This window comes from Vibrio sp. MM46, from assembly GCF_027587135.1.
Lineage (GTDB): Bacteria > Pseudomonadota > Gammaproteobacteria > Enterobacterales > Vibrionaceae > Vibrio > Vibrio harveyi.
This window is the reverse complement of sequence record NZ_JAPPTO010000001.1, coordinates 345,489-403,159: the sequence shown is the minus strand read 5'-3', so window position 1 is coordinate 403,159 and position 57,671 is coordinate 345,489. Positions and strand designations below refer to the sequence as shown.

Annotated in this window: 51 protein-coding genes (2 of these 51 cut by a window edge); 30 read left to right on the top strand and 21 right to left on the bottom strand. The window is 45.5% G+C overall.

Annotated features, from left to right (window positions below; translation table 11 throughout):
- The 5 genes from OH459_RS01815 to OH459_RS01795 form a co-directional block, all read right to left on the bottom strand.
- Window positions 1-10: the beginning of a hypothetical protein gene (locus tag OH459_RS01815; protein WP_017189873.1), read on the bottom strand. Its footprint begins 761 nt before the window's first position; 10 of the gene's 771 nt are visible here — the first part of the coding sequence; it begins with the start codon at window positions 8-10; its stop codon lies off the left edge, out of view.
- Window positions 11-32: 22 nt separating this feature from the next.
- On the bottom strand, window positions 33-974 hold the full coding sequence (locus OH459_RS01810; protein ID WP_017189872.1) for a hypothetical protein: 942 nt from the start codon (window positions 972-974) through the stop codon (window positions 33-35).
- A gap of 541 nt (window positions 975-1,515) precedes the next feature.
- Window positions 1,516-1,950: an EamA family transporter gene (locus tag OH459_RS01805; protein ID WP_005449610.1), complete on the bottom strand. Its 435-nt coding sequence runs from the start codon at window positions 1,948-1,950 to the stop codon at window positions 1,516-1,518.
- 88 nt (window positions 1,951-2,038) lie between these two features.
- Window positions 2,039-4,069 (bottom strand): TonB-dependent receptor domain-containing protein, encoded by a 2,031-nt coding sequence (locus tag OH459_RS01800; protein WP_269984889.1) that lies wholly within the window; start codon window positions 4,067-4,069, stop codon window positions 2,039-2,041.
- Window positions 4,070-4,204: 135 nt separating this feature from the next.
- A complete protein-coding gene (locus OH459_RS01795) occupies window positions 4,205-5,146 on the bottom strand; it encodes a LysR family transcriptional regulator (RefSeq protein WP_005429183.1) in 942 nt (313 codons plus the stop codon).
- 203 nt (window positions 5,147-5,349) lie between these two features.
- Here OH459_RS01795 and OH459_RS01790 point away from each other — a divergent pair, with 203 nt between their 5' ends.
- From OH459_RS01790 to OH459_RS01770, 5 genes are all read left to right on the top strand, one after another.
- Entirely contained in the window at window positions 5,350-6,270 is a 921-nt protein-coding gene (locus tag OH459_RS01790) for a siderophore ABC transporter substrate-binding protein (RefSeq protein WP_269984884.1), read from the top strand.
- Window positions 6,271-6,361: 91 nt separating this feature from the next.
- Window positions 6,362-7,318 carry an ABC transporter permease gene (locus OH459_RS01785; protein WP_050922456.1) on the top strand — a complete coding sequence of 319 codons (957 nt, stop codon included), beginning with the start codon at window positions 6,362-6,364 and terminating at the stop codon, window positions 7,316-7,318.
- Window positions 7,311-8,261 carry an iron chelate uptake ABC transporter family permease subunit gene (locus tag OH459_RS01780; RefSeq protein ID WP_038882146.1) on the top strand — a complete coding sequence of 317 codons (951 nt, stop codon included), beginning with the start codon at window positions 7,311-7,313 and terminating at the stop codon, window positions 8,259-8,261. The genes OH459_RS01785 and OH459_RS01780 overlap by 8 nt, the downstream gene beginning before the upstream one ends.
- An 11-nt stretch (window positions 8,262-8,272) precedes the next feature.
- Entirely contained in the window at window positions 8,273-9,034 is a 762-nt protein-coding gene (locus tag OH459_RS01775) for an iron ABC transporter ATP-binding protein (RefSeq protein ID WP_038898037.1), read from the top strand.
- A 143-nt stretch (window positions 9,035-9,177) separates the two neighbouring features.
- On the top strand, window positions 9,178-9,780 hold the full coding sequence (locus OH459_RS01770) for a TetR/AcrR family transcriptional regulator (protein WP_269984877.1): 603 nt from the start codon (window positions 9,178-9,180) through the stop codon (window positions 9,778-9,780).
- 105 nt (window positions 9,781-9,885) lie between these two features.
- Here the strand turns inward: OH459_RS01770 and OH459_RS01765 are convergent, their stop codons facing one another.
- The 3 genes from OH459_RS01765 to OH459_RS01755 all read right to left on the bottom strand — a co-directional run bounded on the left by OH459_RS01765 (window position 9,886) and on the right by OH459_RS01755 (window position 14,418).
- Window positions 9,886-11,418, bottom strand: a complete 1,533-nt coding sequence (locus OH459_RS01765; RefSeq protein WP_017818251.1) for an MFS transporter permease — start codon at window positions 11,416-11,418, stop codon at window positions 9,886-9,888.
- A gap of 5 nt (window positions 11,419-11,423) precedes the next feature.
- Window positions 11,424-12,437: an HlyD family secretion protein gene (locus OH459_RS01760; RefSeq protein ID WP_009695908.1), complete on the bottom strand. Its 1,014-nt coding sequence runs from the start codon at window positions 12,435-12,437 to the stop codon at window positions 11,424-11,426.
- A 247-nt stretch (window positions 12,438-12,684) separates the two neighbouring features.
- The gene (locus OH459_RS01755) at window positions 12,685-14,418 is read right to left on the bottom strand and encodes a hypothetical protein (protein ID WP_269984873.1); all 1,734 of its coding nucleotides are present in this window, start codon (window positions 14,416-14,418) and stop codon (window positions 12,685-12,687) included.
- A 457-nt stretch (window positions 14,419-14,875) separates the two neighbouring features.
- Between OH459_RS01755 and OH459_RS01750 the strand changes: the two genes are divergently transcribed.
- The 3 genes from OH459_RS01750 to OH459_RS01740 all read left to right on the top strand — a co-directional run bounded on the left by OH459_RS01750 (window position 14,876) and on the right by OH459_RS01740 (window position 16,807).
- Entirely contained in the window at window positions 14,876-15,829 is a 954-nt protein-coding gene (locus OH459_RS01750; RefSeq protein WP_269984871.1) for a M23 family metallopeptidase, read from the top strand.
- Window positions 15,733-16,173, top strand: a complete 441-nt coding sequence (locus tag OH459_RS01745) for a bactofilin family protein (protein ID WP_074051870.1) — start codon at window positions 15,733-15,735, stop codon at window positions 16,171-16,173. The genes OH459_RS01750 and OH459_RS01745 overlap by 97 nt, the downstream gene beginning before the upstream one ends.
- A gap of 247 nt (window positions 16,174-16,420) precedes the next feature.
- A complete protein-coding gene (locus OH459_RS01740) occupies window positions 16,421-16,807 on the top strand; it encodes a DUF2541 family protein (RefSeq protein WP_005449637.1) in 387 nt (128 codons plus the stop codon).
- Window positions 16,808-16,905: 98 nt separating this feature from the next.
- On the opposite strand, the gene OH459_RS01735 is transcribed toward OH459_RS01740, so the two are convergent.
- A complete protein-coding gene (locus OH459_RS01735; protein ID WP_050935374.1) occupies window positions 16,906-17,334 on the bottom strand; it encodes a Spy/CpxP family protein refolding chaperone in 429 nt (142 codons plus the stop codon).
- Window positions 17,335-17,688: 354 nt separating this feature from the next.
- Here OH459_RS01735 and OH459_RS01730 point away from each other — a divergent pair, with 354 nt between their 5' ends.
- Window positions 17,689-18,015, top strand: coding sequence for a 2Fe-2S iron-sulfur cluster-binding protein (locus OH459_RS01730; RefSeq protein WP_005449639.1), 327 nt, complete (start codon window positions 17,689-17,691; stop codon window positions 18,013-18,015).
- A 57-nt stretch (window positions 18,016-18,072) separates the two neighbouring features.
- On the opposite strand, the gene OH459_RS01725 is transcribed toward OH459_RS01730, so the two are convergent.
- Entirely contained in the window at window positions 18,073-20,823 is a 2,751-nt protein-coding gene (locus OH459_RS01725; protein ID WP_050940872.1) for a M16 family metallopeptidase, read from the bottom strand.
- 319 nt (window positions 20,824-21,142) lie between these two features.
- Here OH459_RS01725 and OH459_RS01720 point away from each other — a divergent pair, with 319 nt between their 5' ends.
- The 3 genes from OH459_RS01720 to OH459_RS01710 all read left to right on the top strand — a co-directional run bounded on the left by OH459_RS01720 (window position 21,143) and on the right by OH459_RS01710 (window position 25,511).
- Entirely contained in the window at window positions 21,143-23,029 is a 1,887-nt protein-coding gene (locus OH459_RS01720; protein WP_005449641.1) for a methyl-accepting chemotaxis protein, read from the top strand.
- 225 nt (window positions 23,030-23,254) lie between these two features.
- Window positions 23,255-24,211 (top strand): hypothetical protein, encoded by a 957-nt coding sequence (locus tag OH459_RS01715; RefSeq protein WP_017189860.1) that lies wholly within the window; start codon window positions 23,255-23,257, stop codon window positions 24,209-24,211.
- 202 nt (window positions 24,212-24,413) lie between these two features.
- A complete protein-coding gene (locus tag OH459_RS01710; RefSeq protein ID WP_045485846.1) occupies window positions 24,414-25,511 on the top strand; it encodes a YdcF family protein in 1,098 nt (365 codons plus the stop codon).
- A 78-nt stretch (window positions 25,512-25,589) separates the two neighbouring features.
- Here OH459_RS01710 and OH459_RS01705 read toward each other — a convergent pair whose 3' ends face one another.
- Window positions 25,590-26,012, bottom strand: coding sequence for an organic hydroperoxide resistance protein (locus tag OH459_RS01705; RefSeq protein WP_005449644.1), 423 nt, complete (start codon window positions 26,010-26,012; stop codon window positions 25,590-25,592).
- Between the two features lie 137 nt (window positions 26,013-26,149).
- Here OH459_RS01705 and OH459_RS01700 point away from each other — a divergent pair, with 137 nt between their 5' ends.
- From OH459_RS01700 to OH459_RS01675, 6 genes are all read left to right on the top strand, one after another.
- Window positions 26,150-26,608: a MarR family winged helix-turn-helix transcriptional regulator gene (locus OH459_RS01700; RefSeq protein WP_269984860.1), complete on the top strand. Its 459-nt coding sequence runs from the start codon at window positions 26,150-26,152 to the stop codon at window positions 26,606-26,608.
- A 305-nt stretch (window positions 26,609-26,913) separates the two neighbouring features.
- Window positions 26,914-27,471, top strand: a complete 558-nt coding sequence (gene ahpC, locus OH459_RS01695; RefSeq protein WP_005374632.1) for an alkyl hydroperoxide reductase subunit C — start codon at window positions 26,914-26,916, stop codon at window positions 27,469-27,471.
- A gap of 172 nt (window positions 27,472-27,643) precedes the next feature.
- Entirely contained in the window at window positions 27,644-29,212 is a 1,569-nt protein-coding gene (ahpF, locus tag OH459_RS01690; protein WP_005374617.1) for an alkyl hydroperoxide reductase subunit F, read from the top strand.
- A 535-nt stretch (window positions 29,213-29,747) separates the two neighbouring features.
- Window positions 29,748-30,734 carry a retron St85 family effector protein gene (locus OH459_RS01685; RefSeq protein WP_269984855.1) on the top strand — a complete coding sequence of 329 codons (987 nt, stop codon included), beginning with the start codon at window positions 29,748-29,750 and terminating at the stop codon, window positions 30,732-30,734.
- Window positions 30,734-31,645 (top strand): retron St85 family RNA-directed DNA polymerase, encoded by a 912-nt coding sequence (locus OH459_RS01680; protein ID WP_269984853.1) that lies wholly within the window; start codon window positions 30,734-30,736, stop codon window positions 31,643-31,645. The genes OH459_RS01685 and OH459_RS01680 overlap by 1 nt, the downstream gene beginning before the upstream one ends.
- Window positions 31,646-33,129: 1,484 nt before the next feature.
- Window positions 33,130-33,549 (top strand): VOC family protein, encoded by a 420-nt coding sequence (locus OH459_RS01675; RefSeq protein WP_009695869.1) that lies wholly within the window; start codon window positions 33,130-33,132, stop codon window positions 33,547-33,549.
- An 80-nt stretch (window positions 33,550-33,629) separates the two neighbouring features.
- Here OH459_RS01675 and OH459_RS01670 read toward each other — a convergent pair whose 3' ends face one another.
- The 4 genes from OH459_RS01670 to OH459_RS01655 all read right to left on the bottom strand — a co-directional run bounded on the left by OH459_RS01670 (window position 33,630) and on the right by OH459_RS01655 (window position 36,819).
- Complete coding sequence (locus OH459_RS01670) at window positions 33,630-34,247, bottom strand: hypothetical protein (RefSeq protein ID WP_005450025.1); 618 nt, start codon at window positions 34,245-34,247, stop codon at window positions 33,630-33,632.
- A 194-nt stretch (window positions 34,248-34,441) separates the two neighbouring features.
- Window positions 34,442-34,981, bottom strand: coding sequence for a CAP domain-containing protein (locus OH459_RS01665; RefSeq protein WP_009695868.1), 540 nt, complete (start codon window positions 34,979-34,981; stop codon window positions 34,442-34,444).
- A gap of 144 nt (window positions 34,982-35,125) precedes the next feature.
- Entirely contained in the window at window positions 35,126-35,485 is a 360-nt protein-coding gene (locus OH459_RS01660) for a GNAT family N-acetyltransferase (RefSeq protein WP_269984956.1), read from the bottom strand.
- A 413-nt stretch (window positions 35,486-35,898) separates the two neighbouring features.
- A complete protein-coding gene (locus OH459_RS01655; protein WP_269984849.1) occupies window positions 35,899-36,819 on the bottom strand; it encodes a LysR family transcriptional regulator in 921 nt (306 codons plus the stop codon).
- A 118-nt stretch (window positions 36,820-36,937) separates the two neighbouring features.
- Between OH459_RS01655 and OH459_RS01650 the strand changes: the two genes are divergently transcribed.
- From OH459_RS01650 to OH459_RS01635, 4 genes are all read left to right on the top strand, one after another.
- Entirely contained in the window at window positions 36,938-38,572 is a 1,635-nt protein-coding gene (locus OH459_RS01650) for a glycoside hydrolase family 13 protein (protein ID WP_269984847.1), read from the top strand.
- Between the two features lie 41 nt (window positions 38,573-38,613).
- A complete protein-coding gene (locus OH459_RS01645) occupies window positions 38,614-40,419 on the top strand; it encodes an alpha-amylase family protein (RefSeq protein WP_269984845.1) in 1,806 nt (601 codons plus the stop codon).
- Between the two features lie 255 nt (window positions 40,420-40,674).
- Entirely contained in the window at window positions 40,675-41,853 is a 1,179-nt protein-coding gene (gene malE, locus OH459_RS01640) for a maltose/maltodextrin ABC transporter substrate-binding protein MalE (RefSeq protein ID WP_005450011.1), read from the top strand.
- A 63-nt stretch (window positions 41,854-41,916) separates the two neighbouring features.
- Window positions 41,917-44,691: an amylo-alpha-1,6-glucosidase gene (locus tag OH459_RS01635; RefSeq protein ID WP_269984842.1), complete on the top strand. Its 2,775-nt coding sequence runs from the start codon at window positions 41,917-41,919 to the stop codon at window positions 44,689-44,691.
- 62 nt (window positions 44,692-44,753) lie between these two features.
- Here the strand turns inward: OH459_RS01635 and OH459_RS01630 are convergent, their stop codons facing one another.
- Both OH459_RS01630 and OH459_RS01625 read right to left on the bottom strand, forming a co-directional pair.
- Window positions 44,754-45,665, bottom strand: a complete 912-nt coding sequence (locus tag OH459_RS01630) for a MalM family protein (RefSeq protein ID WP_029788373.1) — start codon at window positions 45,663-45,665, stop codon at window positions 44,754-44,756.
- Between the two features lie 95 nt (window positions 45,666-45,760).
- Entirely contained in the window at window positions 45,761-47,149 is a 1,389-nt protein-coding gene (locus tag OH459_RS01625; protein WP_005450008.1) for a carbohydrate porin, read from the bottom strand.
- 473 nt (window positions 47,150-47,622) lie between these two features.
- On the opposite strand from OH459_RS01625, the gene OH459_RS01620 reads away from it, so the two are divergent.
- Window positions 47,623-48,318 (top strand): VC0807 family protein, encoded by a 696-nt coding sequence (locus OH459_RS01620; RefSeq protein WP_005450007.1) that lies wholly within the window; start codon window positions 47,623-47,625, stop codon window positions 48,316-48,318.
- Between the two features lie 95 nt (window positions 48,319-48,413).
- On the opposite strand, the gene OH459_RS01615 is transcribed toward OH459_RS01620, so the two are convergent.
- The gene (locus OH459_RS01615; protein WP_009695861.1) at window positions 48,414-50,447 is read right to left on the bottom strand and encodes a TonB-dependent receptor; all 2,034 of its coding nucleotides are present in this window, start codon (window positions 50,445-50,447) and stop codon (window positions 48,414-48,416) included.
- Window positions 50,448-50,722: 275 nt separating this feature from the next.
- Between OH459_RS01615 and OH459_RS01610 the strand changes: the two genes are divergently transcribed.
- From OH459_RS01610 to OH459_RS01600, 3 genes are all read left to right on the top strand, one after another.
- Window positions 50,723-51,127, top strand: a complete 405-nt coding sequence (locus tag OH459_RS01610) for a helix-turn-helix transcriptional regulator (RefSeq protein WP_005450005.1) — start codon at window positions 50,723-50,725, stop codon at window positions 51,125-51,127.
- 60 nt (window positions 51,128-51,187) lie between these two features.
- The gene (locus tag OH459_RS01605; protein ID WP_269984834.1) at window positions 51,188-51,577 is read left to right on the top strand and encodes a VOC family protein; all 390 of its coding nucleotides are present in this window, start codon (window positions 51,188-51,190) and stop codon (window positions 51,575-51,577) included.
- Between the two features lie 190 nt (window positions 51,578-51,767).
- Entirely contained in the window at window positions 51,768-52,853 is a 1,086-nt protein-coding gene (locus OH459_RS01600) for a methyl-accepting chemotaxis protein (protein WP_009695860.1), read from the top strand.
- Window positions 52,854-52,959: 106 nt separating this feature from the next.
- Here the strand turns inward: OH459_RS01600 and OH459_RS01595 are convergent, their stop codons facing one another.
- Window positions 52,960-53,961 (bottom strand): zinc-dependent alcohol dehydrogenase family protein, encoded by a 1,002-nt coding sequence (locus tag OH459_RS01595; protein ID WP_269984831.1) that lies wholly within the window; start codon window positions 53,959-53,961, stop codon window positions 52,960-52,962.
- 95 nt (window positions 53,962-54,056) lie between these two features.
- On the bottom strand, window positions 54,057-54,656 hold the full coding sequence (locus OH459_RS01590) for a LysE family translocator (RefSeq protein WP_105067708.1): 600 nt from the start codon (window positions 54,654-54,656) through the stop codon (window positions 54,057-54,059).
- Window positions 54,657-54,777: 121 nt separating this feature from the next.
- On the opposite strand from OH459_RS01590, the gene OH459_RS01585 reads away from it, so the two are divergent.
- Window positions 54,778-55,260: an Lrp/AsnC family transcriptional regulator gene (locus tag OH459_RS01585; RefSeq protein WP_005450000.1), complete on the top strand. Its 483-nt coding sequence runs from the start codon at window positions 54,778-54,780 to the stop codon at window positions 55,258-55,260.
- 41 nt (window positions 55,261-55,301) lie between these two features.
- Here the strand turns inward: OH459_RS01585 and OH459_RS01580 are convergent, their stop codons facing one another.
- A complete protein-coding gene (locus tag OH459_RS01580; protein WP_269984954.1) occupies window positions 55,302-56,117 on the bottom strand; it encodes an AraC family transcriptional regulator in 816 nt (271 codons plus the stop codon).
- An 84-nt stretch (window positions 56,118-56,201) separates the two neighbouring features.
- Between OH459_RS01580 and OH459_RS01575 the strand changes: the two genes are divergently transcribed.
- From OH459_RS01575 to OH459_RS01565, 3 genes are all read left to right on the top strand, one after another.
- Complete coding sequence (locus OH459_RS01575) at window positions 56,202-56,444, top strand: hypothetical protein (protein ID WP_059678360.1); 243 nt, start codon at window positions 56,202-56,204, stop codon at window positions 56,442-56,444.
- A 55-nt stretch (window positions 56,445-56,499) separates the two neighbouring features.
- Window positions 56,500-57,192 (top strand): MOSC domain-containing protein, encoded by a 693-nt coding sequence (locus tag OH459_RS01570; protein WP_009706630.1) that lies wholly within the window; start codon window positions 56,500-56,502, stop codon window positions 57,190-57,192.
- A gap of 200 nt (window positions 57,193-57,392) precedes the next feature.
- A protein-coding gene (locus OH459_RS01565; RefSeq protein ID WP_017818270.1) for a GNAT family N-acetyltransferase crosses the window boundary here: on the top strand, window positions 57,393-57,671 show its 5' portion. 228 nt of this gene lie beyond the right edge of the window; only the first 279 of its 507 coding nucleotides appear in the window; it begins with the start codon at window positions 57,393-57,395; the stop codon falls past the right edge of the window.

Below are 57,671 nucleotides of genomic sequence, written 5' to 3'. Positions count from 1 at the left end.
AATAGCTCATAGCTTCTATCTCTTTGGGTCAATTAGAAGGATGGTTTCTTGCCTTGCTCTCTCAAAAATTGTCTAAATTCTTCAGAAGGGCTGACATGCTTATCTCGAGCACTGCTGTGCTGTTGATATCTCGCTTGTTTTTGGCGATCTTTTTCCATCCACTGCTTCTTCAAATTAATCGAATATCTTAACTTGTTGACGAATTGGGTAACAGGACCAATGAAGTTTGCCTGCGTTTTTTGGTACAACACGAACTCTTTCCAGAATACACGTAAATCCATATCTAAAGCAGAGTGGTGCAGCTCTCTTTCTGCCCAGTTTGGAATTGTGTTTTCATCGAGATCGTAGGAGTTGAGATAACCATTATTTAGACGACTGCTACTTTCAACGTTTCGATAACTATTTGGCGCTGCTGGTTCTTCGGCTTGGTGGTTACTGGTTAGTTTTTCTAAACGCCCAGTCCGTTTACTTTCTTCAAGCCAGTTTTCAAAATTGCGCTCCAACCTTGAAATGTTGACATTGCCCCGACCATTTTGGCGAATAAATTCACGCCAAACATCATCTCTATAGCTTGCCGGAACCTTATAGAAATCACATGTTTTATTTGCCCATTGCGGCAGGCCAGCTCCTTCTAACGTCGTGATCGACGGTTTCTCTGTCATTGGCGCGGCTTGTTGTACCGATGGTTGAGGCGCAGATTGAGAATCGGAGTCTAATGTGAGCTGACATGAATGCCTCTCTACACTGCCTTCGCGTGTGGTTCGCCCCATCGCGAGCAAACCTTTTTGCGATAAAGCAAACAAGATGCTACTTAACTTGAACTCTTCGCACAGACACTCTTGTGTAATATCACGCAAGACAAACGATGCTTGTCCATCTGCGCTTGCGATGTCCGATAGTTTTAGAAGAACCAGCTTCTCTTCAGCACTAACGTTGTGTGCCTGCCAAGCTAAATAGGTGTGTTTATAACTCATGTAATACTCCCAAGTTGCCCGCAGATTTTACTAAGATGCTACAGAGAAGAAAACAGATAACTTTTACTCCATCACTTTCATTGATGGTAAATCACACGCTTTTCAACATTAGCTTGAGCAAATACGCAACAATCCTAATTAATTATATACCCAAGTGACTTCAAGATGCAGGATTCAGAGCGTTGTCATTGATTCGAGTTCAAGGAAAACAACACAGCGTAATAGCCAGCTCTTTCCAAGTTGTTTGACGCAGAAAGCGGGGCAATGACACGCTCCCGAAGGGCGAGCTGTCTTGGCTTGTATACTTTGTTGCCGATTCTTGATTTAGAGTGACTAGATCTTTAAATCGTCGCCGCGTCTACAAACCAAGTCATTCTCGCTGAACCTAGCATCTCGAGGTTACTTGGGTATATACAACGCCGTCCGCGCTGTGTCTCTGTTGGGTAATGAGTTGGACAGTTTTATACTTGGAAAATCAAAATAAAACGCCCACTTAAACAAAGTAGGCGCTGTTATTTTCAAACCATGTTGGAGGTTTCAACTAAGAACTTTGCAGACTTACCAAAATCACGCCAGCGGTGATCAAGCCAATCCCCATCCAGTTAACCATACTGAGCTTCTCTCCCAGCAAAACCACACTGAAGATCGCAACTAACACCACACTCAGCTTGTCGATAGGTGCAACTTGAGAAGCTTGCCCCAATGACATAGCGCGAAAGTAACACAGCCATGATGCGCCGGTTGCTAAGCCCGACAGCACCAAAAACACCATACCTTTGGTCGAGATCTCACCTATGGCACTGAATTGCTTAGTCGCGTAAGCAATCAAACCGACTAAAACAAGGATGACGCAGGTACGAATAAAGGTCGCCAAGTCTGAGTTGATATTGGCGACACCCAGTTTGGTCAATACTGCGGTCATCGCTGCGAACACAGCTGACATAAGCGCCCAAAATAACCAAGAAGTTTGTAGCATTGCCTTTCCCCATTCATCCCTAAAAGCAAAAAAGGCGTTGCAGAGTATACTGCAACGCCATGTGTTCGAATCAGTGTCTCACCAGAGCTTAGAAGTCTGCCGTCATACCAACGTAGTAAGTACGTGGCGCTTCTACATAGCCGATGTTCTCTAGTTCTTTAGATACACGTTCGTCAGTCAGGTTAGTGATACCCGCACGAATACGCAGCGCATCGCTCACATGATAAACCGTGCCTAGATCCATTGTGGTGTAAGCATCTTGAGTTAACTCTGAATCAATCTTACGCTCACCACGGTAGCGCGCGCTAGCAAACAGGTTCAAATCTTGAGTTGGGTACCAGTTTAATCGTGCAAACGCAGAGTGCTTGTAACGCTCGTTCAACTCTTCACCTGTCGACTTATCTTCAGTATCCAGATAAGTGTAGTTACCTGACATCGCCCATTGCTCGGTAAACTGAATGCTACCGGTCAGCTCCACACCTTGAATTACCGCTTTTGATACGTTTTGGTAAGATTTGTACGGGTTAGACAACTCACGATCGATAGGGTCACCATTGTCATCGATACAGCTCATCACCGCACTCGACCATGTACCCACTTCACAGAAGATATCCGTTTGTTCGATCAGGTTTTCGATTTCGTTACGGAATACCGCACCTTCTAGGTTCCAGTTACGACCGCTGTACAATGCCGAGAACTCATAGTTAACGCTGGTTTCTGCTTCCAGATCTTCGTTACCTACGATGTTACAGTTGCCCTTACAGCTGTTCATCGAGAAGTCTGGATGGTTTTGCGTCATGGTTGGTGCTTTAAACGCTTTACCCACACCACCTTTCAATACCAAATCATCCGTTGTTTGATGTACTAGGTACACACGCGGACTGAACTCTTCACCGTAGTGTTCGTGCTTATCCAAACGACCACCAATCGTTGCCGTCAACGTATCGGTCATTTCCCATTGGTCTTGAACGAATACGGCACCTTGGTATGCCTCTGCTTTGTTGCCCTTAATATGCTCAGGGTTCGTAAGTTGGCTAGTTTGGTAATCCACACCAAAGGTTACTGTGTGGTTTTCACCTAGATAAGTCGTTGCTGACGCCTCAAAGATTTGTGTCAGCTCTTCAATTGAATCAGCACCATCGTTTGCCGCTTCAATGTTCTCTACGTTTTCACGTGAGTAACGAACTTGCGTATCACCCCAAGACCAAAACCCAGTGTGCGATAACGCTTGGCTGTTACGTTTAACGCGAGATTCAGAGTAAAGCACAGTCGTTGCGCTTTCAGCCGCCGTATCACGTTCATCATCGCTGTAACCAAGATCTAAATCGATGAATTGGTTATCAGCCAAATGCCAAGAAAGTGTACCGAACATCGCCAAACTGTCACGACCTTCAAGAGCAGTAATTTCTGAACGGTCGTAATCTTGACCTTTCACGCTCTTAATTCCTGTGTACGGCTGCCATGCATTGCGACTAGTTTGAGAAACCGAAAAACGAGCAAATAGTGTGTCGTCAATCAGAGCGCCAGATGTAGTCAAACCTACGGTGTATTCTTGACCGCCATTGCCATCATTCGGCGACGTGTTATCTAGGCTAAGTTGTGAGCTCCAATCGTTGTCTGGCGACTTGGTGATAATGTTAATCGTACCGCCCATGCCGTCTGAACCGTAAAGCGCCGACATAGGACCACGGATGATCTCTACTCGCTCAATTGAATCCATTGGGATCGCAGAAAGATCAAAGTCGTTACCACGTACAATCGCACTTGCTGAACTCATGCGACGACCATTTACCATGATCAATGTGTACTTAGAATCCATACCACGGATAGAAATTTGCTGACGACCCGCACGTGTGCTGTCGAAGTCTGACTCCACGCTGGTTGCATTAGACACGATGTCTGCCAGCGTGATGCCCGGATCGTTTTCGATATCTTCAGCGGTGATCACCGACATAGAAGCTGGTGCGTCTTTCAGCTCCATCTGGGTACGAGTTGCTGTTACAACAAGCTGCTCATCAGCTTCGATTGGCGTTGTATCAGCAAAGACAGAAAAAGAAGTACATAGCGCACCGATCACCACTGCTAATGGTTTTGGCGCAAACGGAGTCGTCTTCGACATGGTAAAAACCTATAAACTTTAATGGAACTTATAATGATAATGGTTCGCATTAAATAGCCTTTAATTAACGAAGACAAGCAACCGAGCATTTGCCGAAGTTATTACGATTATGTCAAATGTGAATAATGAATTCCTTTACCATTCACTCTCAGTTGAGCCATATATTTCTTTAAATAATGACTTAACCCAATTACACATCGGGTCGTTATGATAGCGCTTATGCCAGTACAAATAGACCGATTCACTGTCCATTCGAATCGCTTTCGGTACGGTTTTAGTAATCAATTTTCTGCCCTGACAAGCGTCTTCCGCAAAGGGCGTTGGCAAGTGAAAAATCACATCTGTTTGTTCTGCGATCGCTGGTGCAGCATTGAAGTTTGAAAGCTGGACAGGAATCGATAATTGACGCTTTTTATCCACCACACCAAGCTCGACAAAACGATGATAAATCGACAGCGTTTTGCCTCCTTGAAGTGAGATTTGACCGAAATTGCAATCGAGCAGCATCTCTACCGTCAGCTCTTCAACATGCGCAAGCGGATGGGTTTCGCTCATCAGGAATCGGTAGTCGCGATTGGCAATTTTCATGCGGTACAAATTCTGCTCAGAGCTAGGCGGCTCGGCGGTTGAGAGCACAAAATGTACATCCCCTGCAATCAGTGCATCGAAATGGCGCTTCGGGATGGAGTCGATATCGACAATCATGTTCGGCGCTTCTTCACGGATACGCGAAACAATCGGTGGCAGTAAGAAAATTACCTGTGGAACCAAGCCGTAAAAACGGATCGTCCCGTTACTCTTTTCAGGTACAAATGACTGACCGTACATCAGCTTTTCTAGCCCGGTTAGAACGGTGTTCAAATCTTGCTTGATCACTTCGGCTTTTGGGGTCAATTCGTAGCCGTGTGCAGTACGTACTAACAGCTCATCGTTGAACAAGTTTCTGAGTTTTTGTAAAGAGCGGCTCACCGATGGTTGGCTCATATTGAGCGATACCGCTGTGTTGGAAACATGCTTCTCTTCAAGTAGGTGTTTGAGAATAAACAATAAGTTCAAGTCGACTTGAGCTAAATTCATTTTTTGAATACTCACTATTCCGCTAATTCTGTTGCTGCATATAGACTATCTGCTAATGTGTCTGCAATCAATAATCATTCTTATTTGATTTTAATCAAATTAGTTATACCGCTTTACGACTAATCTCGCGCTTTATTTTTTAAAGCACTATTTGTTTTTTAAGGCACTAATGCGAGATTGCATCGCACCTTTTGGAAATCATTATGTTGGGTAAAACTTCTCTTCGCGTAGCAACGGGAGCTTTGCTGCTTGCATTGGCTCCTATCGAGGCAATGGCTAAAACCTACCAACACAGCTTGGGCACAGTAGACATTGATGGCGTTCCACAACGCGTCGTTGTTCTAGGCTACGGCAGTTTAGACTACATTGATGCTTTGGGCGTAACACCTGTCGGCATGCCAAAAACACTGTTGCCAAAATCACTAGAAAAATTCCAAATCGACTCGTTTGTGAATACGGGTAGCGTGAAAGAAGTGAACTTCGAGACGCTGTTTATGCTCAAGCCAGACCTGATCATCGCAGAAGGTCGCATGGCAGATATCTACAAAGATCTGAGCGACATCGCGCCAACTTACATGTTCCGTATCGACACCACCGACTACTGGAAAACAACCCAAGAACACTGGCGCACGCTGGGTGACATCTTCGACAAAGAAGAACAAGCTGAGCAGTTAATCGAAGACGTTCAAGAGCAAATCGACCATCTTCACGCAAAAGTAGAAGAACAACCACGACGCGCACTGACGGTCTCAAACAGTGGTAACAGCTTGGCAATGTTTGGCACCAACAGCCGTTTCTCATTCGTGTATGAAGAAGCAGGCTTCGCGACTTCGACTTCTGAAAACGTGAAATCGGTACCACGCACTCACGGCAACCTGATTTCATTCGAATACATTGCTGATGCGCAACCTGAGGTACTGCTTATCCTTGACCGTGAACAAGCCATCGGTCAGAGCAGTGGTAAAGCAAAACAGTTGTTCGACAACGATCTCGTGAAGTCGACACCAGCAGCGAAAAACAACCGCGTGCTGTATATGGACCCAGCGGCTTGGTACTTAACCGCAGGTGGCTACCAATCGACGCAAACCATGATTAAAGAGCTGAACCAAGTCATTGCTAACTGACAGTTTCGGTTCCTGCTCACTCTAAAAGATGACCTTTCCCGCTTCACGGTGCGAAAGGTCATTGTTGTTTTTATCACCCTATAAATACACCATGAAATTACATCATATCTTGGCTTTTTTGTTGCTCGTCGTACTCGCCTTCGCCTCTTTGTTGGTTGGGGTGGCGAACGTTTCACTCTCGCAGATTTTGGCTGGTGACAGCCACAGTTTGAACATCTTGCTGGTTAGTCGCTTACCCCGCTTGCTTGCCATCGTCTTAGCCGGAGCAGGCTTGAGTATCGCTGGTTTGATCATGCAGCAGATCGTGCAAAACCGCTTTGCAGCCCCATCCACCACGGGCACCGTCGATTGGGCGATGTTCGGCTACATTGTCGCGCTGATTCTGTTTGCAGACATGAGCAGTTGGGTTCACCTGGTCACCATCTTCGCGTTTTCTGTGATTGGTACGGTGATCTTCGTGCGCTTCTTGCAACGTTTGAAGTTTAAGAACACCGTACTCGTCCCGCTGATCGGCATCATGTATGGCAACGTGGTGTCATCCATGACCACCTTTATTGCCTACAAGTACGACCTAGTACAGACTCTTGGTTCTTGGACTGTGGCTAACTTCGCCTCGGTATTGCGTGGTAACTACGAATTCTTATATCTCGCTCTTCCGGTCTCGGTTCTGGCTTACGCTTACGCTAACCGCTTTAGCGCGGCAAGTGTGGGTGAAAGCTTTGCAAAAAACATTGGTTTGAACTATCAACGCATCGTTCTGGTTGGTGTGATCCTTGTGGCTGTACTGTCGTCATCGGTGGTAATGATCGTCGGGATGATTCCGTTTCTTGGGCTTATCGTGCCAAACCTTGTGTCACTGTTCATTGGTGACAACATGCGTCGTAACTTGCCTTGGACCGCATACGCAGGTGTGATTTTGGTGCTTACTTGCGACATCCTCGGTCGCCTCATCATCTTCCCTTACGAGATTCCAATTTCGATGATCATCAGCATCTTGGGGGGCTCAATCTTCATTTACCTAGTTCTTAGAGACAAATCGAATGCGTGATTCTATGAAAGTAACGCTGCTGGCAATCGCGGCGGTTTTGATTTGTGCGGTGTTCATCGGCAAGGGCTTAACGCCAGATAACTACCAGTTCTTCTTGTCACGCCGCATCCCGAAAGTACTGGCGATTGTCTTGGCAGCAATGGCGATTGCGTCGTCGTCACTGATTTTCCAGACCATCACCAACAACCGAATCCTCACCCCTTCGATTCTGGGTTTCGATTCCATGTACGTGATGATTCAAGTGCTGCTTGTGGTGATGTTTGGTGGTTTAAGTGCTTTGGTCATCAACAGCAAGCTCAACTTCGTGTTGTCGACTGGCATCATGATTGTGTGTGCGATGACTTTGTTCAGCTTCTACTTCCGTGGTCGTCAGCGCAATATCTTCACCCTTTTGTTGATTGGTATCGTGTTGAGTAGTTTGTTCAATAGTGTCACCGGTTTCTTCACCATGATCACCGACCCAGATGAGTTCACCTTCATCCAAAGTTCAATGTTCGCGAGCTTCAACAACATCAACAGTGAGTTGGTGTACTGGTGTGTGATTCCGATGCTCTTATGTGGTGCGTACCTAATGCGCATTGCTCACAGATTGGACGTAATGTGGCTTGGCGTCGACAACGCGAAAAGCCTAGGTGTGGATACCCACAAACTGACCATGCAAGTCATGTTCATCATCACTTTGATGGTGTCTATCTCGACCGCATTGATTGGTCCAATCTTGTTCTTTGGCTTGATTGTCGTGGCTCTGACTCGCCAAATCTTCACTGGTTACCAACATCGCTTATTGATTGTCGCAAGCTCAGTACTGTCAGTTGTATTGCTGTCTGGCGGTCAATGGGTGGTTGAAAACCTGTTCGATTTCGACACCACCATCAGCGTTATTATCAACTTTATCGGCGGCGGCTACTTCTTGCTTCTGCTTATGAAAAACAAATTCGATTAAGGGTTTATCACATGATCCGTATTCAAGGTCTTAGCAAAAAATACAACGAAAAATACGTGGTAAAAAACGCCGATGCCCTTTTTCCACTTGGTAAAGTAACCAGCATTATTGGTCCTAACGGCGCGGGTAAAAGTACCCTGCTATCTATGGCGAGCCGACTAACAGAAAGCGATGCTGGTAGTGTCGTGATTGGTGATAAGCCGCTTGACCAATGGAACACCGAAGACTTAGCAAAGCGCCTATCAGTGCTGCGCCAATCAAACAACATCAACATGCGCTTTACGGTGCGTGACTTGGTGGCGTTTGGTCGCTTCCCGTACTCGCAAGGTCGTCTGACAGAAGAAGATCACCGCATCATTGATGAATCAATGCAACATCTGGAAATCGACCATTTGAAAGATCGCTTTATCGACCAACTGTCGGGCGGGCAACGTCAAATGGCATTTATTGCTATGGTGGTGGCACAAGATACCGACTACATCTTCTTGGATGAGCCGCTGAATAACCTCGACATTAAACACTCCGTCGACATCATGAGTACGCTACGTAAGCTTGCGGAAATGAAGGACAAAGCTGTAGTAATCGTAATTCACGACATCAACTTTGCGTCTTGTTACTCTGACCACATTGTGGCGATGAAGCTCGGGGAAGTCATTAAAGCGGGCTTAGTTGAAGAAGTGATTGATGCCGAAGTGCTGAGCGATATTTATGAGATTCCATTTATCGTGCAAGAGATTAACGGCAACCGTATTTCGTTGTACTACCGACGTTAACGTAACCAATTTGATTTCAAAGGCGGCCTCGTGTCGCCTTTTTTAATTTTGGTCAATGAAGAAGCATTAAACGCGGAAAAGCGGTGTGTCTCGGCAGCAATAATGATACTGTACTGAACAGTTTTATTTAGGTTGATTTAGTTATGCGCGCATCTACTGAAAAGAAAAGAACTCGAATCATCGAAGTCGCGACCGAACTGTTTATTGAACAGGGTTACAAGGACACGTCACTCGATCAAATCGTTTCAATTTGTGGAGGTTCAAAACAGACCCTGTATCGTTACTTTTCCAATAAAGAAGGGTTGTTTGTTGAAGTGCTCGCGCATAACACCAAGATCAGCCTAGAATCCGTTTTCCAACTTGCCGATAAACAGAATGAACCACTAAGAGAAACCTTAGAAAACTTCGCTAAAAAGTATCTACGTGGCATTTGCTCTAACCCAATCTTATCGCTTTATCGCATCGTGTCTGCTGATTTTAATAAACACGACTCGGTTCCAAATCAGTTTTGGCAAACCGGACCGCAGCGTATTCACCAATACTTAATTGAGTTTCTAAAAACCGACACCATCAGCCAGCAACTTAACATCGATGATGCCGATTTAGCCTGCGGGCAGCTACTCGCGCTGATCAAAATGGATTACCAGAACATGGCACTGATGGGCTTTGATTTCTTAAGCGATGAAGAATTGGATTCGCACACACAAAAAGCGGTGACGGCGTTCCTTAAACTTTATCAGCGCTAAGAACCTCAAAACTAAAAAAACAAAGGGAGCACATTGGCTCCCTTTGTTCTTTTACGGCTTAGTTACCGAGTTGTTTGGCTGGCTATTTGTTCTGTTTACCTAACCTCAGTGCGCTTCTTGTTTTGCGGCTAGCTTCTTACCAATCAACAAGATTGGCGCAAGCGCAAAAATAGACACAATAAACATCACCAACGAATTACTCAGCGCCAATGTCGTTGCTTGCTCCTTCACAACGGCACTAATCTGGCTCATGCCGAGCGCCGGATTAGGTAAGCGACCATGAGTTAGAATCGCGCCGCTCAACGCCTGCTCGTAAGCTACGAATACGTGATTAGAACCATCCAGAGTACGACCGATTTCGCCCGATGCTTGCGCGCTGTGGTTTTGAATCACACGAGAGAAAAACGCCCCGCCAATCACCCCGCCCATGGTTCGGAACAGATAGAAGTTAGCAATACCTTCTAAGCGCTGGCCTACTTGGAAATACATCAACACCGCAATCGTCACCGACACGTTCAACAAACCAACACCAAAACCGCGCAGCAGCATTGGGATGGGTAGTGACTCTGTACCAACAAAGCTTGGTAATTGGCTGAACTCGTGCACCGACAGTAGAATCATCAGTACGCCAAAAGGCACCACAGCATCTGCCAGTGGACGGCGGAAGTAATACACCAACACACTCACCAGCATGCCGACCAACATGGCGTAAAACGATGGCAACTGTGCATAGCCCGCATTAAGGCTATTATAGTGCATCGCCATTTTTAGGAAGTTGACAAACAGCACCGTACTTGCCATCACGGCAAAGCCCGCAAGAAAGGCGTTGTACATAAACACGTTAGTCTTTAACTTGCCGTGCAATTGCATCGACGCAGTATCCAAATGGCGCGTTTTCACCAACTGATACACCACCAACAAAACCAGTGCTGCAGCGACAGAAGAAACCTGTACAAACCAGTCTGAATCCAACCAGTTGTAGTAGCTGCCGCGCATGAGTAGGAACACCACCAAACTCATCGTTAGCGCGAGTACGAAGTAAACTGAAGCTGATGATTTTGGCTTAGCTTCAATCTCAATCGCCTGAGGTTTGTATACACCGATCATTACTAGAGCTGAAAAGTACAACCAAGCCGAGGCAACATTCAGAAACGACCAATCAAACTCTTCAACAATCTCAGCCACCAACCACGGGTAAGCGCCCATTGGTAACAGTGTTGAGAAGATCAGTGTCAGCGCAATAATCGCAGGCAACCAACGTTGCTCAAAAGTATTGAGTAGATAAAGGTTCACCACCACCAATAACATGCTCATGAAAAAGCCACTTACTAACCAAGTTAGCGTAAACAACAACGCATGCTGACCTACCCAATAGAGCGCAAGGTTTGTTCCCAAACCCACCAGCAATGCAGAGTGTAATGGCAATGAGGTTCCAAGCTTACGCACCATGATTGGGGTAAACATAAACCCCAATACTTGAGTGATCATAAAGCCGATTTTCACTAACTCGACTTCATCTGCAGACAAACCAGATGTGGCTGCCATCTCGTGGGACAACTCAGTAAACATCACTGAATTGATCCCAAAAGCCGCAATGGCGAACAGCGCAAAAATCAGCAATGGTGAACGTGTTTTCATGGCGATTAACCTTGCGTTGCGGTCTCAATCGACACTTCAGCCGACAAGCCAGGGTAAATGCGCTGTTTCAGCTCTTGTGGAATATCCAACTCGATACGCACTGGCACACGCTGAACTACTTTCACGAAATTACCAGTCGCATTTTGCGGTGGCAGTAAACTAAACTGCGCGCCTGTTGCTGGGGTTATGGAAGTTACACGACCATGCAATGGATGATCAGGGAACATGTCTAACACCACTTCCACGTCTTGCCCTTGTTCAACGTTTTCCAATTGAGTCTCTTTGAAGTTTGCCTCAATCCACACGTAATCCGGTACCATCACAATCAACCCCATGCCCGGTTGAACAAACTTACCCACTTGCACTTGTCTGTCTGCCACATAGCCATCAAAAGGCGCTCGAACGATGGTTCGCTCAAGGGCGATATTCACTAGTCTCAAGTTCGCTTCGGCTTGTTTGCGTTGCGCGGTTAGCTGCATCTTTTCTGTCACGAGCGCGTCAAGCTGCTTCTGTTCAGCGGCTAGCGCTAGCTTGGCAGTTTCAAGGTTGCTGTTCGCTTCAATAGAACGCGTTCTTTGCGCTTCAAATTGGTTCTTACTCACCGATTGCTTTTGTACCAAGCGTGAAAGACGTTTGAACTCCGCCGCTTGATGTTCCGCGTTTGCACTTGCACTGTGAATGCCCTGCTTCGCCTGCTCGATCTTTACCAACTGCATCTCAGTTTTGGTTTGGTTTGCGGTCAGCGCTGCTTTTGCGACATCTAACGCCGACTTCGCGATTTCTTGATTGGCAATGAAATCTTCATCATCAATCGAAAACAGTGGCGCACCTTTGCTTACCCACTGGTTATCTTCGACAAAAAGTTGGCTTACCTGCCCACCGACTTCCGGAGAAATCGCCGTCACATCCGAGTGAACATAAGCGTTATCGGTAGTCACCGTATTAGGTTGGTATAACGCACAACCTGCAGCGAACAACGAACCAATAACAAGCGACAACGCAATGACTTTCTTCTTCATTTTTGAAACCCAACTTAATGATTTTCACAAACTGTACTGTACCGTACAGTTTTAGTAAAGATACATTTGATCATTTATAAAGAAGAAAGATCCATCCCACTGATTTTTATTGATCTTATTTGGTGCCCACTTTTGAATGAAAGGGAGAGAATTGAAGTTCGTATATTGAGAAAAACAAAAAAGGCGACACTGAGGTCGCCTTTTGATTATGAAAAAATGCTTCGAGATTGAAGCCAGTGAATCACGCTTATTGCTGCGCTACCTTCACTTGTGGTTTCGTCGAACCGGTGTAATCAAAGTCGAACGTGATGCCATCTTTGGTTACATCCACCGCCATACCACCAACAAGTTGACCTTGAAGGCTCATCATCAGATCTTCTGGAACTGGTTCGCCAGAAACTTCAGATGCCGTTTCCATCACTTCCAATACACGCTCTGAATCCAGAGTGAAGCTCAATAGACCATTCGCTGTTAGTGGCTGTGCCATCACCTTGTCACTTGCAGATGCTGCAGCATCACCGCTGTAAAGCGTCAAGTGACTGTCATTCAGACGAGCAAACACATCAATAGGCTTGCCAGCGTACGGTTCTAACAAACCACCAATATTCACTGGTTGGTTATCCGGTTGGATTTGGATTTGAGCAAGTTCAGGCACAAACATCTGCGCGGTTTGCAGCAACATGTTTGGATCGTCCGCAGAGATCGAGAAGATTGCGTCTAGCTGACCAAGCTCAGGACCGTATTGACCACTCATGTCTACATCAAGACCGAACATTTCCATGCTCAAGCCTTTCAGTCCATTCGCCATACCTGCACCCATGCTGATTGCTGGAGCTGGATTTTGACCACGCATATCTTGCTGTGCTTTGGTTAAAATTGAACATTGGTATTGAGGCGTAGTTAGATCGGTCCAGATCTTACCAATTGCTGGTGCAAGCGTAGCAACATCCAAGCCCAGCGCTACACTGAACATACTCTTCTCGCCGTTTGATTCCGCGAGTACACCACGCATTGATTGCAGTGCTTCCAAAATCACTTGGCTTTTCGATTCAACCACTAGGCTACCATTAATGCGCGCCTTGCTGTCTTGGACTGAGTATTCACCAAATACCACCATTTGCGGCCAGTTTTCTGCGATCTGAGTAAACTCGGTATGACACGCTGGCGTGCGAAGTTCATCCAACATTGGATCAGAACCTGCCGTATTTAGTTGGCGAGCAAGGCGGTTACCATCCGTCGTAGTGAAACCTTTGATGATTTCACGGAAATCAACCAAGCCAAACGAGTTGTTGTTCGCACCATATTTCGTTTTCAGCGCTTCCAAGCGACCAGAATCCGCAATGTTGTTCTTTGGCGATTCTAGACCAAATGCCATCTTAAGCGGGTTCTCAGCACCTAGCTCAGGAATATCCAACGTCACCGTCAGCACGTTGTTCACTACGCCCACAGCAAGACCAACACCCATTTGCGGATCTTGTGAGTCTGTTAGCTCATAGCGACGGAACTCAACCGTATCCAATTTCACGCTCTCGTGTTGAATACCGGCTAATTTTTCTTGCTCATCTAAGCTTTTCCATAGTGATGCAGGAGTCTCAAGCTGCATCTTATAAACTGGAACAAAACCAAGCGTATAGATAATTGGGCTTACCATATCGCCAGTACCTAGGAAAGATTTGAGACTTTCAGGTGAAGAAGATGCCGCAACATAAGCATCGAAGAAGTTAACCGCAAACTCGAGACCTGGAGTCAACTCTTCTTCTACGAACAGATCAGCAAGAGGCGGCTGTTGTGTTCCACCGAAAGCAGTCATGTATTCGTAATGATTGAATGGTTCTGTTTGGTAAGTCAGAACAAGTGTATCTGCCGGAACTTGCGTAAGTAGCGAGTTTGAAGATTCACCTTGGGCAAGGTTGTTTTGGTACACATAAGCGGCACCACCAACTGCTGCGACCACTGCAGTAGCTAATAATAATTTTTTCACGACCAACTCCGTTGTCTTGGTTATATTTCCCCAAACCAACTAGCTGGTTTGAGAGAGCATTAAGCCTTCAATGAACGCTTTAACAAGATGAAAAATTTCATTTTTTGTTTCAGGCGTTTATTCGCGTGCAACGCCATCATAAACACCCAACCAGACTTATCAATTTCCCAAATGCTAAATTACTAAAATATCCAACATTTATAAGATAAAACGTGAAGTGAGTTAAATTGCTCAATCATACTATTGGTAATTTACTCAATCGAAAGGATAAGCTCCCCTTATCTCACTGACCAAAGCGGCGATAAGATTAAATCTACCCCCTAACTTTTATTGATTGTGTGAAAACAGATCACGATCTGACATTTTCATCAACATAATCAGTAGAAGCCGACGTACCTTTTCCTTAAAGTCTTGCTTTTCAACAAATAAACGGCAGAGCTACACCTAATTAAGCGCAATGAAAGACCAGCTAACGATTTCAATCTCCACCATTAACGGTTCCAAGCATTGGTACTTCAGTAAAACCATGCAACGCAACTTTAAAACTGGCCTAGTGGTGTTTGTACTGGCGTTAGCGGCGACTGCAATTTTGATAAACCACCTTTACTCACAAGTGGATGATGCGGTTCTTAAACAGGCAGAACTGACCGAACGTTCGCGTAGTATCGGGCAAGAACTCGATGATTTAAAAAATCTTAAATCCGAGTTAGAGAACGATCTCTCTGAACGAGAAGAACGCGTTCAACTCGTTTCTGAACGCTTAGGTGAGTTAGAAAAAGTGCTTGGTGTTGCCAAAGAGTCCTCCAGCGATAGTTTGGATGCGCGACTAGATACCGCAGCCATTACCTCACATGTACGTATGGCAATGCTTAATCAGATCCCTAACGGCTCGCCAGTAGGAAAGGCACGTTTTTCTTCTGGTTTTGGTAAACGCGTCCATCCCGTTACAAAGCAAGTCAAGATGCACCGAGGATTGGACTTTGCCGTAAACACTGGAACCAAGATTTACGCGCCAGCAGATGGCGTTGTTGAAGTTACTCGACGCAGTAAAAAAGGCTCGGGTAACTTCTTACGTTTACAACATTCATTCGGCTTTTCGAGCTCTTACTCGCACTTAACAGGGTTCAAAGTCAAAACCGGTGAGTTCGTCAAAAAAGGACAACTCATTGCAATCTCCGGCAACAGTGGGCTCTCTTCTGGTCCCCATCTTCATTATGAAGTGCGTTTTGTCGGACGAGCCCTAAACCCGAGGCCATTTGTCGATTGGAACCTCAATGATTTTGAAGACATCTTTACCAAGGAGCGAAGAATACGATGGGAATCTTTAATCAAAACCGTGGAACAACGAGTAGCCCAACAGCTTCAACTCTCATCGCCAAAGGCTGTACTGTTAGCGGAGAACTCAAAGTAGAAAGCGACATCCAGATTGATGGTATTGTTGAAGGTCAATTGCACGTCGAAGGCACCCTTGTGGTCGCAGAAAGTGGTCGCATCAAAGGCGACGTTTATGCGAAGCAACTTGTCATCAATGGCGTCCTTGATGGCAACTTCCATGCAGAGCACATTCAAGTGCTCGCAAAAGGTCGTGTTAGCGGCAAGATCTGGAGTAACAACTTGAGCATCGAACCGGGCGGTAAGTTCTTCGGTGAGGCAGCAGAGCTACCAGAAAAAGAAGTGGTGACGTTAAAAGACAAATCCACAGCAGTGAAAGGCGCCGCAAAAGCCGATAAGCCACAGGCGGTTAAAAGCGCTTAATAACAAACCAAAAGAGCACATTTAAGTGCTCTTTTTTGTTTATCCTCTTCATCACCTCTCCCACTCCTTCATATCGTTACGAACACAGCCTCGATAACGGATTCGCACTTGGTAGAAGCGAAGCCAGTACTTTTATTCGGGCAAAGTCAGCGGATTGTGAAACTTCATCCACATGCAAAAATATCGCTAGTAGATTTTCATTTCTCTCGACTATGATTCGCGCTCCTGTGTTTTGGTGATTATTTTAATGAGAATTTATACCGCTATTATCACGGCAGCACTCGCTGCAACAACACTTATCGCGCCTGCTCATGCGGACGATAAATTCACTTTGGGTCGTACCATTTTGCTTGAGCACGGTAACCTAGCAGCAAAAATCCCGATGATTGTTTGCCGCAATACCAACGCGATCAAAGTGAAAGCAGAGAAAGATATCGAACTACGAAAAGTGGTTGTACGATTCCAAAATGGTGACGAAAAAACCATTCGTTTCCATCGTGACCTTGATAAAGACAAAATGACAGATTGGCGTTACTTTGGTTACCGTCGCTGCGTAAAACATATCGAAGTTTACGGTAACTCAGAAGGCTCAAAGGCGGGCGTTCGCGTTTACGGCAAAGAGAAAAACGATTAAGTATCAGAGTGCGATCGTTCCTTTCATCGCAGACAAATACATAAAAAGACTCCCGCTTGGGAGTCTTTTTCGTTCTGTGACGAGTTTAAGCTGAGTGTTTATTGAGCGCTTTGTTTGATTGACTCAAACTTTTTCAACTGCTCTTGCTGGCGCTTCTCAAGCGTTGCTTTCTGTTCGTCAGTAAGCACATTGTAGATATCGTGCTGCGCTTTAAGTTGAGCAAGTTGTTTGTCCAACTGTTTTGCATTTGCTTGCTGAATCAGCTGTTTTGCTTTTGCTTCATCAAAGGATGATGCTTTAACCAGCTTCTCGAATTGTTTTGCACTCTCTTGAGCCGCTTTAGGATCTTGTTTGCCCGCTAATTCGCTGCTGAGCTTAATCTGGATGTCTTCAATTTTTGCTTGCTGCTCCGCAGTCATACTCTCTAAACCAAATGGTTTTGGTGCAACAGGCTGCGCTGGTGTGGATTCTGCGAATACATTCGCGCTGCTTAGTAGTAGAATCGTCGACAATAGGTAGCGTTTCATTGGGGGAACCTTCATTTACTGCTATTTGGAATTAGATGAGACTCAATCGATACCACATGGTTTCCTGTACCTAGTAAATATGAGGCATTCCTTCACAAAAATGATTTTCGATTGAAGCCCGAAGGAACCTTGTACAATTCCAATAACTGCGTCGTCTTTTCTCGTGATCATTCGTCTTATACCCAAGTAACCTCGAGATGCTAGGTTCAGCGAGAATGACTAGGAAAGAGCTGGCTATTCCGCTGCGTTTTCCTTGCTTGCTTTCGGTAAATAGGGAATCAATGACAGCGCTCTGAATCCTGCATCTTGAAGTCACTTGGATATAATCATTGTTTAACCCTAATTTAAGAGCTTATGTTTACCTTTAAACCCGCAATCATTGAGATTGATACCCATAAAATCGCTATTTCACCGGATGACCAGAACCTTGTTGATATCGCTCGTAAGGTCAGAGTGAATATCGCCGCACCGTGTTTAAAGAACAGACGCATCAAAGGCTGCTGTCATGTTTGTAAAGTAGAAGTGGATGGCCAGCCTCGCTACGCGTGTAAGGTAAAACCCATGCCGGGCATGAAGGTGATCGTGCGTCGTGCTGATTTAGATGCGGCACGTAAAGAGGCAGCAAAAGCTTACAAGCAGAAGATTAAAGCGCAAGAGTCTGTCGCCAATGAGCAAAACTGACTGAATACGGCGGCATTCAAAAATAAAAAGGGCGACCATGGAGTCGCCCTTTGCAAATTATGATTTTGGATTGAGGATGATCGTCGTGCGTTTCGCTTTGTTACCGAAGGCACGTTTTGCCAACGCTTTGACATCTTCTAAAGTGACACTTTGCGCCGCTTTGTCGATGTCAAGCAATACATCCAGTCCATAGTCATGAACAAGGTAACGCGTGTATGCCCAACTGCGTTGACCCGGACTATCGTCGATGTCTTTCATTGCAACCACCAACTGTTTCTTCGCAATATCGACTTCTTTTTGAGTAATGTTCGTTGCCAAATCATCGATGATTTTGCCAAGCTGCGCATCCATTTTACTCACGTCTTTCGGATCGATTTGAGATTCAAAGAACCAGTCAGACACCATCTCTTCATCTTGCGTGATTGGGTAAATGCTTGGGCTGTAATCCAAACTTGCCTCTTCACGTAATTGATCAGTCACTCGTGCTGCCGCAATGCGTTGAAGTATGTCAATAACAACCGTTTCTTGCGCCGTTCTTGGCTGTTCATTGCCGTTCGTTAAACGCAATAAATACAGCGACGATGGCTCGTGCCCTTCTGCCATTACCAAGCGTTTTTGCGCATTAGGATTAAAATCGATGTGGTAGTCCACGGCTTCACTTGGTTTTAGATCAATCGATGCAACGTACTTACGCAATAACGGCGTGATCTGCTCTGGGTCGATGTCTGCAACCATCACCATCTTGTAGCCGCGGTTGCGGTTAAACAACGTCTCATGCAAAGCGAAAACTTGCTCTGGTGTGACATCCTTAACCCCATCTGCAGCTAACAGAACTTGGCGACTGTTCGGCAGGTAAGCGTTTTCATTTGCCGCTTTGACCCACTTACCCATTGGTGATTCAAAGAATGCTCGACGCTGCTGAACAAACTCGCGTTTCACAGCGGCAAGTTGACGCTCGTCGACTTTAATTTCCGTCATGATGTTGTACAAACCATTTAGCGCACTCGCAAGGTGTGCTTTTGGCGCGATCACTTCTACACCATGATTGGTTGCACCCAAAATAGGAAACAGTGAAATATCCGTTTTACGCAAGTAGCTGTCGAGCTCAGAACCAGAGAAACCACCTAAGCCACTGCGTGCAGCGGCCATCGTTGCCACATCAAAGGCAGGGTACAACGACTTATCTAACGCTGCTTTACCACCTTGGCTTGCTAAATAAACGTATGCGCGATTGGCTGCTTTCTCGTCTTTTTGGAACCACACCTCAATGCCGTTCGATAGAGTGTAAACTTGGAATCCACCCTTCTCTTCACGCATTTTAGTGATCGTGCCTTCTTTGGTTGGTTGAATAAAACCATCCGTCTGCGCATACATGTCCAATGGCTTCTCACCAGCTTGTGCATATGCGGCGCTCAAGGCTGCAAATTGACCTGAAAACTGTGCTTTGTCTTCGTTTTTACCCAGTCCAATTACAAAGTTTGCTGGTTCAGACAACAGCGCTTTCAGCTCATCATTGGCATGATCTAATGTGTTGCTGTCGATAAAGCTCGACAAGCTTTGCTCATACCCTTGCTTCGATTGGCTTACCGAATTGATTTCTAACTGGTAAGTACGCGCTTCAGCATAACCTGCTGGCTTACGTTTCGACCAATCTGAATCAAGGTTAGATAGCTCGCCATACCAACCAGACATCACACCATCAAGCTCTTGTTGTGTCACTCCGTAGTCACGTAAAGACGTTAGCGTATTTAGGAAGATTTTCTGAATATTGTCACGACGCTCTGGCGCAAAAGAAACACCGGCAGACATGACACTGTGGTAGTTGGACGTGTAAGGCTGTGCATACGCGTATTGGAAAGATTCCGCCGCATCATTTAACACCGCAAGCAAACGTTGCTGGATAAGCTGAGCACTGACTTCGTCTTGCCATGCGCTATGTTGTTGAGCCAAGGTTTGGCGCATCACAGAATCACGGTCGATGATCAGATGCAGACTTGGCGATTCCATTTGGCTGCTTGGCAGAATGCGATTGGCGTTATTCGCGCGAATATCACGTCGCTTCTCAACCACAACGTCAGACGTGCTCTCCCAGTTTGAGAATTTTTTCTCGATAATCTTAGCGATCGAGTCCACATCAACATTACCTGTGATGATCAACTCTGCGTATTGCGGCTGATACCACTTGTCATAAAAGCGCTTTAGAGCGGGTGATGACGTATTTTCAATCGAGCTACGCGTACCAATTGGATCGTGCTCTGCGTAAGGCGTCCCCTCAATTGTGGCTTCGTACGCAGTGAAAGACAGCGGCTTATCATCCGGACGAGAACGTCGCCACTCTCCCAAAATCACGCCTTTCTCTTTTTCTACCTGCGTTGGGTCAAATTGAATGCCATCACCGATGTCACGCATCCACGTTAGCGCCTCATTCAGCTTGTCTGGATTGGCGAGATCCAATTTGTACGTCGTCTGCTGATAGGTTGTCGTGGCATTAATATCTGCACCAAAGCTGCCGCCTGATGCTTCAAACAGCTTTACAACATCATTGCCAGAAAAGTGCGTACTGCCATTGAACGCCATGTGCTCAATAAAATGAGCGTAGCCTTTTTGGCTGGCGTCCTCTTGAAAAGAGCCGACATTCATCATCAAGCGTACTGAGACTTCTTCGTCTTGAGTCGGATAGATGTGGTACTTCATCCCATTGGCAAGTTGGTCGACATGCCAATTTGTATCGGCTTGGAGAGGTGTTGATTGGGGAGTCAGAGCGCACCCTGACAGTAATAATGCGGGTAATAACAACGTGCTACGCATAACTATTGTCCCTAACAATGAATAATTGAGGCAATATATCGATCACGTCATATGCTTGATATTTAATATGCAATATACGCCCTTATAGTAAGACTTTGATCACACTTTATAAAAACAAGAATCATTTACAAAGATGTAAATAACGGTTTGCTAATAAACAAGTTAGCGCAAAAAAGCAAAACAATTTGAACAAAATGTGTGCATTAGCATGAGTATGAATCAAATACGCGACACAGATCGGTATTTATTTTGAACACTAAAATATAATATCGGCGCGAAATACAAATTTTTATAAATAATAAGAGCCAATCATATCTATATGTTTAAGAACTTATCTTTGAAGAACAAGCTGGCGATCTCTGCCAGCGCTGCCATCATCCTCGGGGGAGTGTTGGTAGAGGGGCTGTCTTTCCGTGACTCTTTGCAACGCCTTGACGTTGAAGTTGCACAGCGTTTAGAAAGCACAAGCGCATCTTACAACCAATATGTAAGTGACTGGATTCTATCCAAAGAACGAGCACTGACTTCACTATCACAAGACGCTAAAAAATCGGCAATCGTGACGCACCTAAAACAAGTTCGCGATTCTGCCAAGTTTGATAACGTCTTCTTAGCTTACCCAGACGGTTCGCAAGATAACGCAAACGGCGTTGTTCTACCGCCAGGTAACGATGACCCACGCAAATGGGGTTGGTACACCAATGCCATTGCTAATCCATCCAAAGTCTTTATGGATAACCCAACGGTTGCCGCCGCAACAGGCGCAAACGTGGTGTCTTTGGGTAAAGCGATACAGCTTCACGGTCAAACCTCAGTATTAGGTGCTGACGTAGAAATCGGCGATATCCTAAACAGCCTAAACCAAGTAATTTTACCGGGCGAAGGCTACATGTTCATTGCGAACGACCAAGGCAACATCTTCACTCACAACGACAGCAAACTGCTTAATCAACCTGTGAGCAAGCTTGGTTTGAGCAACAATGACATCGTTGCAGCAGCAAGATCTGGTCAGGATCGAACTGTGTCTATTCAGGGTAAAGACTTTGTGGTTTACGCAAAAGCCATCGACGGTACCAAGCTAACCACAGTAACCGTTCTGGATAGCGACTCACTTGTTGCACCACTTTACGATGCCGTTTGGGGACAAATTATCGCGACGGCTATCGTTGTGATCATCTGTGTGGCGTTGTTTAACTTGCTGTGTAACATCCTGTTCCGCCCGCTTTACAACGTCTCTCATGCACTGTCGCAAATCGCTAACGGCAGTGGTGACTTAACTCAACGCATCAAAGTAGAAAACCGCGATGAGGTAGGTGAACTGGCAGAGAACTTCAACCAGTTCGTTGCGAGCCTTCAGCAGCTTATTGGTCATATTCGTCATCAAGCCGAAGACCTAAACCAACAGTCTGAGCTAAGCACTAAGCGTGCAAACCAATCGGTTGATGAGCTAAACCACCAGCAACAAGAAATCACGCTTGTGGCAACGGCAGTGACAGAAATGGCGTCTGCAACTCAAGAGATCGCCTCTCACGCTGAACAAACAGCGAAAGTAGCGCAAGATTCATCAGTAAGTACACAAAACGGTCACTCACTTGTGGTAAACACGAAAGACTCGATCAACAACTTGTCTTCTGAAGTGAACCAAGCAAGTGGTGTTATTAGTGAACTAAACCAACACGCACAAGACATCAACACCGTACTGTCGACCATCCGTGATATTGCTGAACAAACCAACCTACTTGCGTTGAACGCGGCAATCGAAGCGGCACGCGCTGGTGAACAAGGTCGTGGATTTGCAGTCGTGGCTGATGAAGTTCGCGTACTATCGCAACGTACACACACTTCAACAGAAGAGATCAAATCCACCATCGAAACGCTGCAACGCACCACTCAACGCGCTGTGACATTGATGGAACGCAGTTCAGAACTGGCGATGGGTTCGGTAGAAGATGCCGACCGTGCTTCGCAAGCGTTGGATGAAATCAATTCAGCGGTTGCATTGATCAGCGACATGGCGACACAAATCGCTACAGCAGCAGAAGAGCAAACGCACGTGACCAACGAGATCACGCAGAATGTTACGTCCATCAAAGACGTGACCGATCACTTGGTGATTGGTGCAGAAGAATCCATGAACCAATCTTCTGAGCTGAAATCACAAGCTGAAGACCTCAACTCGAAAGTAGCGACATTCAAACTGGCGTAGTACTCGTTTCTAAGCTCAATATCAAACCCCGCCTAGCTGCGGGGTTTGTTTTTCCCACCGATAGTTCTCTCTTAAATTGACCTCAAAGCCTTAAAAATCCGTACATATATCCAACCAGTATTTTCACCTACCGCCGAGAGCAAGCTTCATAGAAAGCGTGGTAGGACATCATTTAGGGAAACGGCTTTTCAACCTTATTCTGAATACGTTCGAAGAGGTGCGCTTATGAATCTTATGGACCTACCCAAAAAACGGGGGAAATGGAATCTCGAACTGTGCAAACAAAGCGCAGCACAATACAAAACTCGCACCGCATGGAGCGAAGGGAGTAAAGCGGCTTACAGTGCTGCTTATCGGAATGGTTGGCTAGACCAATGCTGTGCCCACATGCAACGCGTTGGCGTTAAGTGGACCTACGAAAAATGCGTACGCAGCGCCGCTCGATACAAAACCCGCTCTGAGTGGAACCAAGCGTGCAAAAGCGCCTACCATGCAGCTCGTAAAAATGGCTGGGTAGAAGATTGCTGCGCTCACATGCTTCCCTCTCGTACAGGTAAAAAATGGACCTTTGAAAACTGCGCGAAAAATGCCAAGAAGTACAATACCCGTTCTGACTGGCAACGCGGTTGCAGCGGTGCTTATAACGCAGCAAATCGTAATGGTTGGCTAGACGAATGCTGCACTCACATGAAGCCCATCGAACTGAAATGGGACTTCGCGGCGTGCCTCAAAAGCGCTCGAGCGTTTCGGACCCGGACAGAGTGGATCAGCGCGTGCAAAAGTGCGTATCAAGCGGCACGAAACCGAGGTTGGTTGGAGCACTGCTGCGCTCACATGGGTGCGCCGAGAACGCAAAAGAAATGGACACTCGACGCCTGCATCAAAAGTGCTTCTGAATTCAAGACTCGAACCGCATGGCAAGAAGGCTGCAGTGGCGCTTACTTCGCAGCGCACCGTAATGGATGGATGAAAAAATGTTGCCAGCATATGCGCTCTGCTCGCGCCAAATGGACACTGAAAATCTGTAAGGGCAGCGCCTCTTACTTCTCGACCAAGAAAGATTGGCTTCGCTGCTGTCGAGGCGCATACAACGCCGCACATCGTAATGGATGGCTGGTCGAGTGCTGTTCACATATGAAGAGAGCAACCAGCTCGCGATTGTCTTTAAATCCAACCATTTAACACAACAGCCAGTGGGCAACGTTTTTCGTGATCCTACTTCGCGTTTTAACCACATGAATCCCTTCGTTCGGCTGAGTTGGGATTCATTTCACAGTTTATTCATGAAGCGAACCTAGACTGAAAAAATCCATCGAACTCGTTCGACCTACAACAACGTTAGGCACGATAAAAACTAGGTACTACAGCACCTCTAGGACATTTCATGAAGAAGAACTTACTTGCTATTGCTCTTGGTAGCGTGATTGCGCTAACGGCTGCCCCATACTCTATTGCAGCAAACGATGCTGCTATCCAATCTTCAGCCGACTATTCACAGATCGTCACCAAGCGTCAGGTTGTCGACCAACTGCTCAACGACGCGGTAAAGGCATTCAAATCCCCTGCGCGTATCTCGCACGCTGGTTTTACCGCCAAAATGCCGAGCAACATGGAGATTGTTACCGACCGCTTACTAGAAGCCTACAAACTTGAGCCATACCGTACTGACCTGCTGATTTCTGCGGCAAACGCGCAGATCTACAACAAGAATGCAGACCGCGCGATTGAACTGTTCGAACAAGCTCTTTCGGTCGCACCAGACGATGTGGATTTGCACGCTTACTTAGCGGTATGGCAACGCTTTGAGGGCAACCAAGCGGAATCAGCGAAACACATGGCGACGCTCACGAAGCTCAATGCTGGTAAAGCGGCAGATATCCAACGCATCTTCGACACTGTAGACCGCGTGCTTGCCACGCCACTAAAAGAGAAAGCCGATAAAGGCAAACTAAATGACAAGGGGGCGATCGTCACACTGGGATACGCACTGAATCCGGATGGTTCAATGCACCAAATCTTGGTTGAGCGTTTAGAAACCACGCTAGCCATGGCAAAAGCAAACCCAGACGCGTTGATCGTATTGACGGGCGGCGTACCAAAGAACCACAAAACCGAAGGCAAGTTAATGGCGGATTGGCTGATTGAAAAAGGCATCAGCAAAGATCGCATCATTGAAGAAAACTATGCCACCAGCACGGTAGGTAACGCCCTATTCAGCAGCTACGCATTGGCACGTCACAACATCAAGCACGCGACCATCATCAGCTCAGCGAGCCACGTGCGCCGTGGTCAAACGCTATTTGAAATCGCAAGCTGGCAAACTGGTCCACAAGGCATCACTTTCGACACCGTAAGTTACCCAGACAAACCGCTTAAAGACTTAGCCAAAGCCAGCGATGGCGAACTACTTGGTATTTATCGCGATGCACTGCGTACTTACGGCATGTGGAGCTACCGCTCTTACCCACTAGAGTCGCGTTAAGTATTCTCGCTTCATACCAATCAAAAAAAGCCTGCGTACTTGCAGGCTTTTTTGTCTTTGTACCGTGGTAAGACCCGCTTAAATCGCTTCGCCGTTTACCGTTACTGCTACATCAATGTTGCCACGAACTGCGTTTGAGTATGGGCAAACTTGGTGCGCAATGCGCGTTAGCTCTAGCGCTTGTTCTTGTGGCATATCTAGCTCTACCGCTAGGCTCACTGTTAGAGCGAAGCCGCCGTTGTCGTTCGGACCGATACCTACTTCCGCTGTTACGGGTGCGCTTTTCAGGTCTACTTTACCTTCACGTGCTACGTGCAGAATCGCGTTAGAAAAACATGCCGAATAGCCCGCTGCGAACAGCTGTTCTGGGTTAGTTGCTGCGCCTGTGCCGCCCATTTCCTTCGGGTATGACAGCTCTAGATCGAGAAGACCGTCATCTGTTTTTACTTGACCATTACGACCAGCCAAAGCGGTAGCTTGAGTTTTGTATAGAGTAGTCATGCGAGTGTCCTTCTTAATTTAAGTTGCGCACAATTCAATTGTTTGCAATCTTATATCGAAGTAAAGATCGTTTGCAACTATATTGTGCACAATTTATTTTATGACTCTCTTTCTCTGTGAGCAGGTAGGCAACGCCAATGAGCCAGTGTTACACCGACAACACCATGACCGACGACGATAAACTCTTACTCGAAAACCAAGTTTGCTTCCCGCTCTACAGCGCAGCAAATGCAGTGATCCGAGCTTACCGCCCGTTGCTGGACGAGCTTGATCTGACTTATTCGCAGTACTTAGTGATGATGGTGCTGTGGGAGAAAGACGGTGCCAGTGTGAAAGAACTGGGATCACAACTGCATTTGGACTCAGGCACACTCACACCGCTGCTTAAACGCTTAGAAGCAAAAGGCTATGTAGAGCGTGGTCGCAGTGAAACCGATGAGCGCGTCCGCGTACTCAACCTCACCGATCAAGGTCTTGCTCTCAGAGAACAAGCCAAGGCAGTGCCAAACGCCATGATGTGTAAAATCACATTAGAGCTGGATGAAATGATCATGCTGAAGAAGCTGTGTGGCAAAGTGCTCGACAATCTGAGCTAAAAAAATAGAAGCATCCGCTTCCCCACTTCCTATTAGAAAGAGCCTGCTGAGATGCAGGCTCTTTCGCTCTTAGCTAGAAGATCTACTCAAAGTAATCATCGGTATTCTCTATTGCTAATCTGCATTCATCTTCAATAAAACCTATCAAAGCAAACTCACCTACATCGGATATGCCTATCAAGTGAAATAGGAAATGGCTATCAATAGGATAGTTACAAGCGATTTTCCTTAAACACACTCCGATGAGAATATACTTTCCGAAAGCAACAACAGCTCAGCTTAAAACATTCAAAGGAAAGTAAATTATGATTAATACTCAAATCAAACCATTTGCAGCTACAGCGTACAAAAACGGCGAATTCGTTGAAGTAACAGAACAAGACGTTCTAGGTAAATGGGCAGTATTCTTCTTCTACCCAGCAGACTTTACGTTTGTATGTCCAACAGAACTGGGCGACCTAGCAGACCACTACGAAGAGCTACAAAAACGTGGCGTAGAAGTTTACTCAGTATCAACTGACACACACTTCACTCATAAAGCATGGCACGACAGCTCAGACACAATCGGTAAGATTCAGTACTACATGCTTGGCGACCAAACAGGCAACATCACAAACAACTTCGGTGTGATGCGTGAAGGTCAAGGTCTTGCAGACCGTGCAACATTCCTAATCGACCCAGAAGGTACTATCCAAGCAATGGAAATCACTGCTGAAGGTATCGGTCGTGACGCAGAAGACCTACTACGCAAAGTGAAAGCAGCTCAATACGTAGCAGCACACCCAGGCGAAGTTTGCCCAGCTAAATGGAAAGAAGGTGAAGAGACACTAGCTCCATCACTAGACCTAGTTGGCAAAATCTAAGCCACTGAAATTTAAGTTCTAATCAGTTCCCGATTTCCTTTTTCTGATTAGAACTGAATTAGAGAGCACTTCAGGTTAGATACCTTGACGACCTTCTGCCTGATTTGCTCTCTCCCCCTCAGGTTTTATCTACAGTAACCACTTTTTAGTTTTAATTAAGGTAGTAACAACTATGTTAGACCAAGCGATCCAACAACAACTCAAACAATATCTGGCTAATGTAAAAGAAGAAGTTCGTTTAGTGGTTAGTCTAGATGAAAGCAAAGCATCGAATGACATTTTGTCTCTAGCGAACCAAATCGCAGAGATGAGCGACCTAATCACCGTTGAACGTGACGACAACGCAAGCGCACGTAAACCAGTGATGGCGGTAACTAACCCAGCAAAAGGCACAGCACTACGCTTTGCAGGCTTGCCAATGGGTCACGAATTTACCTCTCTAGTATTGGCACTGCTTCATTCTGGCGGTCACCCAATCAAACTAGAACCAGAAGTGATTGAGCAAATCGCAGCACTAGACAAAGATCTAGACGTAGAAATCTTCATTTCTCTGTCGTGTCAAAACTGTCCCGACGTGGTTCAAGCGTTCAACATGATGGCGGCGATCAACCCGAAAGTAAAAGCAACCATGATCGACGGTGGTTTGTTCCAAGATGAAGTGAAACAACGCGACATCATGGCAGTACCAAGTGTATTTGTGAATGGCGAGCTATTTGGTCAAGGTCGTATGTCTCTGACTGAAATCCTAAACAAAGTGGATGACGGAGCAAGCGAGAAAGCCGCGAAAGCACTGAGCGAAAAAGACCCATACGACGTACTTGTTGTCGGCGGTGGTCCTGGTGGTAGCGCTGCTGCTCTATACGCTGCTCGTAAAGGTATTCGTACTGGCGTTGTTGCTAAACGCTTTGGTGGTCAGGTTATGGACACCATGGCAATCGAGAACTTCATTTCGGTAAAACGTACTGAAGGTCCAAAACTGGCAACTGACCTAGCAGAACATCTAAAAGAATACGACGTAGACGTAGTAACTGAGCAACAAGCTGAGAAGCTAATGGGCGCAGCACACACAGAAGATGGTTTGATTCACATCCAACTTGAAAGCGGCGCAACGCTGAAGAGTAAGAGTGTCATCCTAAGCCCTGGTGCACGCTGGCGTGAAATGAACGTTCCGGGTGAGCAAGAGTACCGCAACAAAGGTGTCGCGTACTGCCCACACTGTGACGGCCCACTGTTCAAAGGCAAGAAAACTGCGGTTATCGGTGGTGGTAACTCAGGCATCGAAGCTGCTATCGACCTTGCTGGTATCGTAGAACACGTAACGGTTCTTGAATTCGCAGACGTACTTCGCGCAGACCAAGTGCTTATCGACAAAGCGAATTCACTACCAAACGTAGACATCATCACGATGGCGCAAACTACTGAAGTTGTGGGCGACGGTACTCGCGTAACAAGTTTGAAGTACAAAGACCGCAACACAGACGAAATCAAAGAGATTGAACTGTCAGGTATCTTTGTTCAAATCGGTCTAGTACCAAACACAGAATGGCTAAAAGATTCAGAAGTAGCCCTATCTGAGCGCGGCGAGATTGAAGTCGGTAGCCGTGGCGATACTAGCCTAGAAGGTGTGTTCGCAGCCGGTGACGCAACAACCGTTCCTTACAAACAGATCATCATTGCGATGGGTGAAGGTGCAAAAGCAAGCTTAGGCGCATTTGACTACCTAATCCGTAAGCAAGGTTAATCTCCAAATTTCTTGGACACAAAGCGCACAGTGCTGTGTTTTCTTCCCCAGAAGGCCAATCGGGGCACTGTGTAGAACGGAGTGGCAAGAAATAAAAGCAAAAACCTAGAAGCCCAAAGACTTTGCCAGCAGCTACTACTGCTGGCTTTTTTTGATTTTGGGGTTATTTCAAAGCTCCAATAAGTAATACCCTCAAACATCCGATTTTTTCAATTCTACAACTACCATGAAAACAACAAATTAGCACCATTGACAAATGCAACAACACTGATAATATGCAAACAAGCCCTTAGTTATGAAAGTAAACTTTTACTTTCAAGAAAGGCGTACTGCCTTTCTGTAACACTCCTGAGGTATTTTGAACTTCGAAAAGTCCAAATTTTCTCAGTGAGGAACTCACTTCAAAAATTTGAATTTTCGAAGTCAGTTTAAATTCTGAAATGCTCAGTTGCTACGCAACTTCTCATTTCAGCCTTCAAACTGCTACGGTAAGGGCTAATTTTCCCTCTGCTCATTCAGACATCGGCGTTAGATTATGTCGCGAAAAAACACTCATTCCACATGGTTTAGCCACCCTAAATTTCTCTCTGCAAAAAACGTATTGATTAAGCAGTTTAAGTCACACCAAGGTAGATACCCTAGTGATTACAAACGATCACTTTTTGGAGGAGCTAAGCTACCAAGAATTTTGTTCATATGCGGTGGAGACCCCAAGTATTGTAATAATCGAGAAGTCATCGAGTGTTACCTAGATAAACATGCTCCTAACCTCATGACTTTTAGGGCAGAAAATGCTTGGGAAATAATCTCTTCTAATCAATCACAAAATAAAGACGGCTCTATAAATGCTTTGAGGTTGGAAGAATGGCTAGCTGACTTTTCTGATGCAGTGATTATACTTGTCGAGTCATATGGCACGGTCGCTGAACTTGGCGCATTCTCTATCAGTAGCAGATTACGTTCAAAACTACTTCCAATTCTCGACAAAAATTTTGAAGATGACCTATCGTTTATAAATACAGGTCCAATAAGCTGGATAAATAGCGATTCAGTGTATAAACCTACAATTTATGCAGATTTTGAGACCATATTAACAACAATGCCTTTAATGATCGACAATCTTAACAAAGGCTTTAAATCACTCAAAAAAGATAATGACGACAAGTTTGGTGATAAAAATTTTTCTCGAAAAGAACTGTTGTTCATTGTAGTGATAATAATCACAAGCATAGGTCCTATAGACGAAGACAATATATATGACATATGCAAACAATCCTTCAAACTAAAAGATAATGAATCTGAAGTTAAGTTCATAATTTCTCTTTGCGTCGCTTTAAAAATAATAGAGTCATTTAGTTTCAAAGATAAAAAATTATATACTTGTATTAACTATGAAAGATTATATAGAAATGAAACAACAACAAATTTATTAAGTGTAAGTCGAAGACTTCGCCTTATATGTTTATCCAAGCTTTTATATATCGAAGAGTTTAAAGAAGCAATTCGAAAGGTAACTGATTAATGTTGTTAGAGCTAATTAGTAAAAGTACTCTTATCGAGAAAGATCAAGTTTTGGATATAGCTAATAAAGCTAGTATCTCATATGCTAGATTTACTATCCCTAAAAAAGATGGAAGCCAGAGGCTAATTTACCAACCCTCAATGGCAATTCGAGCTCTTCAAAAGGTTGTATATGATGAAGTTTTAGACAAACTACCAGTGCATGACGCATGCTATGCCTACAGGAAAAAGAGGAGCTTAAAAGATCATGCTAATGTTCACAAGAATAACAATTATCTACTAAGAATAGACTTAAAGGACTTCTTCGAGTCAATTACTCGATCAGACATAGAAAAATACTGCCATGAGTCTATTTCTAAGATCTTCCCTCATTTTGATGAAGAAGACTTCAAACTCATGACTAATATTATATGTAGGAAAGATACAATTACAATTGGTTCTGTAACATCACCATCTCTATCAAACTCTATTTGTTATACATTAGATGAAAGAATAAGTCGACTTGCTAAGTCTTATGGTGTTAAGTACACTCGATATGCCGATGATATGTTTTTCTCTACAAGTAATAAAAATGTGCTTTGTATTATACAAAAGGGAGTATCTGGAATAATTAAGAGCTTAGAATACCCTACTCTAACCATCAATAAGAAAAAAACAAAACATTCATCGAAGAAAAATAGAATGAGTGTGACGGGTGTTGTTATTACGCTTGATAAAAAACTATCTATAGGCAGAGGTAATAAAAGATTCATTAGAGAGCAAGTTTACAAGTGGAGCTCATTGAGCTCAGAAGATAAATCATATTTGTCAGGTTATTTGTCATTTGTAAAGTCTATCGAGCCGTCATACATAAATAGATTATGTAACAAATATAGTTCACAAAAAATTCAAGAGATACTACGTTTTTCATAACCCCTTGGGAAATAAATTTAGAAACACTCAACACAACAAAGAATCCCCTCCCCCTTGATAACCATATTCAAATGCTTGGCAAACCATGTCAAGAAAAGGGGGAGTTGGAGGGGGTAGAAAGCACCTAACCCAACATTCAGCCTCAAACCACCAACCCCACCTAACCTCCCCTTGTATCAAACTTCGAAGATCTCAACACAACGAGTTCAAAGGGGAGGAATTGGCCCTGCAATCGCGGAAAGTTCAATTCACAATGCAACATCACAACGCGCTGAAAATTGATTCTGAATACTCGCTTAGGCTCCTTCAGAATGACGCTGTGCGCTTAGCGCTCTCTCCGTGTCATTCCCGCGAACCTAGGTGAGACTGGGAATCTACTCACCACAAACTCGATCGAAAATGATTAACAAGAACACGAACAAACAAACGGTGAAAGAGGGTTGCAAGCACATAACCCAACATTCAGCCTCAAACCACCAACCCCACCTAACCTCCCCTTGTATCAAACTCCGAAGATCTCAATACTCTGAGATCAAAGGGGAGGAACTGGCTCTGTATTCGCAGATAATTCAATTCACAATGCAACATCACAACGCGCTGAAAATTGATTCTGAATACTCGCTTAGGCTCCTTCAGAATGACGCTGTTCGTTTCATGCTCTCTCCCCGTCATTCCCGCGAACCTAGGTGAGACTGGGAATCTACTCACCGCAAGCTCGATCCAAATACTTAGCCAAAACACGAACGACTAAAAGGTAAACAAGGTCGCAAGCACCTAACCCAACATTCAGCCTCAAACCAGCAACCCCACCTAACCTCCCCTTGTATCAAACTCCGAAGCTCTCAAAGCAACGAGTTCAAAGGGGAGGAATTGCCCCTGCAATCGCGGAAAGTTCAATTCACAATGCAACAGCACAACGCGCTGAAAGTAGATTCTGAATACTCGCTTAGGCTCCTTCAGAATGACGCTGTTCGTTTAGCTCTCTTTCCGTCATTCCCGCGAACCTAGGTGAGACTGGGAATCTATTCACCACAAACTCGATCGAAATTGATTAGTAAGAACACGAACAAACAACAGGTGAAAGAAGGTTGCCAGCACCTAACCCAACCTTAAACCTCATACCAACAACCTCACCTAACCTCCCCTTATGTCAAACTCCAAAGCTCTCAATACTCCGTGCTCAAAGGGGAGGAACTGGTTCTACACTCGCGGATAATTCAATTCACAATGCAACATCACAACGCGCTGAAAGTAGATTCTGAATACTCGCTTAGGCTCCTTCAGAATGACGCTGCTCGTTTAGCTCTCTTTCCGTCATTCCCGCGAACCTAGGTGAGACTGGGAATCTATTCACCAAAAACTCGATCCAAATAATTAGCCAAAGCACTTACAATAAAAAATTCCAAAAAAGCCCTTTACCTCAACTTAACTTGAGGTTTTAGCATGTTCATCGTTGGCTAGGAAATGAAAGAAAGGAGCACACAATGATCCAACTAGAACATGTGAACTTAGTGGTAAAGGATATCCCAGAAATGCTGAAGTTTTATCAAGCGGCATTTCCGCATTGGTATGTACGTGATGAAGGTACTGGCGAATGGAGTGGAAAGCCGAGAAACTGGCTGCACTTTGGCGATGAATACCAATACATTGCAATGAGCGACCACGGCGAAGGCAACAACCGAGAATTAAGTGGTCACCAAGTTGGTCTCGCACACTTCGCCTACGTGACTAATGACATCGACGGTGTGACAAAACGATTGATTGAAGCAGGTTATCCAATTGCCCAACCCGGCGCAAAAGAGCCATACCGTAAGAACATTTACTTTGTTGACCCAGCTGGCTTTGAAATCGAATTTGTAGAATACCTTACCGATGATCCAAAACTACGTAACTTAACGAGTTAATACCAAGTATAAAAAACGCCAGCAGGAATTCCTTGCTGGCGTTTCGTTTATCAAGGGGGCGTAATTGACAATGCTCGTATCTATTGAGAAAGAGACGGGCGGTAAGGCTCTTCTCGAACACCGTGTGAGAGCACTAACTTAATAATGAAGATTGGTGCTAACCATTCTAAACCAGTCGGAGCCGGGACTAATGTCGAAAGAATGATGGATAACATGACTGCAAGTAGCGCAACCGGACGTTGTAAATAAAGCGGCAGGAAGTGCAAAAACACAACCGATACCATCATCACGGCATACCAGAAAAACGCGTAAGACCAAGCGACATCAAAACATAACGGCACAGCAAACAATTGAAAGTGAATAGCAGGGAACAAGAATTTGCTGCCTACCAATTTGCCCATCCAAGTCAGCTCTAGTTTTTGGTCGGTATGTAGAAATCGCTTCATCGAGCCTAAAGAGTTCGTCAGAACACCTCCAATCATATCTAACGTGAGCAATGACGCGACAATAATTTGAAGCCAACTCCACTCCAAAGTTTGCCATGCAAAAAAGTAGAGGATCACTGGAGCAATAAACGCTGCGTAATTGGCGATCATGGATTCCGCTTTGGTTGCACCAAACCCAGTCGTGAAGTTGAACTTACCCTCACAATCCCAATTGATATGCGCATTCTTTATCGTAGTTTTACTCGTAGACATCATTCGATCCCCTTCATTTAAACGGCTTATTCATTTCAAATCTTTTAAGACCACTCGGTCTATAAAAAGAATAATCGATCGAAACTTATCTTGTCAATTTTTTAGACCAACTGTACCAAAATAAAAATAAAGCCAGTTGAGTCTCCTCTACTGGCTTTATCTGTTTGTTGTCCAGACTGATCTATTTGTCGTCATCAACGCTGCTTGGCGAAGACTTGGGTCCAGTAATAGCGATAATTCGTCGATTGGTTCTCCACCATGGATGAGCCCATCTGGTCGAAGTCGGCGTTCATGATATTAAGGCAGTGCCCTTCACTCGATAGCCAAGAGTTCATTACCGCATCGATTGAACGTTGCCCTCTCGCGACATTCTCTCCTAACCTGCTCCAAGCATAACCTGTGGCATTGACGCGACTGGAAAGCGTGCTGCCATTTGATCCGGTATGGCTCATAAAATCACTGTTTGCCATATCGCTAGAGTGTCCATACGCTGCGCTTTCTAAATCGTAACTCCAAGTAAGTGCTCCAACGGGAGGCATAGTTCTTGAGCCACATTGCTGAGTTTTAGATCGAGCATCGTTAACTGCGGCAAGCATTTGCTCGGCAAAAGTGGTGGCTGTAGGTGGTGTATCAGGGGATTGTGAGCCGCTGTCTGCAGGTGATGACGAATCTCCATCACCACCGCATGCACTGAGAAGTAGCGCCAAAGTAGGCACTAAGATCTTTGTTGGCATTGTCTGTCCTTATCTGTTTGACGAAAGGCAAAAAACGCTTTCGATAACCAAGTTCAATAACCTAACAAAAACCAATAAAAGCACCATATGGTGCAAGGTGTTTTAACCAAATACTCACGCTACGCTTTCATAGCTCGAATTTGCTTACGACTGGAGATTCAATTCCATATCGATACGGTGCATATCGACACCCCAACCATCAGGGATGTAGTTCAGCTCTACGGCACCATATTTGGCAAAAAACGGCGCAGATAAATGACTTGCGGCGATTTTGATTTGGGGGATTTTCAACTGCTCAGCTCGGTGAATCGCTCGGCTCATAAACTCATGACCAATCTTCATGCCTTGCGCTTTTGGTGAGATTAAAATCCAGTTCAAGCTATGAAATGCCTGTGTTTTGCCACTCAAACCATAAGCACCAACGAGTTCACCATTTAGAAAGCACACTTCATAACCTTGTGGGTCACTATCAAGAAACTCCGCGTAATCCTCTCTTTCATTGATTGTGAAATATACCCAAGTAACCTCGAGATGCTAGGTTCAGCGAGACTGACTTGGTTTGTAGACGCGGCGGCGATTTAAAGGTTTAGTGGGTCTAAATCAAGAATCGACAACAAAGTATACAAGCCAAGGCAGCTCGCCCTTTGGGAGCGTGTCATTGACCCGATTGCTGCGTCAAACAACTTGGAAAGAGCTGGCTATTACACTGCGTTGCTTTCCTTGCTCTCGAATCAATGACAACGCTCTGAATCCTGCATCTTGAAGTCACTTGGGTATATTCAGGGCAGTTTTCATCGAAGATGCGCAGGCAATCCTCTTTATCACTTGGTAGGAAGGCTCTGAAATTTATGTTGTTGGTCATAAAATTATCTCTTTAGAATCGATTCGTGCTTACTATGAGGGTATGTAAGACCTTACTAAATCTCTGTCGTCATGGTCAGGATTTCATTGATAAGGAACTGAGCTTTGTCGTTATCTAACTGGCGTTTGTGATAGATACCGACGTTACCGATTTTACTGGTATCTGTATGCAAACACTTCACGCCGTTTTTCTCCATCCAACCGTTCATCTTATCGCTGTAAGGCATAATAGCATTGGTCGTTTCGAGCAAATCCAAGCTAGCAAGTAGCGAACCGACTTCATAAACCACAAGTGCAGTTTCATTGGATTGATTGAAGGTTTGATCGTACTCGAATGCGTTGTTGAGCACTGAGCTGTATCGAGAATGCCCCGGCGTTACGCGGATCAGTGGATAAGCAGACATCGCCTCGGATGGTGATTCCAAAAACATTTTGTCATTAAGTAGAGGGTGGTCTCGATGAACAAAGAAAGACTCTTGATCTTGGAACAGCGGTCTGAACACCACCGGCATAAGATCTTTCAATCCGCCGATTTCGTGACCAATAAATAAATCTATATCACCTTGAATCAGGTGCTGCATCAAAGAAAGGTTGTTGCCAAATTCAATATAGAGTGAGCTATGAGGATGCGCTTCTTGGTATTTGGTGATCCCATGTCGCACAAAAAGCTCCCACCACGCTTCACCAACACCGATCTTCAGTTTGCCATGTTCCCTTTGATGCATGTCTTGAATTTTGTGCATCAAATCGAGATGTTTTTCTTGCTGTTCCTCGACATAACGGAGAAACACTTGCCCGTATTCTGTCAGCTCTACGCCTTTAGAACGACGTATTAATAGCGATACACCCATATCGCTTTCTAGCTTCTTGATCGCCGTTGTCAGGGTTGGTTGTGTTACATGCAGCAGCTCAGACGCCTTCTTGATGTTTCCGGTTCTGGCTACGGTCAGAAAATATCGATTCACTCGATTCATCATCGCCCACTCATTTAGGTATCAATTTTTCCTATATCATAAGCAAAAAGTTCAATTTCTACTAGCGGGGAAAAGCCACTATATTTTGTCTTAGATTTTTGATTGAAAAGGCACAAATAACATGGAAAAAACGTGGTGGCATAATGCAGTCGTTTATCAGATTTACCCACGCAGTTTTTACGACTCCAACAATGATGGCATCGGTGATCTAAAAGGTGTCATCAGCAAACTGGATTACTTAAAAAACCTTGGCATCAACGTGATTTGGCTCTCTCCTGTTTACCAATCGCCAATGGATGACAATGGTTACGACATTTCAGACTATCAAGCCATCGCACGTGAGTTCGGCACCATGGAAGACATGGAACAGCTATTCAAAGAAGCTGGCGAGCGTGATATCAAAATCGTTATGGATTTGGTGGTTAACCACACTTCGGATGAGCACCCTTGGTTCGTTTCTGCGCGTGAGTCTAAGGATAGCCCGTACCGCGATTACTACATCTGGCGTGATGCAGACTCAGAAGGCAATCTACCAAATAACATCGAATCGATTTTTGGTGGCGATGCTTGGCAATGGGACGAGAAAACCGAGCAGTACTACTTCCACCTCTTTTCAAAACGCCAGCCAGATTTGAACTGGGAGAACCCGAAAGTTCATCAAGAGGTGTTCAAGATGATGAACTGGTGGATTGAAAAAGGCATCGGCGGTTTCCGGTTGGATGTGATTGATCTGATAGGAAAAGAAGTCGACAAAGGCATCACGGGCAATGGCGATCGCCTGCACCCGCTGCTGCAACAAATGAACAAAGAAACCTTCGGTGGCAAAGATGTATTAACGGTCGGTGAAACTTGGGGGGCAACGCCTGAGATCGCTACGCTGTACAGCGCGCCAGAGCGTCATGAGCTGTCGATGGTGTTCCAATTTGAACACATTACCCTAACCTGGCAAGGTGGCGACAAATGGCAGCCGATTCCGCTCGACCTTAAAGAATTCAAAGACGTGCTAACCAAGTGGCAAGTCGAGCTGCAAGACACGGGTTGGAACTCCCTATTTTGGAACAACCACGATTTGCCTCGTGCAGTGTCGAAGTTTGGCAATGACAAAGCCTATCGAGTCGAGTCAGCCAAGATGCTAGCAACAACGCTGCACTTTTTGAAAGGCACGCCATACATCTATCAAGGCGAAGAGATTGGCATGACCAACGTGGCGTTCGACCAACTAAGCGATTACCGCGATATCGAAACGCGACAATTCTACGATGTGAAAACCGCTGCTGGTATCAGCCACGAGCACATGATGGATGCGATTCACAAGAACAGTCGTGATAACGCGCGTACACCAATGCACTGGAACGCATCAGAGCACGCGGGCTTTACCAGCGGAGCACCTTGGATTGCGGTCAACCCGAACTACCCACAGATTAACGTGGAAGCAGCGCTTAACGATTCGAACTCGATCTTCTACCACTACAAAAAGCTCATTGAGCTGCGTAAACGTCATGAAACCATCGTCTACGGAAGCTTCACTCCAGTATGGCAAGAGCATCAACACGTGTTTGGCTACGTGCGCGAATACCAAGGTGAACAGTTGTTTATCGTGAGTAACTTCTCAGAGCACGAGCAAACACTGCAAGTTCCAACCCAATATCAAGCCGATCAGGTAGAGTGCTTAATCAGTAACTATGCGACGCCTTGCGCGATTGCAGCGACGATAACCCTCGCACCTTACGAGTCTTTCGCAGTCAAACTGAAATAAATTTTGGAGGATATGGGAGCCACGAGCTCCCTTAAATATCTATGAATTCCGCAGCGAACGTTTATCAAGTTTTCACCCGACTATTTGGCAACACCAATACCACCAATCAACCTTGGGGCACCATTGAGCAAAACGGCGTCGGTAAGTTCAGTGACTTTAACGACAAGGCGCTCACTGCCATTCAACAGCTTGGCATTACGCATATTTGGTACACCGGAGTACCACACCATGCGGTGATCCGCGATTATAGTGCCATTGGCATTGAGAACGACCATCCAGCGGTGGTGAAAGGACGTGCAGGCTCGCCTTATGCGGTGAAAGATTATTACTCCGTGAATCCCGATTTGGCGGATGATCCAGCACATCGATTAGAAGAGTTTGAAGCCCTTATCGAGCGTACGCATGCGCACAACATGAAGGTCATTATCGATATTGTGCCAAACCACGTTGCCAGACGTTACCAAGGTTTGAACAACCCTGTCGGTGTACGAGATTTTGGTGCCGATGACGATACGAGCGTTGAGTACCATCGTGACAACAATTTCTATTACGTTCCTAATCAAGCGTTTGAGTTACCTAACATTCCTGAGCAATTTTCCCCGCTAGGTGACCCGACGCTGATTAGGAACCTTTCTAACTTTGAAAAATTGCCTGCCTTTGAAGAGTTTCCCGCCAAATGGACCGGCAACGGCTCTAGGCTTGCTCAACCGCAATTTGATGATTGGTATGAAACCGCCAAAATCAATTACGGCGTGCGCCCAGACGGCAGCAAAGATTTCCCAGAACTGCCAGCCGATTACGCAAACAAATCCCATGCTGAGCATTTGCAATTCTGGCAAGACAAAACGCTGCCAAACTCTTGGTATAAGTTCCGCGACATAGCGCTTTACTGGATAGACAAAGGCGTCGATGGCTTCCGTTATGACATGGCGGAAATGGTGCCTGTCGAGTTTTGGAGCTTTATGAATTCCAGCATCAAAGCAGTCAATCCAGAGGCGTTTTTGATGGCAGAGGTGTATCAACCGCATCTCTATCGCGACTACATTCATCTCGGCAAGATGGACTATCTGTACGACAAAGTTGACCTCTATGATTGCCTCAAAGACGTGATGCACAGCAAACAGCATGTGAGCAAAATCAGTGAGATTCAAGAAAGCATGATGGATATTGAACACCACATGCTGCACTTCCTTGATAACCACGATGAGCAGCGTCTTGCCTCGCCTGAATTTGCTGGCAGTGCAGAGAACGGCTTGCCCGCTATGTTGATTTCTACCCTGCTTAGCACCTCACCAACCATGGTGTATTTCGGACAGGAAGTGGGAGAAGCAGGAAGAGAAAACGCAGGCTTTGGGCAACCAAGTCGTACCTCCATCTTTGATTACATCGGTGTCCCAGAACACCAAAAGTGGATGAATCATGGCAAGTTCGACGGGGGCTTGTTATCGCAACAACAGAAAGAAGTAAGAGCCTATTATCAACGCTTACTCAACTTAGCTTTGACCTCGCCAGCCAAAATGGGAGGTTACTTTGACCTGTATCCAAGTAATCAACAAGCCTTGGGGGAAGAGTCATTCTGCTTTGCTCGCTATTCGAGTCAGCAATTGATTTTGGCAGTCGCACGATTAAGGGGAGAACAACCTCAAAACATAGAGTTGGTCATGCCATCTGAGCTGATCAAAAAACTCGAACTGCGCGATGGCGAGTACATCTTAAAAGACGCTATGAATCGTCTTTCTCCACTCACCTTACGCGTCGAAAATGGTGTCGGTAAATGCCAACTGAATATCGAGCCACAGTGCGCTAGTGCTTTCACACTAGATATAGACACTTCCATCGCAGATTAAATTTGGCTGCTGTTCACAAAAACAGTCAAAACCTTCCAAGTCCCTTCTCTACATCAACCACCGCAAAGCATTGGCTACTGGGTATCACCCAAGCCAATGCGCTTCCCCGATCACATTCCAACGCATTGATATAGAAAAATGTAATACCAACGACAAAGAAATCAATTTTAACCGCAGAGTGCATCCCCGTATTATCAAACCGTGAAACAACAGCTGACGTCCAGTCACTAGGTTTGAAACAAGGAATCTATCGCAATGAAACCTATTCTAAAAACACTTTCGCTTTGCACTTTATCTGTTCTTTTAGCGCCTTCTGTTTCTGCAATGCAGGAAGGTGAAATCATCATTTGGATCAACGGTGATAAGTCTTACCAAGGATTGAGCCAAATTGGTCAACAGTTCGAAGAAGATACGGGGATTAAGGTTAATGTTCAGCACCCGGATTCTCTAGAAGAAAAGTTCCAACAACACGCCGCGACAGGCGGTGGTCCTGACATCATCTTCTGGGCACACGACCGTTTTGGTGGCTACGCTCAAGCGGGCTTACTGCAAGAAGTGAAACCGAGCCAAGAGTTTAAAGATAAGCTTGTCGATTTCAGTTGGGATGCAGTCACTGTAGATGGCAAAATCTTTGGCTACCCTCTGGCTATCGAAGTCCCTTCTCTAATTTACAACAAAGACCTGTTGCCAAACCCACCTAAGAGTTGGGAAGAGCTGGAGTCCATCCACCAAGCGATGCAAAAACAAGGCAAGAAAGCGATCATGTGGGACGTGAAAAACGCTTACTTCACTTGGCCAATGATTTCAGCTGGCGGCGCTTATGCTTTTGGTAAAACAGCAGAAGGCTACGATGCTAAAGACACGGGTGTAAACAATGAAGCGGGTGTGGCTGGTCTGCAATTCCTTGTCGACATGGTCAACAAAGGCATCGTCGATCCAAATATGGATTACTCAGTATCCGAAGCGTCGTTCACCAAAGGTGAAGTGGCAATGACCATCAACGGTCCGTGGTCTTGGGGCAACCTAGACAAAATGGATGTGAACTACGGCGTTGCTGTGTTGCCAACCTTAAACGGCGGTAAAGGTAACCCATTCGTTGGCATTTTGAGTGCGGGTATTAACGCATCAAGCCCAAACAAAGATCTGGCTGTTGAGTTTCTAGAAAACTACCTATACCAAGACGCCGCATTGAAAATCATGGATGACGACAAGCCACTTGGTGCCGTGACACTAAAATCGTTCCAGAAAGTGCTGGAAAGTGACGAGCGCATTAAATCAACCATGATCAACGCAGAAAACGGCGAGATCATGCCGAACATCCCTCAAATGACGTCTTACTTCTTTGCGGAAGGTGCTGCTATCGATAACGCGATGCAAGGCAAGCAAACCGTGAAAGACGCCCTAGACACTGCAGCAAAACAAATTGTTCGCTAATTCTTTCATGTTCGTATTTGGCACAGTTCGCTGTGCCTTTTTTATTTTATGAGACTCTAGAATATGCCCCAATACCCAACGTTATATCTGAAAGGCACACTAAATGGTTGGGGGCTAGATACGCCTTTCCAGCCAATTGATGAGCACCAACTACAAGCTAGCGTAGTTTTCCCAGCCGATAGACACCAATTCAAAATCGCCGATTTGAATGGCAGCGAAGAATGGACGTTCGCCGCAGATGATATTAAAGCAGTGAATATCAGTTTGAATCATAAGCTCTCGCTTATTCCAACTCAAGGCATTGGTAATGATTTGGTGTTTGAACCAACACAATCAGGTCGTTATTTGCTGACGCTCGACTTCAGCACAGCGTCGCCAAGTCTAAACGTCAAACCCGCAATGGCAGGCACCGCCTCCTTACTCACTCAATTGAAATTCGCCCATCTCATCACTTCGCAATCAGGTCCTATCCCCGCTAAATCATTGCCGAGCACAGCCAAAATCCTTCCGCTCGATGAGTTGTTCGAGGCGTTGGCGATCAAGAGCGAAACGCCTTTCCCATTTGTGTTTGGTGATAACCTCGACGGCTACTATGAAGGCACCACACACAGCGCTTTGGGCACGGCACGTTATCGCCATCATCAAGGTTGGTATTTAGGTGGTTTCGCCTCAAGCATTGGCAACGCATTCAACGACAAAACACAGGCGCAGTATGCCTGCTTAATGCCATATGGAATCGAGCATCATTATGAGAATGCCAGTAAAGATGGCTTGTCCTTGATTGCAGGGCAACGCCTTGCTGCACTGAATGTGGAATCCACCAGCAGCGAAATGTTGGCACTGTTTCCTGAACTCAACCTCAATCCATCGTACTGCCAAGTAGAAGCGTTGGAAGATTGCCTGCTTATCTCTGTCGATCCAGACATCTGCCCTGAAGGCTCGCTCTCGTTTATCGCGATCAGCGCAAACCAAAGCTTCCGAGCACAAACGCTCAATGAGAGAGATTCGAACGTCAGTGATAACGTTCTATCCGGCAGCCAAAACATTCAAATTAAGCTCAGTTCAGAGACCACAACGAACCGCTTCACTGCCTACTTTGCGTTCTCCAACAACAAAACCGATGCTATCCAACAAGCACAAAACGCAGCCCTCGAACATGCAGAGTTGAAACATCAAAACGCAGTATTTGAGTTTTTGACCAAGAACTATTTTTGGTGTGACGATCTGGAATACAACCGCGCCGTTATGTGGGCACGATTAGCCAGCCGAACCTTCGTTAATAAAGAGCTGGGTACCGGCATTTGGGCGGGGTTGCCATGGTTTAAAGACTGTTGGGGCAGAGACACCTTTATCGCGCTGCCCGGCACCAGTTTAGTAAATGGCGAGTTTGACGAAGCCCGCGACATCATCACCAACTTTGCTTCGATGCAGTTAGATGATCTGAAAGACAAAAATCATGGTCGAATTCCAAACCGTGTCACCAGCGAAACTAATATCATCTACAACACGACCGACGGCACACCGTGGATGATTCGCGAGATCTTCGAATACATTAACTACTCCGGTGATACACAGTTCGCCCAGCAAATGTTGCCCATCATAGAGCGCTTTATTGAAGGGGTTGAAAAGCACTACCTCGATGATGATGGCTTGATGCGACATCGCGATCCCGATACCTGGATGGACGCCAAGATCAACGGTCAGCTCCCATGGTCACCTCGTGGACCGAAAGCCAACGACATCGAAGCATTGTGGTTTGAGAGTCTACAAGTGGCAAACCAACTTGCAAAATGGAATGGTGACCACGCCTTAGCGGAACATTGCCAAACTTTGGCGAACAAAGTGAAAGCCAGCTTTATCGACAAGTTCTGGGATAGCGAATCCATGTGCTTAGCGGATCATCTCAAGCAAGACGATGTGAAAGACATCAGTATTCGCCCAAACCAGCTAATGACATTGACCATTCCGACCAACCAAGCCTTAATTCCAGAGTATATTGGGCAGCACATTGTGAAGAACAGCGTCGAGCATCTGCTTTTCCCTTGGGGCATCTGCTCTTTGCAACAAGAGCACCCAGAATTCCACCCCTATCATGACAACCGCCCTGAGTATCACAAAGATGCGGCATACCATAATGGGACCATTTGGGGTTGGAACGCAGGCTTCACTGTGGGCGCACTTACCCGTTACCAGCAACAGGATTTAGCGTATCAACTGAGCAAAAACTTAGCCCATCAGATTTTATATCAGGGACATCGCGGCACCATGAGCGAAAACTTGGATGCTTACCAAGCGTCTGCGACGTCCGTCATTCAAAGCGGAACTTATGCTCAAGCGTGGTCAGTGTCGGAATTTGCTCGTAACACTCAGCAAGACTATCTCGGCTTTACGCCACAGCTCTCGCGCAACACCATCAAGCTTTGCCCAAGCTTACCATCAACTTGGAAACACCTAAGCGCTCGACTGCCGTTTGGTGATAACAACGCCCTGCATGTTGACGTCGAACAAGCTGAGAAAACCAAATTCTCATTTGAGTTTGAACGCCCTCAACCTGAAGTTCAGTTCATCGTGAAACTGCGCGGTCAGGAATATGAGGTCGGCATTGAAGCCGATGTGATTGACGGTTCAATTGAGATCGAATGGTACCCAGAATCCGGGCAAATGAAGTGTAATCGTGATGGTGTAAAAACCAGATTAAAACCATTAGCACCAGTTACTTTGTTGGAAGGATTAACCTTCGCTCAACCTAACCCAGCACTATCGCACCGAGCGCTTGAGGAAGAGAACTACTTGCTCAACAAGCGTTCTGCAGAAAAGCTATGTATTGCTAGAGACTAAAAAAACTCAGAGGGCGCGAAAGCGCTCTCTGAGGTCCAAAAATAGACACTTTAATAATGGAGTTACTTGTTATCTACGGCGTCAACAAACACTTTCTGTGCGCCGTCGATACCCAATCGGTTGGCTTCTTCTAGCAGCGTCATCGCTTTTGATGTTTGGTTGTTCTTCACTGCTGCTCGAATAGATTCAAAATAATAGGCTCGTGTATCAGCATGAACACTCGTTGATGCCGATTTCGTGTTCGAACTTACTGCTGACGATGTTTGCATGGTTGCCGATGCTGGCGCTGACAATTTTACCGGAGCCACCACAACTGCCGCTTTCTGTGTCTCTGTGGTACGTGAAGGCGCGGCTAACGATAAGGTTTTGATCGCCACTTCCAAAGAGCCAAAAGCTTCATAAGTATATTTCGGGTCGGTCACCATCGGCATTGGCTGACCCAACTCCACAGCACGCTCTTTGGCAGGATGAGGAATTTGAATCGAATCACCTAGCTCGCTTTCATCAGTATAAACAATAAAGTAAGGCGTTTTCTCAACGTCGAGCGTAAAGCTCAGCTGGTATTGAGTGCGCGTAAGCATGCCCGTGGTTTCGATATCAAAGCTATCATGATCATTGATATTCACGATATTGAACGCTTTATCTAAAGTGATCAGCTTAGGCGCGAAAACCTCGCCATTGACCATATGGCTGGCAAGCTGAATATTCACTTTGCTTGAACGCGCTGGCAACTTAAACGCAGCAAAATAGCTGTTCCCTTCAGCGAAGCGACCTACCGGCGAATCCGCATTAATCGAAAACTCAATTTGCTCATTAGTGCCGAGCTCTAACCATGGAAATTCAGAGAAGTTATTGCAGCAAACTGCCGCTTCCGGCACCGATTGCAACGTCGTCGCTTCCAATGTTGGAGAAGCCGCACATGCGGTTAACGCCGAGCTCAACATGAGGGCAAGGATTACACGGTTTTTCTGCATGATTTATCTCTCTTTCTCAAGGTAAAACAGATCTGCTAAACAATCATTCAAAAGCAAACAAGGCAGCGCTATTCGCTGCCTTTTGCAAAGTGTGGTTAGAACCAAATTTCGGTGTGAACACCAATCACGGTTTCATTTTTACCATCCTCGATGCCAATCTGACGCGCGCTCGCTTCATCATCAGCGGTAATGTAGCTCACGTAAGGTTTGATTTGAGGACGACCAAAGTAGTCTGCGTTTACAGTAAACGCCGCCGCGAGTTCGATGTTGTAAATATCACTTTCGACATCATCCCCTGTACGTCCCCAGTAGCCTTCAGCCCCTTCTTCATGACCATAAGACGCCGTCATCTCAAGACGAAGGTTATCGTTCACTTTATAAGAAGGACGGACAGCCACAAGGTAGCGTTTTAAGTCATCAGCACCAAACAGTTGGTCGAGTGCACCGATATAGGTAATTTCAGAACCCATCTGCCAGTTTTCAGAGATGTTTAGCACACCGTAAGAAGTGAAGAATAGAGATTCAGCTTTATCGTCACCGCCAGACCAACCACCAAAGTTCACGCCACGGTTTTGCGCGACACCTTTACCGTAGGCAAGTGCGTTTTGCGTCCAACCGTCTAAGCCGTAGTAACTCGTGTTCAAAGTAATTGCAGCGCCAAAGCCATCATCTGAAGAATTGTCTTTGCCTTCTTGCTGCATGTATTTAAAGTCGAAATCTACGCTACCGAAGCCCACATCTACGCCATAGTAGTAGAAATCCAAAGTAGAAACGGTAGTGCGCTCAGCATTGGCTTTAACAATCTCACACGTCGACGCATTGCTGTTGTCTTCACACACCAACACATCTGGTGCGCCTGCGTCTGGATCGGCAATCACATACGCGATACCTGCGGTGTTGCCAGCGAGCTTAGTTTGAATACCGGCACCAACACCTGATGACTGCTTCCAGAACTCACCAGATAACAGACCAGACGCACGATTTAGGAAGCGTTGACCACCCCAAATCGAGGTGTCTTCCCCAAAGTAAGGCAGCGCACCGATTTCAACAAACGCTTCCTTCACTTCAAACTGTGCAGTGGTATTGTCTTTTTGGCTACCCGCAGAAGAGTAGGCATAAGAGTTGCCGTTGCCATATTCAGAGCGAACAACAAAGTCAGACCAAACACCGTTCGCATGCTCAGTATGCTTTTTAATGATGAATTCAACTTGATTGGTACTCTTACCGTGTGTACCTGCTGTTTTGTAATCTGGTTTGCCAAATTCAGTATCCACTGATTTGCCATCAACAGTTCTAAAGTTCATTGACGCATAGCCGAAGATTTCCCAGCCATCAGCGATAACATCGGTGCCATTTACTTTTTCAACAACGGGTGCGGCTTCATCACCAGCGATCACATCTAACGCCACTTCGGTCTCAGCAAAGACGGCACCTGTCATTAAAACAGATGTAATTGCGGCAGCCACTGCACTTACTTTTTTCATTCTAAACTCCGATACGGACAACTAAATTCGTGTGCTTCTCTTGCGGAAAGCATTGCTGTTTCTATGACGTATGATGGAGTGAAAAATAAGCGGCTAAAAATTGATTTAATTGACGATGATATTGCTATTTTTTATATCAGAGCGGTTTGAGATGGATTTTAAAAGCATTGATAGAATCAATTACAACGTAATGCGCGTTAAACGAACTAAGAATGATTCACGGTAAATAGTAAGGAAGATGAGAATTTGTGAACACTGCCAAATTTAGCGTTTTAAGCGCACGGCGGTTTTGAGATCACGATGCAGCACATATTTGCCCCGCCAAACACAACTTACGGAAATAAAGCAATATTACCGTCCCATTTCATAAGTCGTTACACAACTCGGGGCTTTAAGACTTTACATCTGGCGCAAGGAGTAGAACACTTCTCACAAAGTAAAACCCAAGCCGACATAGTAGAGTCAGTAAAATTATGAGTAACACCACGGCGAAAAAGTCGAATCCATTATTCGAAGTCCTGTTTAACGTCATCATCCCTTCCTTCATTTTGATGAAGTTCAGCGGTGAAGAACACCTAGGTACAGCAATGGCACTCGTTGTTGCCTTGGCGTTCCCATTGGTTTATGGCGGCATGGATCTTATCCGCAACAAGAAATTCAACTTCATTTCTGCACTTGGTTTTATCAGTGTGCTGTTAACCGGTGGTATTGGCTTGTTAGAGCTAGACACACGTTGGTTAGCGTTAAAAGAGGCGTTGATTCCAGGTCTGATAGGTATTGCAGTGTTAGGCTCAACCTTCACTCGTTATCCGCTAATGCAAAAGCTTGTATTGAACGATACCATCTTGAACCTACAACTGATTAACGAACGTTTAGAGCAGAATGGTAAAACGCAAGCATTTGAGCGTTGCCTGATGTCGTCGAACTATCTGTTCGCTAGCACCTTCGCTTTCTCATCTGCGATGAACTATTTTCTAGCAACTTGGATTGTGACTAGTCCATCGGGCACAGCGGCGTTCAATGAAGAGTTGGGTAAGCTCACCCTTTACAGCTACCCAATGATTGCTATCCCAAGTATGTTGATGATGTTTGGTATTTTCTACTACATCTGGCGTCAAGTTCGCGCGATGACGTCGCTAGAAACCGAGCAGATCTTCCATACCAAGTAATGCTTGTTGCACCTTGATAGGCAAAATTAGATAAAAAGAACCCCGATAATTGATAACCAATTATCGGGGTTTTGTTTTTAAGAGTAATTTATCACTTAGAAGCTGTAAGCCACTGACGCTTTGAAGTTACGACCAGCTTCGTAGCTAGTGTACTTATCTGAGCCCCAAGAAATACCAAAGCCTGTATGCTCTGCGTACTGCTTGTTGAATAGGTTGTCTACCGCTAGGTTAAGTGATAGGTCTTTTGCAAAATCTGGTACGTAAGCCGCCCATAGGTTGTGCGTTGCAAAACCTGCACGTTCAATCTTGTCACCATCTTCGTCTTTGTAATCATTACCCGGAACGAAACGTGAATCCCAGCCGAACACAAACTCGCTGGTTAGATCGTACTTGAAGCCCGCCTTGATGTTATGGATACCAGTTTTGTTCATGTGGCTCTTCTTGCCATTCTTCAGGCTCGTTTGCTCACCATCAGAGTATGAGTGGTTTGCGTAAAGCGCGAAGTCTTCAATGCTGTAGGTGAATACCGTCTCTACACCCCAAACTTCAACATCGTATTGGTTTACCAAAGTTGTGTTGTTTTTGGTTGGGTGCATTTGGTTATCTAGATCATACTGGTAAGCAGTAAAACCAAGGATTGCATCGTCTGCCATCAGCAAACCAGACATGTCGTAATCAAAGCCTGCTTCGTAGTTGTTACCCGTCATCGCTTTGGTATCAGACTGTTTAACATCGCTCGCCGCTTTCATGGTTAGCGTTTCTGGCAATGAAGCCCCTTTGAATAGACGACCGTAACCAATACGAAGTTTTAGGTTGTCTGTGGTTTGGTATTCACCTTGGAACTTAGGCGATAGTTGATCGTATTTACCTTTAAACACGCCACCCAGCTCATGAACATCGTAGCGAAGACCAGTTACGAAACGGAAGTCATTAATCTCAAACGCATCTTGAGCGTAAATACCGTAAGCCGTTACAGTACCGCCATCCATGTCGTAGTTCTTCGTTTGACCTTGTTTTGAACCTGAGGTGTAGTGACCTAGACCAGAGTCGATCCACTGCTCCGCTTTGTAGCCTTCGAAGCCGTAAGTCAGCTCGTGTTCACCAACCCAAGAGATATTGCGGATGTCACCACCAATGGTCGTCACGTTGTATTCGCGATCAGGAATCGATAGGTCACCATCTTTGGTGAATTCCCAAGCGCCGTTCACCTTCTTCCAATCGCCATACTCTTCGACTAACGCGTCGCGTTCCATGTATTGACGGTTGTAGTACAAGTTGGTTTTTAGGTTAACCAAGTCGCTTCCATTATCGAAACGGTGCTCGAACGTCACGGTATCACGGTTAAGTGAGTTGTAGTTGTGATCATCATGCAGGTAAAGTGCGCCTGCTTTTTCACCCGATAGCTGACGCTTACCGCCATCTTGGTAGGTGTTAAAAGTAAGCTTAAATTCATTAGCATCGTTTGGAACGAAGACTAGCTTCACCAAGCCAGATTTCAGTTCACCTTGCTTTGAAGTCACGTCATCTTTACCAGGAATGTAAAGATCGCCGTCTTCTGAGTAGTTGATGATACCCATCAACTGAAGTTCATCATTCAACTGCGCGTAAACCGCAACATTCGTCGTGAAGCGCTCATAAGCCGTTTGATACCCCGTTTTAACGCGAGCACCGACGCTTTCGCCTTCCGAAAGTAGATCGCTGGGATCTTTCGTTTCGTATTTAAATGAGCCGTTAATCGCACCAGCACCAGACAGTACTGAGTTACCACCTAGCGTGATTTCAGCTAACTTAAGCATCGCAGGATCGAACGTTTGGTCGCCCGAGTGGTGGAATAACTGACCTTCTTGACGCGCACCATCAATGGTTACGACAGAGAATTTGTCTTCCATACCGCGAATGTAAACTTTACGGGAGTAACGAGCGTTACCGTCAACCGTAACACTCGGCATGGTGTTCAATACGTCTTTAATATCCGACGCTTGTTTGAGCTCTAACGTTTCAGCGTTAATCTCAGTTTGAACAAGTTGATCAAGGGCAGAACCGACAACAACAATATTTTCATCGGAAGCGTGAGCAGCAAAAGAGGCAATGGCAACGGTGATGGCTGCTGATAGTGACTTCAGTTTCATAATACTACTTATATTTTATAAACAACAACGTGGTGCGAAGCATAATACACAACATTAATGATAATTAATCTCATTTACATTCTTTACGTTAATGAGTGATTTATTTTTATTCAGAATGAACCAGGCATCGTCAGTAAACCACTCAGCAGAAAAGAGCAAAAAAGTGCGAGGAAGTGGGTGTTGGACGGTTTTGAGTAAAGTGAGAAGTAGATAACCTCCACGAATCTGCTTCCAGTGTTAGACTAAAACCACTCTCTTTCGCTTTGTGAAATACGATGCCATCTCGCCCAAAAACCTTTTATGAACAAGAAATCGATCGCGTGTACAGCGAGATGCCGTTGAGCCCGAAACAGTACCTCCTGATCAGGCAGTCCAAGGCATTTATGGAAAAGCATCACTCAGAAAACATCGAGCTAAACGACTTAGCCAAAGCGGCTTTTATGTCACGCTTTCACTATGTGCGGATTTTCAAACAGATGTATGGTGTCACGCCGCGAAGCTATTTAAGGGATATGCGGATTAAAAAAGCCAAAGTGCTGCTCAAGGAAGGTCACTCGATTACGGATACTTGTTTTCAGGTTGGCTATGAGAGCTTAACCACGTTTTCGAGTGTCTTTAGAAAGAGCACAGGTTACTCCCCCAAAGCGTTTCAAAAAATATATAAAAGCAATCTAGAATAAGTTTTTGAGCCAAGCTTTCGCTATCTTTTACTTATTCCAAAACAGTAAAGGTGAATACCCGTGATCAGAATTTCCCTAACCAGCGTTCCTGTTAACGATCAAGATAGAGCTCTCGATTTCTATACCAATATCCTTGGTTTCATTAAAAAAACAGAAGTACCAATTGGTGAGCACAAATGGCTAACAGTGGTCTCTCCACAAGAGCAATCTGGCGTGGAATTATTGTTAGAACCGATGGCATTTGGTCCAGCAAAAATATACCAAGACGCGTTGAAAGAATCCGGAATCCCATGGACGTCGTTTGCGGTCGATGACCTAAATAAAGAATATGCAAGATTAACTAAGCTTGGCGTGCAGTTCTCAATTGAGCCACGAGAAGCAGGCACGGTCATGATTGCGGTACTTGACGATACCTGTGGTAACTACATCCAATTGATGCAAGAGCTTTAAAAACGGCTCATGAGCGGATAGAAAGAACAGAGGTTATCAGGTAAGCAACAAAATCTGAGACCTCTTGTTTGTATAAAGCCCTACCGAAAAAGTGTGATTACACCAAGCAAAGATATGAAAGTGATCGTGTATTCGATATCCAACTCGATTAGCATGGATTTTTTAACATCCTGTCACATTTATAGAACCTATGTTTGGATTAAAACGAATCAAATCAGAAAATGAGCTGCTAAAGCAAGAATTAGCAGACCTCAAACAGAAGTACCAAACTGACGTTGCTGCTCTGGAAAATCAGCTCCAAGAGGCTCAGCAGCTTGTTCGCTCCGCTCAACAGGAACACCACAATAGTGATGAGTTGATGTCGAGCAGTTTGAAAGGTGGAGATATGCTCCAAACCATTCGAACAGAGATGGTGGAGAGTGCGCAATCTATGGCGCATGAAAACCAAGAACTGCAACAACTAGATGAAATGTTTAAGCAGACTCATCAAGCTCTCGCTCGTCTTGATAACCGAGCCGTGAAGATCAGTACGCAAGCCTCACAAAGCATTGAATCTGTTCAAATATTAGATAAAACTGCCACTTCTATTTCCCTTCTTGTATCGACTATTCAAGAGATTTCTGACCAAACGAATTTGTTGGCATTAAATGCAGCGATTGAAGCAGCACGAGCCGGTGAAGCAGGCCGCGGATTTGCCGTGGTAGCAGATGAGGTAAGAAACCTTGCCGGCAAAGCCAGCGAAGCCAGTGAGCAGATTGATTCTTTGGTGAACCAAGTACTAACGCAAGTGAACGCGATTAAAACCTCGATTGATGAAAACCAAACTTGTGCTGAGGAAGTGTCTGCCTCTTCTGCGCAGATTGGTTCTATTGTCAACGAAGTGGTCGTGAAATCGGAACACATGCAACAGGTGATCCATATTGCTTCCACACGCGCTTTCTTGGATACGGTCAAACTCGACCACGCCATTTGGAAGAACAATATCTACCGTCTCCTACAAAAAGGCGCGTTTGGTGAAACCGTTAATAGCCACTCTGAGTGTCGCTTGGGTCAGTGGTACTACCGTGGCGATGGCAAGGCTTACAGCCACTTAAGAAGCTATGCATTGCTTGAAGAGCCACACAAAGGCGTGCATGACGGTGGACGTGAAGCAATGAGCCAAGCCAAATCTGGCAACATGGCAGGCATGGTGACTGCAATTAACGCCATGGAAGACGCGAGCGAACAAGTCGTAGTACAAATCGATCGCCTAATGGATGAAATCATCGCGAGTTAAAGGCACCTCAATTGCTCTTGGCTAGAACGCAAAAAGGGATGGTGAATGCCATCCCTTTTTTATTCTTCAATTTACCCAGTAACCTCAAGGTGTTTGAATACAGTTACTACATGGTCAGAATGATTTTGCCTTGCAGCGTGACCGACTCATCTTCTATCAGCTCGAAGGCGCGCTGGAACTGTTCTAACGGAAGGTAGCAATCCACATCGAGTTGTATTTGGTGTTCCATAAAGTGTTCTAGCATCTCGGCAAAGACTTGTTTGCGAACGGTCTTACCAACTGACTCTTCCCAATAGCGCAAAAAGAACGTACTGAAGTCGATATTGTTCTGCTTCATACAAGCGAAGAAAGCAGGCTTATAAGGGGTGAGAGAAAGCGTTCCGTAATTAATATATGTTCCCGAACTAAGCAAAACTTGGATGAGCTCTGTGCCCACTTTGCCACCAATGGCATCGAATGCGACATTGGGTTGAGGCAACTCTCGAGTATCGATTTGAGATTGCAGATCTTGCTTGCTATTTAGCACTGCAATGGAATCGTATGGATAACGCTCTGGCGCGGAGCTTATCGCAATCAAAGTAAATCCACGCGAGTGCGACAACTGAGCGAAGATCTTACCAATCGCAGAATTGCCTGCGTTGATGATCACCACGTCATCTTTACTTAACTTGGCAACGTGAGTGGTGATCACCCAAGCCGTCAGGGCATTGATATACAACTGGCAAGCGTAGCCATTCTCAAGCTCTTCCGGCACTGCAAAGACATTCTCCTCAGGCGCATCGACATAGCTTTGCCAAGCCCCACTCTGTGCCACCAGCACCTTTTGCCCAATTTGAAATTCGGTTTGATGCGGATCGTTTATCTCAACCACTCGCCCAACCGCTTCAAACCCAGGCACTCGCGGCGGTACGTGGGTACGACGATACTGCCCTACTCCCTGAATCGACAATCGGTCACTTGGATTAATGTTTGTGGCTTCGATTTGCACACGAACTTTATCCAAAGCCAGTGGCTCTAGCTCAACATACTCCAACACCAACGATACACTTGGCGAACCAAAGCTCAGTTGATTAACGCGAGTGTTTGTCTTGGTCTTAGTTAAGCTCATCTTGATACCATTGAATTGCTCGAGGGAATATGGCGCGCCATAGGGAAACGGGTATATAACGTTTTCTCGGCACGCACGTCAAATTGGATAAGAGCTTAAACGGGCTGACTCAGCATAAACACCACCACTAAAGCGAGACAGCTGCCCATGCATCGGTTCACCCATACCACCTTTTGTGGTGACTGTATAAAGCGGTTCAATACGGTGCCAAAGTACGCCCACGCAAACATCCCCAGCACACCAGTTCCCACCATCACACTTATGATGATCACCACTTGAGTCAGGTAATCATTGTTTGGCGAGATAAATTGAGAGAATACCGTCAGTGACGCAACCCAACTTTTCGGATTAAGAATTTGCACCCAAACGCCAGATAAAAAGCCGGACTTTTTCGCATTCGAATCATTGTCGAGTTCCATTGTGGCAATCGACCATGCGAGATACAGCAGGTACGCCGCACCAATCCACTTTAACGCCGTGTACAAATCAGGGTAAAGGGTAAACAAACTGACAAGCCCCACACTTGCACCAACCAACATGATGATCACCCCGACTGCATTGCCCAATACGAACGGTACGGTCGCAGAAAACCCATATCGGCTTGAAATACCTAACAGCGCGACGTTACCAGCTCCCGGCGTTAAAGAAATAGAAACGGCAAACAATAAAAATGCCGCCAGCAATTGAGCACTCATGCACTCTCTCCCAAAAAGTAATCAACGAATATGTGAAACAGTCTAACGATTTGGGTAGAAAGAAAATTGCTATCTGCGCTACGATAAAAGTTAATTTGAGCAGACTATTTCTAAAATAATTATGAAAAAGAAAGAATCCACCAACTTTGAATTGGATAGTACCGATTTCGCCATCCTTGACCATATTCAGAAAGATGGTCGCATGAGCAATTCTAAGCTTGCCGAGACCGTCAACCTGAGTGAAACACCCTGCTGGCGACGCTGGAAGAAAATGGAAGAGGAAGGTTACATTGAGGGTTACGCTGCAAAGCTGAACCGTAAAAAACTCGGTTTCCAAGTTTCTGGTTTTACTCTGGTTACCCTCGGCAGTCATGAGGTAGAAAACACCACGCCTTTTGAAGACTTTGTCGCAGAAACCGATTGGATCTTAATGTGTCACTGCATTGCAGGCAGCGCGGATTATATGGTGCAAGTGGTGGCTCGAGACTTAGACGAATACTTTGACCGCATCAGTGCTATTCGCCGCGTGAAAGGCATCAGCGCCATTCAATCTAACGTCTCCGTAAAGGAAATTAAGAGTACTTTCCAGTTACCGTTAGAGTAGTGTGATGGACGAGACTGATTTTGTGGGCAAGATTGGACTCACTATCCCCGTCGACCATTCACACGGAACTGTTGTGGGGTGACATCAAAATAGGCTTTAAACGCTTTGATGTAAGAAGAGTCATTTTGATACCCCACTTGATCGGCAATGCTTTGGATCGAGAGCTCTTCATCTAGCAAAGAGAGCGAATAAATCAGCCGAATTTGTTGTCGCCAAAGTTGGAACGAGGTGTTGAACTCTTTGGAGAACAAGCGCGACAAAGTTCGCTCGGATGCGCCGACTGTCTCTCCCCACTGTTTGAGTGACCAATCCAATGCTGGCGTGTCGGTCAGCGCTTCGAATATCAGCTTTAAGCGCCTGTCTTCTGGCAGCAGTAACTGAAAGGTCTGCACGTTATCTTTCATGATTTGATCGTGCAGCACGCCTAGCAATCGTGAGACTTCCTCATCACTAACGAACCCTTCGCATTGGCGGCGTATTTCCTGTAACAACTCATTCAGAAACGGAGTAAGTGTGATGGTTCGAACTTGATGCTCGTATTCAATGCCAAACTCAGGGTTTAGATAGATACCGACAAATGTCGTATGGCTTAGCGCGATGGATTCATGTTGAATACCCGCAGGCACAAACAGCGCAGAGGTATGAGGCACAAGGTGTTGGTAGTGATCGGTTTTGGTTTGTAATAACCCTTTGATCGGGAAGATGACTTGATGCCATGTGTGTTGGTGCATCGCATCAATGTAACCTTTGGGCATGTCGATGGTCTTAACCAAAGCTGGTGAATGAGGATTGGCAGCCATCATCTCATTGGAGGTCATGACACCGGAGTGAGAATCGATTTGGCGGGTTGGCATTATTAACTGTCCTTACATCCCTACTCTGACACAAGTTCACTAGGCTATCATGCTCGGCAAAGTGAATGAAGCCGTGAGGTGCGACGTATGCGATATCAAGTTGAAATATCCAAAGAAAACCAACTCTTAATCAAAGTCGATATTGATAACATCAACCAAGACAAGTGCGAAGCATCGCTTGAAACCGTGTTAACCAAGTTTCCTAAAGCGGAAGGTTATCAACGTCATGTGTTGGTTTCAGATAGCGAAACGCGTTACTTAAAAAGCACAGAAAAGCGCATTGAAGTACTGGCAGCGATTCCGGTATTCAAGTCATTAGGCGAGCGCTAGCGTGGTCTTGTCTCACACCGTTTGGCAAATCAGTTTTAGGTGATAAGGAAAGAATATGAAGAAGTTAGGCGTAGTTAACAGCGTATTAGCAGGTAAAACCGTTGCCTTTGCACATGGTGCGAAAAGTGCGATTAACAAACAGGTTCTACCTCAGCGTCAGCACGCAACAGAACTGGGTTTTACCAACGACGAACAAGGCGATCCGCGCTTTCATGGTGGGATTCAAAAAGCCCTTCATATTTACCCAAGCGAGCACTATCCAATTTGGCAACAAGAGTTGGGCGACAAAGCGATTTTCCAATCAGCTGGCGCGTTCGGTGAGAACTTAAGCTCAAGCGGCGTAACAGAAGCGTCCATTTGCCTGAAAGATAAAATCCGCATCGGCTCAACCTTGCTGGAAGTATCCCAAGGGCGCATGCCTTGCTGGAAACTCAACGTCCGCTTCGAGCAAAACGACATGGCGAGAAGACTGCAAGACACGCTTCGAACAGGCTGGTACTTCCGAGTGCTACAAGAGGGCGATATCGGTGCAGGTGACGAGATTATTCTGTGCGAAAGACCTTACCCAGACTGGTCATTGGCTCGCATCATGGGCGCAGTATTTACTGGTTGCCTAGATAAAACAGAGCTAAGCCAGCTAGCGGAACTTCCATTGGTTGAATCTTGGGGCAAGCTTGTTGAACGCCGCTTAGAAACCGGTGAAGTCGAAGATTGGGAAATGCGTTTGGTTGGTCCGACTGCGGGTTAATTCCCGTTTTGACTCCCCGAGAGAACAAAGCGTATCCCTTTCAATATTAGCCCCACGACCAAGTCAGTGGGGCGTTTGCTTTTTAGCCGTTCAAAACCGTAAATCTGTATTTAAGCTGGAACTTAGCAATTAACAAAGGTTAATGAATCCCGTACAAATACTCTTTATGTTGTACCCAAAATAATACAAGGGGAAGCATGATGCTCGAATGGAGAATTAAGAAATTCGCAGATCTGTCTGTTCAAGAGCTTTACGATTTTTTGCAGCAAAGAGTCAATATTTTCATCGTAGACATGAACACGCCATACAGCGATTTGGATGGTAAAGATAACCATCCCGACACCTACCACGTGATGGGGTATGATAACGAACGTCTGGTGGCTTATAGTCGTATTATGCCTCCGAAACTCGGATATCCCGTTGACGTTTTACCCTTGCTGAACTCTGATGCCAATGACGTGTGTATTGGTCGCGTTATC

Coding starts and splice junctions, on each gene's coding strand:
- OH459_RS01810 (WP_017189872.1), bottom strand. CDS start 974: ATGAGTTATAAACACACCTATTTAGCTTGGCAGGCACACAACGTTAGT.
- OH459_RS01805 (WP_005449610.1), bottom strand. CDS start 1,950: ATGCTACAAACTTCTTGGTTATTTTGGGCGCTTATGTCAGCTGTGTTC.
- OH459_RS01800 (WP_269984889.1), bottom strand. CDS start 4,069: ATGTCGAAGACGACTCCGTTTGCGCCAAAACCATTAGCAGTGGTGATC.
- OH459_RS01795 (WP_005429183.1), bottom strand. CDS start 5,146: ATGAATTTAGCTCAAGTCGACTTGAACTTATTGTTTATTCTCAAACAC.
- OH459_RS01790 (WP_269984884.1), top strand. CDS start 5,350: ATGTTGGGTAAAACTTCTCTTCGCGTAGCAACGGGAGCTTTGCTGCTT.
- OH459_RS01785 (WP_050922456.1), top strand. CDS start 6,362: ATGAAATTACATCATATCTTGGCTTTTTTGTTGCTCGTCGTACTCGCC.
- OH459_RS01780 (WP_038882146.1), top strand. CDS start 7,311: ATGCGTGATTCTATGAAAGTAACGCTGCTGGCAATCGCGGCGGTTTTG.
- OH459_RS01775 (WP_038898037.1), top strand. CDS start 8,273: ATGATCCGTATTCAAGGTCTTAGCAAAAAATACAACGAAAAATACGTG.
- OH459_RS01770 (WP_269984877.1), top strand. CDS start 9,178: ATGCGCGCATCTACTGAAAAGAAAAGAACTCGAATCATCGAAGTCGCG.
- OH459_RS01765 (WP_017818251.1), bottom strand. CDS start 11,418: ATGAAAACACGTTCACCATTGCTGATTTTTGCGCTGTTCGCCATTGCG.
- OH459_RS01760 (WP_009695908.1), bottom strand. CDS start 12,437: ATGAAGAAGAAAGTCATTGCGTTGTCGCTTGTTATTGGTTCGTTGTTC.
- OH459_RS01750 (WP_269984871.1), top strand. CDS start 14,876: ATGAAAGACCAGCTAACGATTTCAATCTCCACCATTAACGGTTCCAAG.
- OH459_RS01745 (WP_074051870.1), top strand. CDS start 15,733: ATGGGAATCTTTAATCAAAACCGTGGAACAACGAGTAGCCCAACAGCT.
- OH459_RS01740 (WP_005449637.1), top strand. CDS start 16,421: ATGAGAATTTATACCGCTATTATCACGGCAGCACTCGCTGCAACAACA.
- OH459_RS01735 (WP_050935374.1), bottom strand. CDS start 17,334: ATGAAACGCTACCTATTGTCGACGATTCTACTACTAAGCAGCGCGAAT.
- OH459_RS01730 (WP_005449639.1), top strand. CDS start 17,689: ATGTTTACCTTTAAACCCGCAATCATTGAGATTGATACCCATAAAATC.
- OH459_RS01725 (WP_050940872.1), bottom strand. CDS start 20,823: ATGCGTAGCACGTTGTTATTACCCGCATTATTACTGTCAGGGTGCGCT.
- OH459_RS01720 (WP_005449641.1), top strand. CDS start 21,143: ATGTTTAAGAACTTATCTTTGAAGAACAAGCTGGCGATCTCTGCCAGC.
- OH459_RS01715 (WP_017189860.1), top strand. CDS start 23,255: ATGAATCTTATGGACCTACCCAAAAAACGGGGGAAATGGAATCTCGAA.
- OH459_RS01710 (WP_045485846.1), top strand. CDS start 24,414: ATGAAGAAGAACTTACTTGCTATTGCTCTTGGTAGCGTGATTGCGCTA.
- OH459_RS01705 (WP_005449644.1), bottom strand. CDS start 26,012: ATGACTACTCTATACAAAACTCAAGCTACCGCTTTGGCTGGTCGTAAT.
- OH459_RS01700 (WP_269984860.1), top strand. CDS start 26,150: ATGAGCCAGTGTTACACCGACAACACCATGACCGACGACGATAAACTC.
- ahpC (WP_005374632.1), top strand. CDS start 26,914: ATGATTAATACTCAAATCAAACCATTTGCAGCTACAGCGTACAAAAAC.
- ahpF (WP_005374617.1), top strand. CDS start 27,644: ATGTTAGACCAAGCGATCCAACAACAACTCAAACAATATCTGGCTAAT.
- OH459_RS01685 (WP_269984855.1), top strand. CDS start 29,748: ATGTCGCGAAAAAACACTCATTCCACATGGTTTAGCCACCCTAAATTT.
- OH459_RS01680 (WP_269984853.1), top strand. CDS start 30,734: ATGTTGTTAGAGCTAATTAGTAAAAGTACTCTTATCGAGAAAGATCAA.
- OH459_RS01675 (WP_009695869.1), top strand. CDS start 33,130: ATGATCCAACTAGAACATGTGAACTTAGTGGTAAAGGATATCCCAGAA.
- OH459_RS01670 (WP_005450025.1), bottom strand. CDS start 34,247: ATGTCTACGAGTAAAACTACGATAAAGAATGCGCATATCAATTGGGAT.
- OH459_RS01665 (WP_009695868.1), bottom strand. CDS start 34,981: ATGCCAACAAAGATCTTAGTGCCTACTTTGGCGCTACTTCTCAGTGCA.
- OH459_RS01655 (WP_269984849.1), bottom strand. CDS start 36,819: ATGATGAATCGAGTGAATCGATATTTTCTGACCGTAGCCAGAACCGGA.
- OH459_RS01650 (WP_269984847.1), top strand. CDS start 36,938: ATGGAAAAAACGTGGTGGCATAATGCAGTCGTTTATCAGATTTACCCA.
- OH459_RS01645 (WP_269984845.1), top strand. CDS start 38,614: ATGAATTCCGCAGCGAACGTTTATCAAGTTTTCACCCGACTATTTGGC.
- malE (WP_005450011.1), top strand. CDS start 40,675: ATGAAACCTATTCTAAAAACACTTTCGCTTTGCACTTTATCTGTTCTT.
- OH459_RS01635 (WP_269984842.1), top strand. CDS start 41,917: ATGCCCCAATACCCAACGTTATATCTGAAAGGCACACTAAATGGTTGG.
- OH459_RS01630 (WP_029788373.1), bottom strand. CDS start 45,665: ATGCAGAAAAACCGTGTAATCCTTGCCCTCATGTTGAGCTCGGCGTTA.
- OH459_RS01625 (WP_005450008.1), bottom strand. CDS start 47,149: ATGAAAAAAGTAAGTGCAGTGGCTGCCGCAATTACATCTGTTTTAATG.
- OH459_RS01620 (WP_005450007.1), top strand. CDS start 47,623: ATGAGTAACACCACGGCGAAAAAGTCGAATCCATTATTCGAAGTCCTG.
- OH459_RS01615 (WP_009695861.1), bottom strand. CDS start 50,447: ATGAAACTGAAGTCACTATCAGCAGCCATCACCGTTGCCATTGCCTCT.
- OH459_RS01610 (WP_005450005.1), top strand. CDS start 50,723: ATGCCATCTCGCCCAAAAACCTTTTATGAACAAGAAATCGATCGCGTG.
- OH459_RS01600 (WP_009695860.1), top strand. CDS start 51,768: ATGTTTGGATTAAAACGAATCAAATCAGAAAATGAGCTGCTAAAGCAA.
- OH459_RS01595 (WP_269984831.1), bottom strand. CDS start 53,961: ATGAGCTTAACTAAGACCAAGACAAACACTCGCGTTAATCAACTGAGC.
- OH459_RS01590 (WP_105067708.1), bottom strand. CDS start 54,656: ATGAGTGCTCAATTGCTGGCGGCATTTTTATTGTTTGCCGTTTCTATT.
- OH459_RS01585 (WP_005450000.1), top strand. CDS start 54,778: ATGAAAAAGAAAGAATCCACCAACTTTGAATTGGATAGTACCGATTTC.
- OH459_RS01575 (WP_059678360.1), top strand. CDS start 56,202: ATGCGATATCAAGTTGAAATATCCAAAGAAAACCAACTCTTAATCAAA.
- OH459_RS01570 (WP_009706630.1), top strand. CDS start 56,500: ATGAAGAAGTTAGGCGTAGTTAACAGCGTATTAGCAGGTAAAACCGTT.